Genomic DNA, 55,890 nt, shown 5'->3' with positions numbered 1-55,890 from the left:
GAGCAAATGAAGCTGCGCGCACTAACTCTTTCAAACTTTCGGGGCTACAAGGCCCCTTTCTCTGTCAGATTTGATGGCCTCACGACGCTGATCGGCCGAAACGATGCTGGCAAGTCGACATTGCTCGAAGCCTTGGACGTCTTCTTCAACGACAAGGCCTTGGACAAGAACGACGCCTCAAAGGGAGGGGACGCCAGGGCAGTCACCATTACTTGCGTGTTTGATGACTTGCCAGCCAATATAGTTTTGGACGAGACCGCGAGCAGCAGCCTTGCGGGCGAGTTCCTGCTGAACGCGCAGGGTCAGTTGGAAATCACGAAGGTCTTCAACTGTTCGATTGAAAAGCCAAAGCTGACCACGATCCGAGTCAAGGCGGTTCATCCGACGACTGCTGGCGCCAGTGACCTACTCGTCCTGAAGATTGACGAACTAAAGGCAAGGGCGGTAGCAGTTGGGATCGAGGCTAGGGCAGTAAACATGGCAGTCAAGCACGAGCTGCGTACAGCGATCCGCAATCAGGTGCTGAGCCTGGCACTGACTGAATGTGACGTGGTTCTGTTCGGCGACGGAGTTGATGAGAAGAGCAATGCGACGAAGGTATGGGATGGCCTGAAGAACGCTTTGCCTCTTTTTGCCTTGTTCAAAAGCGACCGGCAAAGTTCTGATCAGGATATAGAAGCCCAGGACCCGCTCAAGATCGCAATCAAGGACGCTCTTGCAGCACAGGCCGCACAGCTTCAGGCGGTGATGGCCCACGTTGAGCAAGAGGTCAAAAAGGTGGCGGCCCTCACTCTAAGCAAGCTCCGTGAGATGGACCCAGGAGTCGCAGCCACACTGGACCCGAAGTTTGAAAGGCCGAATTGGTCTTCGTTGATCAAGGCGAGCATCACCGGAGACGACGAGATTCCTCTGAATAAGCGAGGTAGTGGTGTCCGGCGCCTCATCCTTCTCAACTTTTTCCGCGCCAAGGTGGAGCGTTCAATCTTGGATAAGGGCGCTCAGTCGACCATATATGCGATCGAGGAACCTGAGACCAGCCAGCATCCACATAACCAGCGGTTGCTGATGCGCGCACTTCAGCAGTTGGCCTGCGGGAACGACCAGGTCATTGTGACGACACATACGCCCACTTTGGCCCGCGCTCTTCCGAGCTCAAGCCTGCGATTTTTGTCTCGGGATGCTAAAGGCCACCGGTCGATTCAGTGCGGTGGTGACGACGCGGTAAACGCCGACATCGTAGCGAGTTTGGGAGTGCTGCCAGATCACTCAGTGAAGGTTTTCGTGATCGTCGAAGGAGTTTACGACGTTTCGTTTTTAAAGAATCTCAGCAAGCTCCTCATATCGCATGGTCATGCCGTGCCGAACTTGGATGCGCTTGAGATATCTGGCGAGTTGGTCTTTGTTCCAGCAGGCGGAGCAAACAACCTGGCTCTTTGGGCCTCAAAGCTTCATATGCTCAATCGCCCCGAGTTCCATCTCTACGATCGGGATGCGAATGCGGCAGAGCCAGCCAAGCATCAAGCGAAGGTTGACGCGGTAAATCGAAGGCCTACTTGTAAGGGCGTCTCGACGACACGGCGGGAGATGGAGAACTTCATTCATCACCAAGCCGTTAACCTATGCGCGAATGCGTTGCAGTTGCCGCTTGCACTTGACGCACCATTCGGACCTGATGCTGACGTACCTGCTGTGCTTTCGGCGCAGCTCAATCAGCTTGCCCCGGTAGGTTCCAAGTGGGGACATAGCCGAGTGAAGGCATGGGTGGCTGACGTGGTCCTGCCTACCATGGACTCGCAGATGCTGGCTGAGGTCGACCCTGATGGAGAAATGAAGTCATGGCTGGAAGACATCGGTCACATGTTGCGTCGTGGCGCATAAAGCATGGCAAATCGCGGCAGCGGGATCAAAGCCGCAAGGATGTCGACACGTCGCCGTACTGTCCCGGCCGTTGCAAATCTGAGCCTCAGAGATGCGGACAAAACTTGAACTGGTTACGGGTGGTGCTCGGCGGGACTTCGAAAGCCCAGTGAACGCTTGATCGCAACCTTGGGGTGCCAGCGGATGTTTGGCCGTTGGACTCACCCCATGGCTGACCCGCGAGGCCTCACGGATATGCCGGATCTGATCCGGCTTCAAGGGCTCGGTCGGCGGCAAGCAGAGCGGGTTGTATTGATGGGGCATCCGGCAGGGCCGATGAGCATCGACCTGCCCTCAGTTGTCCGAAGCGGGTGCGGGTGCGGGTGCGGGTGCGGGTGCGGGAGCGCGACGAGCGGTGGCGACTGGCGGGGCTGGACGCTCGGCTTTCTCGCACACCTCACCCCGATCAGGGCCGAGCCTGACGTGATCGCCAGGGTCGCGGGTTCGAAGCGGGCTGGTATTGCCCGCCTCAAAACTCACTCCACCGTCACCGACTTCGCCAGATTGCGCGGCTTGTCGACGTCCGTGCCGCGTGCGCAGGCGGTGTGGTAGGCCAGCAGTTGCAGTGGGACGACGTGGAGGATGGGGCTCAGGGCGCCGTAGTGCTCGGGCATGCGGATGACGTGCACGCCGCTGTCGCTCTCGATGCGGGTGTCGCCGTCGGCGAAGACGTAGAGCTGGCCGCCGCGGGCGCGGACTTCTTGCATGTTGCTCTTGAGCTTTTCCAGCAGCGCGTCGTTGGGCGCCACCGTGACCACCGGCATGGCGCTGGTGACCAGGGCGAGCGGGCCGTGCTTGAGTTCGCCGGCGGGGTAGGCCTCGGCGTGGATGTAGCTGATCTCCTTGAGCTTCAGCGCCCCTTCCAGCGCGATCGGGTAGTGCAGGCCGCGGCCCAGGAAGAGGGCGTTTTCCTTGCTGGCGAAGTCCTCGGCCCAGGCGATGACCTGCGGCTCCAGCGCCAGCACGGCCTGCAGCGCGACGGGCAGGTGGCGCATGGCCTTGAGGTGATCGGCTTCCTGCTCGGCACTGAGGTGGCCGCGGGTCTTGGCCAGCGTCAGCGTCAGCAGGAACAGGCCAGCCAGCTGGGTCGTGAAGGCCTTGGTCGAGGCCACACCGATCTCGGCGCCGGCGCGGGTGATGTAGGCGAGCTTGCACTCGCGCACCATCGCGCTGGTGCTGACGTTGCAGACCGTCAGCGTGTTGGTCATGCCCAGGCTGCGGGCGTGCTTCAGGGCGGCCAGGGTGTCGGCGGTCTCGCCGCTCTGGGTGATGGTGACGATCAGGGTGCGCGGGTCGGGCACGCTGTCGCGGTAGCGGTATTCGCTGGCGATCTCGACCTGGGCGGGGATCTTGGCGATGCTCTCCAGCCAGTACTTGGCCGTCATGCCGCTGTAGGAGCTGGTGCCGCAGGCCAGGATCAGGACCTTGTCGACGTTGGCGAAGACCTCCGCCGCACCGTCGCCGAACAGCTCGGGCGTGATGCCCTCGATGCCTTCGAGCGTGTCGCCGATGGCGCGCGGCTGCTCGAAGATCTCCTTTTGCATGTAGTGACGGTAGGGGCCCAGCTCGGCCGCGCCGCTGTGGGCGTGCACCGTCTTGACGGGGCGCTCGACGCGGCTGCGGGCGGCGCCGTCTTCGCCCTTGGCGGTGATCCAGTACTTGCCCTGCTGCAGGTCGACGACGTCGCCTTCTTCGAGGTAGACGATCTGGTCGGTCACGCCGGCCAGCGCCATGGCGTCGGAGGCCAGGAAGTTCTCGCCCACGCCCACGCCCAGCACCAGCGGCGAGCCTTCGCGCGCGCCGATCACGCGCAGCGGCTCGTCGCGGCAGAACACGGCGATGGCGTAGGCACCCTTGAGGTGGGCAATGGCGCGTTCGACCGCGTCGAACAGGTCACCGTCATAGAGCGAATCGACCAGGTGAGCGATGACCTCGGTGTCGGTCTGGCTGGTGAACGCATAGCCGCGGGCCTTGAGGTCGGCGCGCAGCTCATCGTGGTTTTCGATGATGCCGTTGTGGACCAGCGCGATGCGGCCGGCCTTGGCCGACTTGGCCTCGTGGCCGGTGCCGTGGCTGAAGTGCGGGTGGGCGTTGTGCACCGCCGGCACGCCGTGGGTGGCCCAGCGGGTGTGGGCGATGCCGACCAGCCCCTCGACGCCGTCGACCGCAACCATCTCGTTGAGCTCGGCCACGCGCGAGGTGCTGCGGGCGCGGCGCAGTTCACCGCCCTGGTGCACGGCCACGCCGCAGGAGTCGTAGCCCCGGTATTCGAGCCGCTGCAGGCCCTGGATCAGGATGGGGACGATGTTGCGTTGACTGACCGCGCCGACGATGCCGCACATGGGGGGAAGTCCTTGTTCAGGTTGCAGAGGGACTGCCGAAAACCCTGAGGTACGGCAGTGGTGGCGCGATCCTAGCGATCGCCACGAGAAATGAATCGTCAGAATTCACGACTCAGCGCAATGATTCGTCACCACATTGTGTCCATGAAAGAAATGGGCGACGATGTGCGAATCCTTGATCGTTGATTGCAACGTGAGCCCTAGCCCTGCACAGAATTCCGCCCCGGCCGTGACATCGGCCACGACCGACGGCCCGCTGCCACTGGACGCCATCGACCTGCGCCTGCTCGACGAGCTGCAGCGCGACGCGTCGCGCTCCAACCAGGCGCTGGCCGAGGCCGTCCATGTCTCGCCGGCCACGGCGCTGCGCCGGCAACGTCGCCTGCAGGAAGCCGGCGTGATCGAGCGGACCGTCGCGGTGCTGTCGCCCGAGGCGCTGGGCCATGGCCTGAGCGCCGTCGTGGAGATCACGCTGGATGCGCAAGGCGCCGAGCGCATCGTCGCCTTCGAGGCCCGCGCGGCCGCCGATGCCGGCGTGCAGCAGTGCTACCGCACCAGCGGCGGGCCGGACTTCGTGCTGATCGTTCAGGTGGCCGACATGGCGGCCTATCAGGCGCTGGCGCAGCGCCTGTTCAACAGCGACGCCAACGTGCGCAATGTGCGCTGCTTCTTCAGCGTGCACCGGGCCAAGGCCGGGCTGGCGGTCAGTCTGCCGGCGCCGCGCGGCTGAGGCCGGCGGGGGCCTCGGCCCCGGGCCGCATCAGACGATGAACCAGGCCAGCGCCGCCACGGCGACCACGCCGACGACGATCGCCAGGCGCTTGTGCACGCCGCCGCTGTGCAGCCAGCCCGTCCAGCCGGAGGTGGTCGGCGCCTGGGTGATGGCGCTGCGGTGTTCGGCCAGCCAGCGGTCATAGACCTGCCGCCGCACCGGATCGGCCAGCACGGCATGGGCCAGCTCACGCTGGCGGGCGCGCACCGCCGGAGACTCCAGCGCCGCGCCTTGCGGCCAGGGCAGGGCCTGCAAGGTCAGGCTGCGCTGGGCGGTGTGGCTGGCCGCGTCGCTGCCGGGCGGACGCAGACGCCGCCAGGCGGCCTCGATCTCGGCCGTGCTGGCGCCTTCGGCCACGCCCAGGCGGGCGTAGTGGGTCGGCATCAGCAAGGCGATCGGGAAGGGCAGCAGCGCGTCGTGGTCGTGCGCCGTGCCCAGCCGGGACAGGATGCCGGTGTCGACGCTGTCGACCTCGGCAACTGGCTCGGACGGATGCGGGCGGGCCGCCGCCCGGCGCTGCGCCGGATCGGCCGGCGGCCGTTCGCCGGTCTGGCCGCGCGACCGGGCTGCCTCGGCGGGCGTGGCGCGGTTGACGCGGGAGACGGGATCGATGCCCAGGGTCATGGCGGTGTCGGCCAGCTGCACGATCCGGCTCAAGCCTTCTTCTGCTTGGCCGGGCGCTTCCAGCCCGCCAGCGCGACCTGCTTGCCCCGACCAATGGCCAGCGCACCGGCGTCGACGTTCTTGGTGATGGTCGAGCCACCGCCGATCGTCGCGCCCGCACCCAGCGTCACTGGCGCGACCAGCACGCAGTTGCTGCCCACATGCACGTCGGCCTCGATGGTGGTGCGGTGCTTGTTGGCGCCGTCGTAGTTGGCGGTGATGCTGCCGGCGCCGTAGTTGACGCGCTCGCCCACGGTGGCGTCGCCCAGGTAGGCCAGGTGGTTGGCCTTGGCACCATCGGCCAGCGTGCTGTTCTTGACCTCGACGAAGTTGCCGATGTGGACCTCGCGGCCCAGCTTGGCGCCCGGACGCAGCCGCGCGAAGGGCCCGATCAGCGAACCCGCGCCGACCTCGACGCCAGCCGCCTCGCCATCCATGTGGGTGAAGGGGTGGATGACGGCACCGGCGGCGATGCGGGCGTTGCGGATGACGCAGTTGGCGCCGATCTGGACCTCGTCGCCCAGTTCGACGCTGCCTTCGAAGACGCAGTTGACGTCGATGGCGACGTCGCGGCCGGCCTTGAGCGTGCCGCGCAGGTCGAAGCGGGCCGGGTCCATCAGGCGCACGCCGGCTTCCATCAGGGCCTCGGCCTGCTGGCGCTGGAAGCGGCGTTCGAGTTCGGACAGCTGCAGGGGGCTGTTGACGCCCAGCACCTCGGTCTCACTGGTGGCGAGCGCCGCGACCACCGGCACGCCGTCGGCGGCGGCCATGGCGACGATGTCGGTGAGGTAGTACTCACCTTGCGCGTTGTCGTTGCGCAGCGCGGCCAGCCAGCGCTTCAGGTGCGCGGTGGGCACGGCCATCATGCCGGTGTAGCCCTCGCTGATGGCGCGTTGCGCGGGGCTGGCGTCCTTGTGTTCGACGATGGCGAGCACGCGCTCGCGGTGATCAACGTCGCGCACGATGCGGCCGTAGCCGCTCGGGTCGGCCAGCTCGACGGTCAGCAAGGCCAGCCGCTCGCCAGCGCAGGCGGCGACCAGCGCGCGGGCGGTCTCGGCCCGCACCAGCGGCACGTCGCCGTTGAGGATCAAGGTGGTGCCGTGGTCGGCCAGCTCGGGCACGGCCTGCTGGACGGCGTGGCCGGTGCCGAGCTGCGGCTCCTGTCGCACAAAGGCCAGCGGGGCTTCGGGCAGGGCGGCGCGCATGGCCGTCTCGACCTGCTCGGCGCCGTGACCGGTAATGGTGATGAGGCGATCTGCACCCAGCCCGGCACCCATCGCCAGGACATGCTGCAATAAGGGTCGCCCCGCCAGCGGGTGCAGCACCTTCGGGCGCGCCGACTTCATCCGTGTGCCTTTGCCGGCAGCCATGATCACGACTTCGAGCCTCATGCGTCCTTCCAGTTGCTGCGGTGCGATCCGCGAATCTCGCATTATCAGGACGCTCCGGCGCCCAACCGGGGGATGGCGGGGTCACGCAAAGGGGCGCCGCGTGACCCTCGTCGCGGTCATGGCGCTGACGTTGCTGGTCAGCGGCTGCAGCGCCCTGCGGCTGGCCTATGGCCAGGGCAACTGGCTGACCTACTGGTGGCTGGACCGCCATGTCGGCTTCGACAGTGCCCAGGCGCCGCGCGTGCGAGCTGCCATCGACCAGTGGTTCGACTGGCACCGGCGCGAACCCATGGCCGATCTGGTGATGCTGATGGAGCAGGCCGCCACCGAGGTCCGCGGCGACATCGCGCCCGCCCAGGCCTGCGCCTGGTGGCACCGCCTGGAGGAGCGCCGCGACCGATACCTGCAGCGCCTGGCGGTGCCGATGGCGGAGGTCGCCGCCACGCTGACGCCGGCACAGATCGTCCAGGTGCGCGAGCGCTTCGAGCGGGTCAACGCCGACTGGCGCGAGGAGATGATCGACGGCGACGCCAAGCGCCGCGCCGAGGCCTCGGTCGAGCGGGTGGTCGAACGGGCCGAACGCCTCTACGGCCGGCTGGACCGCAGCCAGCGCGACTGGATCGCCGACTGGATGCGCCGCTCGCCCTGGGACGCCCAGCGCTGGCTGGACGAGCGCGAGGCCGACCAGCGCGACACGCTGGTGCTGCTCGGCGAGCTGAGCGCCTTGGCCGGCCAGGGTGGCCAGAACCTGAGCCCGGCGCAGCGCCAGGACAAGGTCCGGGCCTGGATGCGCCGGGTGGTGGAGCCGTCCTCGGAGGTGTCGCGGGCCCAGCGCGATCGGGTGCTGGACAACCAGTGCGAGTTCGCTGCCGCGCTGCAGTCACGCACCAGCGCGGCCCAGCGTGAACAAGCCGCCCGGACCCTGCTGGGCTGGGCCGACGACCTGCGCAGCCATCAGCTGCCGGCGCAGGCGGCCGGCGCCGCGTTGGGGCTCAGCGCCCCGGCAACGCGACCGTGACGCTGCGTTCGCCGGCCGGCAGGTTGGGGAAGCCGTCCAGCGCGGCATCGAACAGCGCCTGCAGCACGTCGTCACCGCCGCCAAAGCGGCTCTCGTGGCGGGCCTGGATCTCGACCAGCACCTTGCGGCTCGGCCGGTCGATCAGCAGCAGGCCCATCTCGCGCAGTTCGCGCACCCGGTCGGCATACCAGGGGTAGCTGTTCAGGCCGAAGCCGACGCCGCCGTGGCGGCCAACCGGCATGCCGATGCCGATGCCGAAGCTCACCCGTGGCGGGGCCTCGATCAGGCGGGCCTGGCGGGCGCCGAACTGCACCAGCACGTCGGCGCTGTCGGCGTCTGGCGCGGCCGTGAAGCCGACCCGCTCCAGCGCCGCCGAGGCAGCGGACTCCAATGCACCGCGGGTCGCCAGATCGGCTTCCTGCGACGGCAGGCGGTCGAAGGCGTAGCGCCCGGGGGCTCGCCCGTCCGGCCAGGCGCCAAAGGTGCGCACCGTGACCTGGATGGCGCTGAGGGCGGCACAGCCCGACAGCGTGACCAGCCCGGCCGCACCCAGCGCGGCGCTCAGGGCCAGAAAACGGCGGCGGGTCGGGGCGGTGGCCATGGCGGACTCCAGGTTCAGGCGGGCTCGTCGCGCCGGGCGCGTGGCACCGGCATCGCGATGGTGGCAACAGCGGGGACCGCAGCGGCGGCCGGCGGCTTGGCGCAGCCCTCGCCGTCGCCATCATCCTCGCCATCGTCCTCGTCAAAGGCCTTGTCGCCGGCCGCGTCAGGGACGCCCGTGGGTCGGATCGTCTCGAAGGGAAAGAGCTTCCGGTCCATCAGGTGCGAAGGCACCAGCTGCGAGAAGGCCCGGTGCAGGTTGTCGATGCGGCCGGGGAAGTTGCGGTCCCACTCGCGCAGCATCTTCTTCATCTGCACACGCTGCAGGTTTTCCTGATTGCCGCACAGCGAGCACGGAATGATCGGGAACTGGCGGTGCTCGGCCCAGCTTTCGAGGTCGGTTTCGGCCACATAGGCGAGCGGGCGGATGACCGTGTTGCGGCCGTCGTCGCTGACCAGCTTGGGCGGCATGCCCTTGAGCTTGCCGCCGAAGAACATGTTGAGAAAGACCGTGCCGAGGAAGTCGTCGCGGTGATGTCCCAGTGCGATCTTGGTCGCGCCCAGCTCGCCTGCGACGCGGTACAGGATGCCGCGCCTCAGCCGCGAGCACAGGCTGCACATGGTCTGGCCCTCGGGGATCAGGCGCTTGACGATCGAGTAGGTGTCCTGGTTCTCGATGTGGAACTCGACGCCCCGGCTCTTCAGGTAGGCCGGCAGGATGTCGGCCGGGAAGCCGGGCTGCTTCTGGTCCAGGTTGACCGCGACGATGCTGAACCGGATCGGCGCGCGCTGCTGCAGGCCCAGCAGGACGTCGAGCAGGCCGTAGCTGTCCTTGCCACCCGAGAGGCAGACCATCACCCGGTCGCCGTCCTCGATCATGTTGAAGTCGGTGATCGCCTGGCCGACCTGGCGGTGCAGGCGCTTGCTGAGCTTGTTGATCTCGAAGGCGGCCTTCTTGTCGGCCGCCCTCTGGTCGGCCAGCGGGGTGTCGGTGCTCGTGTTCATGGCGTCGGCGTCTTCATGCGGAACACCTCGACGCCGACGGCGCGGCAGTCGGGGTAGACATCGGGCTTCTGGGTCGACACACGCACCGCGCGCACCTTGGGGTGGGCCAGCATCAGCGTCACCACATCGTCGACCAGCGTTTCCTGCAGGTGGATGTGACCCTGCGCGACCCGCCCGGCGATGCTGCGGCGCATGAAGTCGTAGTCGACCACCTCGTCCAGTTCATCGTGCTGGGGTGTGCTGTCGCCCAGCGGCACGTAGAGGTCGACGTTGATCAGCACACGCTGCTCGCCGCGTTTCTCGAAGTCGTGCACGCCGATGTTGATGAGCACCTCGTAGTCGGACAGGAAGAGGCGGCGGCAGTCCATCAAGGACGGATGGGCGAGTTGGCTGATCATGGTTCGGGGGCTTTCAGGTCGGTGCGGCGGCGGGGTCGCCACCTTGCTGCACCAGGAAGAGCACGTCGCGCGGCTGGCCCAGTAGGTGCTGGCCGCCGTCGACCAGCAAGGTCGAGCCGGTGACGGCCGGCGACTCGATGGCATAGCGCACGGCGCGGGCGATGTCCTCGGGCGTGGACGAGCGGCCCAGCGGCGTCAGGCGGTGGGCGGCCTCGAACTGGGCCTCGCTCATCGGGCCGGACACCAGCGTGACACCCGGCGAGACGCCCACCACACGCACCAGCGGCGCCAGCGCCAGCGCCTGCATCTGCGTGGCGGCCTGCAAGGCGGCCTTGGACAAGGTGTAGGAGAAGTAGTCGGGGTTGAGATTGGCCAGCTTCTGGTCCAGCAGGTTGACGACGCAGCCCTGCGCATGGACCTCGCCGGCCGCACGACGTGCCACCAGTTGCCCGTGCAGCGCCTGTGCCAGCAGGATGGCCGGCGCGGTGTTGGCGCGCAGGTGGCGCTCCAGGCTGGCGAGGCTGAAGGTGTCGGGTGCGTCGTATTCGAAGGTCGAGGCGTTGTTGACGACCGCGTCCAGCGGCCGGCCTTGGGCGGCGAGCACCTGCGGCACCAGCGCGCGGCAGGCCGACTCGTCGGCCAGGTCAGCGGCATGCAGCGTGACACGGGCACCGTGGGCGCGCAGCTCGGCGGCGGTCGCCTCGGCCTCGTCGCGCGAACGACCGGCGGCGCTGCGGTGGTGCAGCGCGATGTCATGGCCGGCACGCGCCAGCGTCAGGGCGATGACCCGGCCGACGCGGCGAGCGGCGCCGGTCACCAGGGTCAGCGGACGGCGGGCATCGGAGGGCAGGGCGGACGTCGACATGGCGGCGATCGGCGGGGTGTGAAGGGCTGGGGGACGGGGGAGAAGGCCGGCGCAAAAGAGGCACCAAAGGGTCACGAAAGAAGGTGGCAGCAGCCGGCTCGGACCCGCTTCCTACAATCGCCCGGTGAGCCCGCGAGACCCCCCGAACGCCCCCTTCCGCACCGAGCCCGTCAGTGTAGCCAGCACCCCCCAACCGAGACCGGCGACGGGATTGGCGGGTCTGCCGGCCTCGCCCGACTCGGCCGCGCTGCTGCAGCGCATCGCCAGCGCGATCGAGGACGCGGGCGGCTGGATCGGCTTCGAGCGCTACATGGCGCTGGCCCTCTACAGCCCCGGCCTGGGCTACTACAGCCGTGGCGACCGCCAGTTCGGTGCCCTGCCCGACAGCGGCAGCGACTTCATCACCTCCCCCGAACTGAGCCGCCTCTACGGCCGCGCACTGGCCCGTCAGGTGGCGCAGGCCTTGCGCGCCCTGCCGGCTGGCACACCGCACGAGGTCTGGGAATTTGGTGCCGGCTCGGGCGCACTGGCCGCCCAGCTGCTGGCCGGTCTGGCCGACGAGGGCGTGCCGGTCAAGCGCTACACCATCGTCGACCTCTCAAGCGCCCTGCGCGAGCGCCAGCGCCTGACGCTCACCGAGCATGTGCCGACGCAGGCCCACAAGGTCCGCTGGGTGGCGCAGCTGCCAGCGGTCTTCGACGGTGTCGTCGTCGCCAACGAATTGCTCGACGCGATCCCGGTGGTGCTGTTGCATGCCGACGGCCACGGCTGGTTCGAACGCGGCGTTGCGCTTGTGCCGGGTTCGGCGGCGTCTGGCACCCCCGTGCTGACCTGGGCCGACCGGCCCACCGATCTGCGCCCACCGGTCGACGACGTGCCCTGGCCGCCCGGCACCGTCATCGAACTGCCGCGTCAGGCCGAGGCCTGGATGCGCACGCTGGCGGCGTCGCTGCGCTGTGGCGCGGCCTTCCTGATCGACTACGGCTTTCCGGCGCACGAGTTCTATCACCCGCAACGCCATGCCGGCACCCTCGTCTGCCACCGCGCCCACCGGGTCGACGCCGATCCGCTGGAAGCGCCCGGCGACAAGGACATCAGCGCCCACGTCGACTTCAGCGCCATCGCGCTGGCGGCGCAGGACGCCGGCATGGACGTGCTCGGCTACACCAGCCAGGCCCGCTTCCTGATCAACTGCGGACTGGTCGGCGATCTGGCCGACGCCGACCTGCGCGAACGCGCGGCGGCACAGAAGCTGATCACCGAGCATGAGATGGGCGAACTGTTCAAGGTCCTGGCGGTGGCCAGCGCCGGCTTCCCGCTCGACCCGCTCGGCTTCGTCGCTGGCGACCGCAGCCACACCCTCTGAGGACGGCCCACGATGCGCTGGCTCATCACCCTGATTGCCGCTTTCATCATCTTCAACAGCCTGCAGGGCTGGCTGCGCAAGATCGGCCTGGGCCGCCTGCCGGGCGACCTGCAGTTCAAGGTGCGTGGACGGGAATGGACCTTCCCGTTTGGCTCGACGGTGCTGCTGATGGTGATCGCGTGGGTGGTCGGTCGCTTGATCTGAGGCGCAAACCCCGCGCCGTGCATCGGGCGGGGCCAGCGGTCCCGTCGGACCTTGGCCCCGCCGCCGATCAGGCCGACTTGCGCTGGCGGCGACGAGCCGCAGCGCCGATGACGCCCAGGCCCAGCATCATCATGGCGTACTCGCTGGGTTCCGGAACGGCGGAAACCGAGACGTTGTCGACCATGGCGCCAAACGTCGGCGTGCCGTAGGCGGTCGAGATGAAGGACAGCGCCGTCGCGCCGGTGGCCACGAAGGTGGTGGCATAGGTCTGCCACGAGGCGCCCTGGCCGATCAGCGACGCACCCAAGGTGCCGCCCTTGACCGGCGACAACTGGAACGCGAAACCGGCCGTCGCGTTGCTGTCAGTGCCCGGGTTGGCCGCATACGAGAACGACAGGCTGTACTGCTGGCCGGCGATGGTGTTGAGGACCTGGGTGATCATGGCCGGCGTGTTGCCGTTCAGGTCCACCGCCAGGCCGCTGGTGGCGGTCGAACCCATCAGCGCCTTCAGCTCGGCCGAGTTGCCGTCGTCGCCGCCGTGGCCGACCAGGTCGACGTTGCCGAAGACCGTGGTCCAGCCGCCACCGAGGTCGGTGGTCATGTAGCGGGCCGTGGCCTGATCGGCCTGACGGGCGTCGAAGTCGCCGTTGACGATGGCCTGGGCCGATGCCCCGGTGCTGGCCACGGCCAGCATGGCCACGGCCAGGGCCGTGCGTGTGTGTGTCATGTCGGATTCCCTTGATGGATGACTCGGCGAAACCCCAGTGGCTCGCGCGAAGTCATTCTGGGATTGCCCTTCAGGCCAGGCGATGACGGGTCGTCCTGCAGCCCGGGGGGCGGTACCCGCCTCATTCAAGGTTTCATGCCGCCCGAAATGCACAAGTGCACGGAAGCCACACTCACGCCTCGGCCAGCCCGGCCACCACCCGGATGCGCGCGCCATGCAGCGCGTGGCCGAGCGCCGGGCCGGTCAGACCCTCGGCGCGAGCCTGAGCGATGACGGCCTGGTGGTCGATCGACTGGGCCGCTGCCAGCGCCGCACGCAGGCGTGGGGCCTGGGGGTAGTCGCGGTCTTCCAGACCCAGACGGCCGCGGGCATCGGCCTCGCAGGCCTGCAGCATCAGGTCGAAGCGTTCGGGGCGCCGCCAGGCGTCGCAGCGGTCCATCAGGCGGACCAGGGCGGCGGCGTCGAAGCTGGCGCTGGCGTGCACGTTGCCGTGCTCGCGTGCGACCAGATCGGCAAGCTCGCGGCAGTCGACCGGCACGCGCAGGCGCTCGCACAGGGGCTTGAGCAGCGCGGCGCTGCGTTGTTCATGGCCGATGTGGCGCGGCAGGATGTCGGCCGGCGTGGTGCCCTTGCCCAGGTCATGGGTCAAGGCGGCGTAGCGGGCGGCCAGCGGCAGACCCAGGCGGGCGGCCTGGTCCAGCACCATCTCGACATGCACGCCGGTGTCGACCTCGGGGTGGTAGTCGGCCCGTTGCGGCACGCCGTAGAGGCGGTCGACCTCGGGCAGCAGGCGCGCCAGCGCGCCGGCCTCGCGCAGCACCTGCAGCAGGCGCGACGGCCGCGCCGCCATCAGGCCGCGCGCCAGTTCCTGCCAGACCCGCTCGGCGACCAGCGCGTCGACCTCGCCGGCAGCGGTCATGGCGCGGCACAGCGCCATCGTCTCGGGCGCGACCGTGAAGTCGGGCCAGCGGGCGGCGAAGCGGGCCAGCCGCAGGATGCGCACCGGGTCTTCGGCGAAGGCCGGGCCGACGTGGCGCAGCACGCGCGCGGCCAGGTCGGCGCGGCCACCCCAGGGGTCGATGACGGTCTGGCCATCGGCGTCCAGCGCCATCGCGTTGACGGTCAAGTCGCGCCGCGCCAGGTCCTGTTCGAGCGTGACGTCCGCGCCGGTGTGGAAGGTGAAGCCGTGGTAGCCGTGGCCGGACTTGCGCTCGGTGCGGGCCAGCGCGTATTCGTCCTGCGTGTGCGGGTGCAGGAAGACCGGGAAATCCAGCCCGACCGGTCGGAAGCCGGCGGCCGTCATCTGTTCGGGCGTGCAACCCACGACAACCCAGTCGCGGTCGCCCTCGGGCACGCCCATCAGCCGGTCGCGCACCGCGCCGCCGACGAGGTGGACGCGGGCGCCAGGCGGCAGGGCGGGGTCGGACAAGGGCGTCACCTCGCGCTGCGGTACGGCTCCTCGAAATCGAGGAAGTCGTGTTCGGCCAGGGCATCGGCGATCCAGGCGGCCACACCGGGGCTGGCGCTCAGGCGCTCGATGTAGTCGGCCACCGCCGCATGCACCGGCAACGCGTAGCCACGCAGGCGCATCGCCACCGGGGCGTAGTAGGCGTCGACGATGCCGAGCCGGTCGCCCATCAGCCAGGGGCCGCCGTGGCCCGACAGGCAGCCGGTCCACATCGCCTCGATGCGGGCCAGGTCGGCACGCACGCCGGGCTGTTCGGCCATGACACGGGCGCCGATCTCGGGCAGTTGGGCCTCGATGTTCATCGGGCAGTGGCTGCGCAGCGCCGTGAAGCCGCTGTGCATCTCCGCGCACAGGCTGCGGGCCAAGGCCCGGCGGCGCGGGTCGGTCGGCCACAGGGCGTGATCGGGGAAGCGCTCGGCCAGCGTCTCGGCGATCGCCAGGGTGTCCCAGACCACCTGAGGCGCACGCCCGGGCTGATCGTCGATCACCAGCGCCGGCACCTTGCCGGTGGGCACGAGGTCGCCCATCGTGCGCTTGAAGGTCGAGTCGGGCTCAAAGCTGTCGAAGCGGACCTTGACCTCGTCGAAGGCGATCCCGGCGGCCTTCATCAGCACCCACGGGCGCATGGACCAGGACGAGTAGTTTTTGTTGCCGATGTAGAGCTGGAGCATGGCGGTCATCCCTTGTGCAGACAGGCCACGATGCTATCGGTCACGGGCGCAGCGGGCGGTGAGAACGGCGCATCGCTGTGATGCGCCGGCCGCCCGGCTTGCCCGACGGGCGAGCGGGCAAGACCTCAGGTCTTGTCGTCGGATCGCATGTCGAGGCGTTCGAGGCGATAGCGCAAGGTGTCGCGCGAGACCCCCAGCAGCCGCGCCGCCGCGCTGACGTTCTGCTTGGTCTTCTCCAGCGCGCGCTGGATCAGCCGGCGTTCCATGCGTTCGAGGTGCAGGTCGTCGTCGTTGATGGGGATGTCGTGCATCTGCGTGGCCAGGCCGCTCAGGCGCAGGTGGCGCACGCCGACCTCGGTGCCTTCGAGCACCAGCACGGCCTGCTCCATCACGTTGCGCAGCTCGCGGATGTTGCCGGGCCAGCTGTATTGCAGCAGCGCCTGGCGGGCGTCCGGGCCCAGCACCAGACCGGGCTTGCGGTAGCGCTGGCCGTGCAGTTGCAGGAAGTGCTCGGCCAGCACCGTGATGTCACCGCCACGCTCGCGCAGCGGCGGCACGCGGATCTCGACGATGCGCAGGCGGAAGAACAGGTCGGCGCGGAAGGTGCCGTCGCGCACCATCTGTTCGAGCGGGCGGTTGGTCGCGCTGATGACGCGGGCGTGCACCTGCAGCTCGCGCAGACCGCCCAGGCGGCGCATGCGCTTTTCCTCCAGCAGCTTGAGCAGCTTGACCTGCGTGCTCAGCTCGGCCTCGCCGATCTCGTCGAGGAAGACGGTGCCGTTCTCGGCCGTCTCGACCAGACCGGCCTTGCGGGTGCGGGCATCGGTGAAGGCACCCTTCTCGTAGCCGAACAGCTCGGCTTCGATCAGCTGGGCCGGCATGGCGCCGCAGTTGATCTCGACGAAGGGCTCCGTGCGGCGCGGGCCGCCGAAGTGCAGCGCGCGGGCCACCAGCTCCTTGCCGGTGCCGGTCTCGCCGACGATCAGCACGGCCGGCGGGTCGCGGTCGGACAGGCGCGACTCGGAGTCGAGCAGCGTCGCGATGGTGTGGCGCAACTGGCGCACCGGCTCGGACTCGCCGACGATCTTGTCCAGACCGCTGTCCTGCGCGTCGCGCTGGGCGTAGTAGTCGACCGTGCTGGCCAGCTTGCCCTGCACGCTCAGGCGATCGAGCACGATCTTGAGCTCGCTGAGCACCAGCGGCTTGGTCATGAAGTCGGCCGCGCCCGCCTTCATCGCTTCGACCGCCAGCTCGGTGCTGCCGTAGCCGGTGACCATGATGATGCGGGCATCGGTGTCGACCGCGCGGATGCGCGAGAGCGCCTCCAGGCCGGTCATGCCCGGCAGGTTGTGGTCGAGGATGACGATGTCGGGCCGCCAGGTCTCCAGCAGCGTCAGGCCGTCCTCGGCCCGTCCGGCGATGCGGACCTCGTCACCCATGCGCTCCAGGTACATCGCGAGGTTGCGCGCGAGGGTGGTTTCGTCTTCGATGATCAGGATGGCTCTTGCCATGGGCTTCCCTGGGTGGCGGGCAAAAAATTATCGGTGTCCGCGCGACATCTGGCGGATCTGCGGGTTCAGGCCGCAGTGGAAGGATCAACGGCCGCGCGCGCCATTGGCAGCAGCAGGGTCACGGTCGTTCCGGCCCCCGGGCGGCTGTCGATCTTCACCGAGCCGCCGAGCCGGTCGAGCACGCGCTTGACCAGCGCCAGACCCATGCCCAGGCCGCGCGGCTTGGTGGTGTAGAAGGGCTTGAAGGCATTGGCCAGCGTCTCGGCGGGCATGCCACTGCCATGGTCCTGGACCTGGATGCTGACCATCTCGCCGACCGTGCCGGCACGCACCGTGACGGTGGCCTGCGGGCCACTGGCCTCCAGCGCGTTGGACAGCAGCGAGTTGAGCACCTGCTGCAGCAGCACGACGTCGCCGCGCACGGTCGGCAGCGGGCCGGCCCAGTCCAGCACCAGGTGCTTGTTCTGTCCGTCGAAGGCGGGCCGGTAGTGTTCGGCAGCGCCGCGCAGGATCTCGCCCGGATCGGCCTCGCCGAGCACCTCGGCCGGGTCGCGGGTGTAGGTCAGCAGCGTGCGCACCAGGCGCTCGATGCGGTCGACGTGCACGATGGTCTCGTTGCACATCTCGGGCGGCATGGCGCCGATCTCGCGCTGCAGCTCGGCGGTCGAGCGGATCGAGGCCAGCGGGTTGCGGATGCTGTGCGCGGTCGCCGCCGCGATCTCGCCGACCAGCGCCAGCGCATCGGCCTCGACCAGCCGGCGGCGCTGCTCATGCATCAGCGCGCTGGCCTTGCGCACCAGGCCCAGCGTCGACAGGTAGAGCACGCTGCCGCCCAGCAGCGAGCAGATCCACACCAGCGCGGTGCCCATCTGCAGCGTCTCGTTGAGGTGGGTCGGCACGCGGTAGAGCTCGACCACGCCGACCTGGCGGCGCTGCTCGCCCTGGCCCAGGAAGACCGGCAGGTAGTTCTCGACAAAGATGGCGCGGGCGCCGCCCAGCCGGACGTGTTCGCCCTTGCTCAGCGAGCTGTCGTGTGTGACCTCGCCACGTTCCCAGACCAGCTCGCCCTTGAGCGCGTCTTCCAGCTCGTCGTTGCGGTCGAAGTAGCGCCCGATCAGGGCCGGGTCGCTGGACCACAGCACCCGCCGGTCCAGGCCGTAGACGTTCGAGCGCAGCACGTCGTTCATCGTCGCGACGTGCTGGAAGAACTCGGCGAAGCCGGCGCTGCGCACCGAGTCGCCACCCGCCAGGAACTCGTTGCCGACGTTCTGCGTCTCGACGATGTTCTGGACGAAATCCCGGCTCAGCTCGGCGTCATGGTCGAGCAGGCGGGTCTCCAGGAAGCGCGCCAGCACCAGCGCCATCGTGACGCTGACCAGCGTGACCGCCAGCAGGCTGACGAGCGAAAACCAGCGCACCAGCGGAAAGTCGTCGCTTGCATCGCCCCTGACCAGCTTCAGCCACCGCATCGTGACGTCCTCCCGAGATGCGTCGTCATGCCGCAGCGGACGCCGCAGCGCCGCGATTGTCGTTCGCTCGGGTTCCTTGACGGCAGGCCGTGATCACGCCGCATCCGGCGCAGCGCCGGGCAGCGTGACGGATCAACGCCCGGCGAGGCGGCGCAGCTGGTCCAGCACCTGCGGACCCCGCGACAGATGTGGCGCCATCACGTCGACCATGCGGCTTGGCCGGCGGCCAAGCGCCTCCAGGCCGGGGTGCCGGCCACTCGCCACGTTGGGCACCTTCATCGACGCCAGGTTGTCGGCCGACATCAGCGGCTCACCGGGCAGCAAGCCCAGCGCGGCGGCCTGCAGCCGACCGGCCCAGTCCGGCAGCGCGACGATCGGACGTCGGTGGCCGCTCCAGCGTCCGGCCCGGCGCACCAGCTGGGCCAGCGTCAGGACCTCCGGGCCGGTTGCCTCGAAGACCTGGCCAACGCTGCGGCCCGGCTCGCGCAGGCAGGTCGCCAGCGCATGGGCGACGTCATCGACCCAGACCGGCTGGAAGCGCGCCGTCGCACCGGCCAGCGCCACCACCGGCATCAGCGCCTGCAGCGCCGCGAACAGGTTGAGGAAGCGGTCGCCGGTGCCGAAGATGACGCTGGGCCGCAGCACGGTCAGGTCGATCAGGCTGGCAGCGCCAGCCTCGCTCAGCAAGCGCTCGCCACGGGTCTTGCTGGCCAGGTAGAGCGAGGGCGCCGGCCGGGACGGGTCGTCCTCGATGCCCAGCGCGCTGACATGTACCACCCGCCTCACGCCGGTCTCGGCACAGGCCGCCAGCAGGCGGCGCGGCAGCTCGACGTGGACCTGCTCGAAACGCGCCGCGTCGCCGTGCAGCACGGCCACCAGGTTGACCACCGCGTCGCAGCCGGTCAGCAGGGCGCGCAGCGTGGCGGGATCGTTCACATCCGCGCCGACCCGTTCGACGCCGGGCAGCAGGCTCAGCGCCTTGGCCCGCGCCGGCCTGCGGCTGGGCACCACCAGCGTGGCGGCGCCGTCGCCCTGGCGCCAGGCGGCGGCAAAGGCGCGGCCGACGAAGCCGGTGCCACCCAGCACCAGGATGCGACGCAGCGGCGTGCTGGCCAGGGTATCGGTCACGGCAGTTCCTTGTTCTCGGGAGGAGCGCCCGGCGGGCGCGTGGCGATCGGAGGCCCCAGCCGGCTGCGCAGCGGCGCGGCATTGACACCGCCCAGCAGCGCGCCGTAGTAGCTGGCGTTGGACAGCACCTTCTTGACGTAGTCGCGGGTCTCGTTGAAGGGAATGCCCTCGGCCCAGGCCGCGACCTCCTGCGGCGGGCCGTCGCGCCAGCGCCGCAGCCGGCTCGGGCCGGCGTTGTAGGCGGCAGCGGCCATCGGCAGCGAACCCTCGACGTCGTCGAGCACCAGCTTGAGGTAGCCCACGCCCAGGCGCAGGTTGACCTGCCGGTCGGTGATCTGCTCGGGGCGGAAGTCCAGGCCCAGCTTGCGGGCGGTCCAGCGCGCGGTCGCCGGCATCAGCTGCATCAGCCCGGCGGCGCCAACGCTGGAACGCGCGTCCAGGATGAAGCGCGACTCCTGCCGGATCAGGCCGTAGACATTGGCCGGATCGATGCCCAGTTCCTGCGCGGCGGCCAGCACGTCGGCGCGAAAGGGCATCGGGAAGCGCTGGGCCACGTCCACCTCGGCGCGGGTGCGTTCGCTGGTGTGGATGCAGCGGTCCCAGACCTCGCGGTCGCAGGCCCGCTGCGCGGCGGCCAGCAGCTCGCGGTCGGCCATGCCGACGATCGAGTAGTTCCACTCCCGCACACCCTCGGGCCGCAGACCCAGCGCCAGCAGCGCGAGCGCACGGTTCAGGCCGGGATGCTGGTCGGCGGCGCGGCGCTCCTCGGGGGTCAGCGGTGCGGGCCGCTGGGGCAGCGCCTGGGTGCGGCCGAGCGCCTCGGTCGCCAGCTTGCCGTAGAAGCTGTAGTGGCCGGCGATGCGTTCGAGCAGCACCGCAGCGCCGGTGCGCTGGCCATCGCCTTCGGCACCGGGGGCAGCCAGGGCCTGGAGCGCCCGTGCCTTCCAGTAGACCCAGGCCGGATCGGCCTGCGCCGGGGCGCTCATCGCGTCGATCGCGCTGCGCAGCCGGGCCCAGCGGCCGTCGTCGCCAGCGCGCAGCGCGGCGCGGGCGCGCCAGGCCAGCGTGTCGTCGCTCCAGTCGACGTCACGCGCCTGCGGCACGGCCCCTGCGCGCTGGAACCAGGCATCGGCCTCGGGCATCACCTTCCAGGCCGCCTGCTTGGCGATGGCGGCCCAGGTCCAGGCGGCGGCATCGGGCGCCAGGGCGGCTTGCCAGCGGTCCTCCAGCAGCGTCGCGGCGGTCTGGGGGTCGGACGTGGCCAGCCGGACCAGCGCCAGCACCACCAGCTCGGCGCCCTGACGGCTCGCGGCGTCGGCCTTCTTCTGCAGGTAGCGCTGCGGTTGTTCCCACAGCTCGTTGAGCGGGCTGGCGGGCTTGTCGACCAGCTTCTCGTCGATCAGCGCCAGCGCCTCGCGCGCCAGCACACGCCGGCCGGCCTCTGCGCTCACCCGGGCCTTGGCCCAGGCGTCGGCGCTGGACAGGCGGCGGGCCTCGAACAGCGTGGTCGCCATCAGGGTGCAGCCGCCCATCGGCTCGCGCTGGGTCATCCAGAGCTGGCGGGCGACCGGCCGGACGTCCTCGCCGGCCTGGTGGCGCACGATCTGCAGGTAGCAGTCGACCTGGCGGTCGTCGGCCAGCTTGAAGCGGGGTTGTTCGAGCGCGAAGCCGGACCAGTCGCGCCGAATGCCAAGTTCGAGCAGCCAGTCGTTGCGCAGCCGGTCTTCCAGATAGCTGCCGGGCCAGCGGGCATAGAAGGCGTCCAGGTCGGACTGTGTCAGCTCGCCCAGGCGCAGGCCGAGTTCCCAGTAGTCGGCCCAGATCGCCAGCGGGTGACGGCCGGCGACCAGCTCGTCGCGCAGCGCGACCAGCCGCACGCGGTCACGCTTGCGCTGGGCCTCGCGGGCCTCGACCAGGCGGGCATCGAGGGCATGGGCAGGCGCGCCGATGCCCGTGGCACCGGCCGCACCGGCGGCGTTGGCCGGGGCGGCAGGTGCAACCGCTGGGGCGGCCTGGGTCTGGGCCTGGGCCGGCGAAATCGGGTTCAGCAGCGCGGCAACGGCGAAGGCCAAGGCCAGGACAGCAAGCGGGGCACGGCGGCCGGTTGGGCAGGTCAAGCGCATTCCTCAGGCTCGGGCGACCCTCGGGTCAGGGTCATCCAGGTTTGTAACGCAGTGGCCGTCATCCACGCAGGCTGGGGCTGTCTACCCAACGGCCGGCGCGTGCGATGGTGGACAGGCGTCTGGCTCCGCACCGGGCTCAGGCAGCTTGCTCAGGCACCGGGCACGCGCTGGCGCACCTCGGCGGCCTGGGCGGTCAGCCAGTCCGAGAGCTGGCGGACCTCCGGCCGTTCGGCCGAGGCCGGCGCCACCATCAGCCAGTAGGCGCAGGGCACGGGTTCACGCGCGGCCGCGTCGAAGGGTTCGACCAGCTCGCCGCGCGCCAGCGCATCGGCGATCAGCGGCAGGCGGCCCAGCACCACACCCTGGCCGGCCTGGGCCGCCTGCACGCGCTGGTGGTCGTAGTTGAAGGACAGCCAGTTGCGCGGCTGCAGCGTGCCGAGCGCGCGCTGGCCCAGCCAGTGCGACCAGGTGCGCCAGACCGTGCTGGGCGTGGCCGGCGGGTCGTCGATCTCCAGCAGCGTGTAGCCGGCCAGATCGGCCGGTTCGCGCAGCGGCGGCGCCTCGCCGCGCCGGGCCCGGTCCAGCAGCCAGGGGCTGACAACCGGGGCCAGCACGTCGCCGAACAGCGTCGTCGCGTCGGCCGGCCGGTCGGCCACGCGGCCGTATCGCAGGGCCAGGTCGATGTCGTGGCCCTCCAGGTCATCGAGCGTGTCGGTGGCGGCAATGCGGATGTCGAGCGCCGGGTAGGCGCGTTGGAAGGCCTCCAGCCGCGGGATCAGCCACAGCGTCGCGAACGAGGCAAAGGTGGTGATCGCGACCCTCGGCCGGGCCTTGACGCTGCGGATCTGGCGGACCGAGCCGTCGAGCCGCTCCAGCATCGGCTGGACCGCGCGCAGCAGTGTCGCGCCGGCCTGGGTCAGCGCGACCTGGCGGGTGTCGCGCTCGAACAGCTGCGCGCCCAGCTCGTCCTCCAGGCCCTTGATCTGGCGGCTGATGGCCGACTGCGTCAGAAACAGCTCCTCGCCGGCCAGCCGGAAGCTGAGCAAGCGGGCGACCGCCTCGAAGGCGCGCAGAAAGGTCAGTGAGAGCGGGCGATGGCGCGGGTTCATGGGGCGGGGCGGCTGGAAGGATTCATGCGTGCGGGGCAAGACCGTGACGTGCCGAAGTCATTGGACCGGCGGGCGATCCAGCGAGACGATGCGTGCATTGTCGTTCCACTGGAGTCCTTGCCATGCACACCACATTCATGACCCGCTCGCATCAATCCCGCGACGGCGGAGGGCCCTGGCCGGTGCCGGTCGATGGTTGCCTGGTGGCCGATGCCGGGCCGCTCTGGGTGACGCGCCTTGGCGACCCGGACGACCACGTCCTGATGCCTGGCGACCGCCTGGCCTTGCGCCGCGGCGACCGCGTCGTCACCGGCGCCTGGCTGCCCGACCGGCCGATCGCCTGGCGCTACGAGGGCGTGCGGGCCGGGCGGGCGGCCTTCTTGGCAACCGTCTTCGCAACCTTCTTCGCCACCTTCCGGGCGGCCTTCTTCGCCGCCGCTGCCAAGGTCTTCGAGGCCATGGCCGAGCGCGCCCGCAGCGCGGCGGCCAGTGCCAGCCGGGCCCAGGGCTGCATCAGCATCGGCGACTCGATGGCCTCGTCGGGCGCGTTGAAGTAGCTCATCACGCCGGTCTCGCCCTGCTTGGTCGCGTAGGTGAAGGGGCCGCAGCCGGCGGCCTCGAAGGCGCTGCGGCTGACCTCGTCGACCTTCAGGAACAGCCGTTCGCTGGCGACGATGGCGATGAACAGCTCGTCGACGTAGAGGCCGTGGCCGCCGAACATGCGCCGCGCGCGCACCGCCCCCAACGGCGCCAGCAGTTCGAGGCAGTGGTTCACGAAATCGGGGCTGTTGGACATGCGGCGCTCCTGTGTCGTTTGATTGTCCCGACCGGGTCGGGCCCGCACAATCCGGGCTCCGACCCGCACCTGCCGCCCCGAGCGACCGCCGCATGACCACGACCCCGTTCAAGCTGCCCGAACCGCCCCGCGACAAGGCCACGCTGCGCAAGCAGCTGCAGGCCGAACGCATGGGCATGAGCGACCGCCACCAGCGCTCGGTGCACCTGCAGGAGGTCCTGATGGTCTGGCTGCTGACGCGGCGCGAGAAGACCATCGGCGCCTACTGGGCCATCAAGGGCGAGTTCGACGCCCTGCCCGCGCTCTACCGCTGGAGCGACGGCCACGCCGACCGCCGCATCGGCCTGCCGGTGATGGACCGCAAGACCAAGGAGCTGCGCTTCCACGTCTGGTATCCGGGCTGCCCGATGGAGGAGGACGCCTTCGGCATCCTCAAGCCCAAGGACACCGAGGCCTTCCACCCCGAGCTGCTGCTGGCGCCCTGCGTCGGCTTCGGCCCCAAGGGCGTGCGGCTGGGCTATGGCGGCGGCTTCTACGACCGCACGCTGGCCAAGCTCGACCCGATGCCCTACACCGCCGGCCTGGGCTATGCGCACGGCTTCATCCCCTGGCTGGACGCCGAGCCGCACGACGTCCCGCTCGACGCCATGCTGACCGAGGAAGGCACGATCTGGGACAAGGACGCCTGAGCGGCGGTCTCGTTTCACGCCCCTTCAACGACAAAGGCCGCAGCGTTGCCGCTGCGGCCTTTGTTCATGCCTGAGCCTGTGGCGTCAGAAGCGGTAGCCCACGCCCACGCCGATCAGCGTCGGGTCGACCTGGATCGTGCCGAGCTTGCTGCCGTTGCTGCTCAGGTCGGTGCGGATCTGGACCTTCTTGTAGTCGATGTTGAGCGACCAGGCGCCGCCCAGCGCGATGTCCGCGCCGAGCTGGTAAGCCGGGCCGATGCTGCGGTTCTCGACATCCAAACCGGCCGGCAGGTTGACGCTGGAGAAGAGCGTCAGGTTGATGCCCGCGCCCACATAGGGCGTCACCGGGCCGGTGCCCAGGTTGGTGAAACGGTACTGCGCCAGCAGGGTCGGCGGCAGGTGCTTGAGGGAGCCGATGACGGTGCCGTCCTGGATCACGTCATGCTTCTGCGGCACGGTCAGCACCAGTTCGGCCGACAGGCTGGGGCTGAAGTAGTACGTGAAGTCGACTTCCGGAATGGTCTTCTTGTTGACCGTGACCTCGGTGCCGGGGATGGTGTCCTTGTCGGCCGGATCGAGCGACACGGCACGGGCACGAACGACGAGGTCACCGGCCTGCTGGGCCTGTGCGACGGGCGACAGGCTGGCAGCGGCGAGGGCGAGGATGGCGAGAACGATGCGGGATGCGGACACGGGGGACTCCTTGCGTGGTCTTCCGCCCAGCGGCTGCCGGGCGTGTGCATGCATTGAGCCGTCGCGGCCTCGAAGTCGTTTTGTGTCGGCGCAAGGTCGGCCGGCTGAAGATCCGTGGAAACCCTCGACTTGACCTGGGTCAGCGGGCGGGCGCGGCGCTTGATGCGGTGCAGCAACAGCGCCGGCCGGGGTCAGGCCTGCAAGCGGCGCACGATCTCCAGCACGGTCGCGCTGGCGTTCATCGTGTAAAAGTGCAGGCCCGGCACACCGGCGGTGCGCAGCTGATCGCACAGGTCGGTGACCACGTCCAAGCCGAAGGCCTTGATGCTCTCGACGTCGTCGCCGTAGCTCTGCAGGCGCAGCCGGATCCAGCGCGGCACCTCGGCGCCGCAGCCGTCGGCGAAGCGCAGGATGCCGCTGGCGTTGGTGATCGGCATGATCCCCGGCATCACCGGGATGTCCGCGCCCAGCGCCGCCGCGTCGTCGACGAAGCGGAAGTAGGCGTCGGAGTTGAAGAAGAACTGCGTGATGGCGGTGTCCGCCCCGGCCTTCACCTTGCTCGCGTAGGCCTGCAGGTCGGCCTGCGGCGACTTGGCCTGCGGGTGGGTCTCCGGGTAGGCCGCCACCTCGATGTGGAAATGGTCGCCGGTCTCCTCGCGGATGAAGGCCACCAGGTCGCTGGCGTGGCGGAACTCGCCAAACGGACCGTAGCCGCTGGGCAGATCGCCACGCAGGGCGACGATGCGGGTCAGGCCCATGGACTTGAACAGCGCCAGCTTCTCGCGCACCGAGTCGCGCGTGGCGCCGATGCAGGTGAAGTGCGAGGCGCCTTCATGGCCCTCGTCGAGGATGGCCTGCACGGTCTGCAGCGTGCCGTCCTGGGTCGAGCCGCCGGCCCCGTAGGTGACCGAGCAGAACACCGGGTTCAGCGCATAGAGCTGCTGGCGCACGCTGGCCAGCTTGATGACGCCTTCGGGTGTCTTGGGCGGGAAGAACTCCAGGCTCAGCGGCAGGCCGGCCGGCAGGTGGGACGTGACGGTCATGGGATCGCCTTTGCAGCGAAGGTGGGTTCGGATCGGGGCGGGTCTGTGTCGCCAACGGGTGTGGACTCGTCCGGGCTCAGGCCGCCGGATGCCGCACCCACATGAAGAACTCGGTGTTGCCGTTGCCGCCGGTGATGGGGCTCTGGAAGTAGGCGTGCACCTTCATCGGCCGGTCACGGGCGCATTGCCGCACGCGGGTCTCGACGTCCTGGAACAGCGCCTTGTCGCGCACGATGCCGCCCTTGCCGATCTGGTGCGGCTGCAGCTCGAACTGCGGCTTGACCAGCACCAGCAGGTCGCCCTCGGGCGCGAGGTGGTCGAACAGCGTGGGCAGGACATGGGTCAGCGAGATGAAGGACACATCGGCGGTGATGAAGCCGAAGCGGCCGGCGCCATCGGCCGGCCAGTCCTGCTCGAAGGCACTGCCCGCGACGTCGCGGGCGTTGACGCCCTCGTAGCAGACCACCCGCGGATCGGCCTTGAGCTTGGCCGCCAGCTGGTCACGGCCGACGTCGATGCCCACGACCTTCTCGGCGCCCTGCTGCAGCAGCAGGTCGGTGAAGCCGCCGGTGCTCTGGCCCACGTCCAGGCACAGACGGCCCTGGACATGGATGCCGCACTTGGCCATCGCGCCTTCGAGCTTGAGGCCCCCGCGCGAGACGAAGCGCAGCTCCGCGTCGTCGGTGACCTCGACCTGCGCATCGGCCGGCACGTCCTCGCCGGCCTTGGACGGCACCACCCAACCCTTCGGGCCGAGCCAGCGCACGGCCTTGCGTTCGATCAGCCGCTGGGCCGCCGAACGGGTGGGGGCCAGTCCGGCCTGGAGGATGAGTTGGTCGATGCGCATCGGGGTCCGATCAGTAGCGGTATGAATCAGGCTTGTAGGGGCCGACCTTGGGGACGCCGATGTACGACGCTTGTTCATCGCTCAGCTCGGTCAGCTTCGCGCCGATCTTCTTCAGGTGCAGGCGGGCAACCTTCTCGTCCAGGTGCTTGGGCAGCACATAGACCTTGCCCTGCTCGTAGAAGTCGCTGTGCGTGAACAGCTCGATCTGGGCGATGGTCTGGTTGGCGAAGGACGAGCTCATCACGAAGCTCGGGTGGCCGGTGCCGCAGCCCAGGTTCACCAGCCGGCCCTTGGCCAGCAGGATGATGCGCTTGCCATCGGGGAAGATGACGTGGTCGACCTGCGGCTTGATCTCCTCCCACTGGCACTGCGCCTCGATCGACGCGACGTCGATCTCGTTGTCGAAGTGGCCGATGTTGCAGACGATCGCCTGGTCCTTCATGCGCGCCATGTGCTCATAGGTGATGACGCTCTTGTTGCCGGTCGCGGTCACGAAGATGTCGCCCATCGAGCAGGCCTCGTCCATCGTCACGACGCGGTAGCCTTCCATGGCCGCCTGCAGCGCGTTGATCGGGTCGATCTCGGTCACCCAGACCTGCGCCGACAGCGCGCGCAGCGCCTGCGCCGAGCCCTTGCCCACGTCGCCATAGCCGGCCACCACGGCGATCTTGCCGGCCACCATCACGTCGGTCGCGCGCTTGATGCCGTCGACCAGCGACTCGCGGCAGCCGTAGAGGTTGTCGAACTTGCTCTTGGTCACCGAGTCGTTGACGTTGATGGCCCGGAACATCAGCGTGCCCTTGGCGCTCATCTCCTTGAGGCGGTGCACGCCAGTGGTCGTTTCCTCGGTCACGCCGATGATCTCGGCCGACTTGCGGCTGTACCAGGTCGGGTCGACCTTGAGCTTCGCCTTGATGGCGTTGAAGAGGCAGATCTCCTCTTCGCTGCCCGGGTTGGCCAGCACCGACAGGTCCTTCTCGGCGCGCTTGCCCAGGTGCATCAGCAAGGTGGCGTCGCCGCCGTCGTCGAGGATCATGTTCGGGCCTTCACCGGGGGTGCCAGCGGCGCCGAAGTCGAAGATGCGGTGGGTGTAGTCCCAGTAGTCGACCAGCGTCTCGCCCTTGTATGCGAACACCGGCGTGCCCTCGGCCACCAGCGCGGCGGCGGCGTGGTCCTGGGTGCTGAAGATGTTGCAGGAGGCCCAGCGGACCTCGGCGCCGAGCGCCTGCAGCGTCTCGACCAGCACGGCGGTCTGGATCGTCATGTGCAGCGAGCCGGTGACACGCGCGCCCTTGAGCGGCTGCTTGGCGGCGAATTCCTCGCGGATCGCCATCAGACCGGGCATCTCGGTCTCGGCGATCTTGATTTCCTTGCGGCCCCAGGCGGCCAGGGACAGGTCCGCGACGACGTGGTCGACGGCGGGGATGGGTTGGACAACAGCGTTCATCGAAAGACTCCGGTGGGTCCGTCGCCTGACGCGGTCTGCAAGGGGGAAGCGGCGCCGGTGTCCGATGCGGATCGGGACACGATGCGACTCACCCAGGAGACTCGCGCGGGATGCGAGCGGGTGAGCGCCGTTGGCCATTCAAGGGTCTTCGAGCCTGGGGCGAACCACACGGGTCCGGCCTTGCAACGCTCCTCGAAAACGGGCGCGATTCTAGCCATCCCTTGGTTCAGGGGGGGGCTTGCACGGGCATCCGGGTCGAACGAAGGCGACGGGGTGTGACGTCGTGCCGATCCCGAGGCCGTCCGGGGCCGTGCCCGCCTAGACTGGGTCGACGATGACCCTGCCCCCCGCGTCCACCGCGCACCCATCCGAGGCCCCTTCCGACCTCCCCACCGCCCTCGGCCTCGCGCTGGCCGCTGCCGTCTCGCTGGGCCTGGCGCGGTTTGCCTACGGGCTGGTGTTGCCGGCGATGCGCTCGGAGCTGGGGTGGAGCTATTTCCTCGCCGGCGCCATGAACACCGCCAATGCGGCCGGGTATCTGGTCGGGGCGCTGCTGATGCCCCGGCTGCTGTTGCGTCATGACGCGCGGGCCCTGCTGTTGTGGGGCGGCTGGGCCAGTGCGGCGCTGTTGGCCGCCCATGCGTTCACGCGCAGCGACGCGGTGCTGCTGGTGCTGCGGCTGCTGTGCGGGACGGCGAGTGCGGCGAGCTTCGTCTGCGGCGGGCTGCTGGCGGCGCGGCTGGCGAGCGCATCGGGCAGCGCGGCGGCGGGCGCCCCGCGCCATGCCGGGCTGATCCTGGGGCTGTATTACGGCGGCGTCGGACTGGGGATCATCGCGGCGTCGCTGGGCGTGCCGGCGCTGGTCGGGGCCGATCCGGCCCCGCCGTGGACCGGCTGGCCGGGGGCCTGGTTGCTGTTGGGCGCGCTGGCGGCGCTGTTCACGGCGGTGACCGCACGCAGCACCCGGCGCCTGCACGCGCCGCCGGTCGCACCGGCCCCGGGTGCCGCACGGCCGCAGGTTGGCTGGCGGCCGATGGGCTGGCTGCTGGCGGGCTACCTGATGTTCGGGCTGGGCTACATCGGCTACATGACCTTTGTGGTGACGCTGCTGCGCGAGCAAGGCCGCAGCACGGCCGAGATCGTCGCCTTCTACAGCCTGCTGGGCGTGGGCGTGTGTGCCTCGTCGTGGTTGTGGGCCGGCCTGCTGCAGCGCCACCGCGATGGCCGGCCGCTGGCCCGCTTGAATGCGCTGCTCGGGCTGGCGACGGCCTTGCCGGTGCTGGCTGCGGCGGTGGACGGTGCGGCCGCCCTGGTCTGGCTGTCGGGGCTGCTGTTCGGCGCGGTGTTCCTGAGCGTGGTCGCCTCGACCACCGCCTTCGTGCGCCACAACCTGCCCCCGGCCGCCTGGCCGGCCGGCATCAGCGCCTTCACCATCCTGTTTGCCGCCGGACAGATCGTCGGCCCGGGCATGACCGGCCTGGTCGCCGATGCGGCCGGCGGCGGCGTGGCGGGGCTGACGCGCGGCCTGGCGGTCTCGGCCGGCCTGCTGCTGCTGGGCGCGCTGCTGGCGCGGCGGCAAGGCGAACTGGTCCGCACTGCGGCGTCCCCGATCGCCTGACAAGGTCGTGCCAGTGATGCCACGATCGGGTTTGGCCTGACCTGGAGGAGCCACCATGCCCATGCCCGACCCGATCGACCCGAGCGCCCTGGTGGACGCTCCTCGCCGCGACAGCCTGCGCCGGAGCGCCGGGCTCGCGCTGCTGGCGATGCCGGCGCTGTGGTTGCCGGCCAAGGCGCAGGACGGTGGGCCGCTGCGGCCGACCGTCTCGCAAGCCGAAGGCCCGTTTTACCCGGTCAAGCTGCCAAACGACGGCGATGCCGACCTGATGCGCAACGGCGCGCTGACGCCCCGGCGCGGTCAGGCCGTGCAGCTCGAAGGGCGGCTGGTCGACTTGCGGGGCAAACCGCTGGCGGGCCTGGCGGTGGAGATCTGGCAGTGCGACGCCGACGGCCACTACCACCACCCGGGCGACGGCGACCGGGCCGATCCGGGCTTTCAGGGCTGGGGCCGTGCCACCGCCGATGGCGATGGGCGCTGGCGCTTCCGCACCCTCCGGCCGATGCCTTACACGGGTCGCACGCCGCACATCCACGTCAAGGTGAAGGACGGCCGGCATGAGCTGCTGACGACCCAGCTCTACGTGGCCGGCGACCCGGGCAATGCGCGCGACGGGCTGTACCGATCGATCCGCGATGCCCGCGACCGCGAGGCGCTGACGGTGGCCTTTGAATCGGGTCCGCAAGGCCTGGTCGGACAGGCGCGGCTGGTCCTGGACACCTGACGCCACGCGGCGGGCCCGCTGGCCTGACAATCGCGGCCTCGTTTCCTGCCGAACGGCCACCACCGAGCCGCCGCGCCATGTCCATCGACCCGACCCAAGACCCGACCCAAGCCGCTGCCACCGACGCCCCGAGCGCGGACCTTCCCGCTGCGGCGGACGTGGCGGCGCAGCCCGCCGCAGAGCCGGCTGCGCTGGCCGCACCGGCCGCACCGGCAGAACACGCCGAGCCAGCGGAACCAGCCGAGCCGGCACCCAAGGTCGACGCTGCGGCAGACGACGCCCCGGTCGAGGCAGCCGCCCCTGCGCCAGACGGCGAGGTCGCCAAGCCCGGCCTGTCGCCTGCGGAATGCGCGCGTGAGCTGGCGCAACGCTTCCCGGCGCTGTTCGATGGCCCGGCCAAGCCGCTCAAGCTGCGCATCCAGGCCGACATCCAGGCGCGCGCGCCGGGGGTCTTCAGCCGCTCGGTGCTGTCGGCCTTCCTGCGTCGCCTGACCGGCGGCACGGCCTACCTGAACGCCCTGAGCCGCGCCCCGGCACGGCTGGACCTCGACGGCCAGCCGGCCGGCGAGATCAGCGAAGAACACCGCCAGCTCGCGCTGGAGGAACTGGCCCGTCGCCGCGCGCTGCGCAACGAGCGCCGCGTTGCCGAAGGTGGCGGGCCGCCCGAGCGTGGCCCGCGCGGCCCGCGTCCGCCAGCCGCCGAGGGTGTCGCCCCGGCCGAAGGTGCCGCCCCGGCGGCGGACGGCAGCGTCGCGCCGGCCCGTCCGCCGCGCGGCCCACGTCCTGTGCGTGAAGGCGCACCCCGCGACGGCGCACCGCGCGGCGAACGCCGCGATCGCCCGCCGCGTCCGGAGGGTGCTCGCCCCGACGGCGCCCGGCCCGACGCCCCGCGCCGCGAGGCACGCGGTCCGCGTCCGGAAGGGCAAGCCCGAGGCGATGTCCGTCCGGACGGCCGGCCCGCGGGTCGACCGGATGGCCGTGGCGATCGGCGGCCGAACGACCGCCCGAACGACCGCCCGCCGCAACGCCACGGCGACGCGCCGCGCCCGGATCGCCGGCCAGACACACGCCCGGACACACGCGCCGAACAGCGCCCGGAGGTCGCCGAGGCCCGCATCGAGGACCCGGAGCGCCGCCAGCGCGCCCGCCTGCTGCGCGAGTGGGAGAGCACCTCGCTGACGCGCGCCAACTTCTGCGTGCTGCGCGGTGTGCCCGAAGCCCAGTTCGACGCCCTGCTGGACCAGGCCCGTGCCGAAGCCCGCTCGCACGCGCCCCAGGCCGGCGCGGCCCCGCGCGGCGATCGGCCGGCCAAGCCCCGGGGCTGAGCCACCCAGGGGGTCGGCCAGCCTGACGACGGCTGAACTGCCGGCCGTATCGGGCGCTTATCGGCCGTTCGCGGCATCGGCGCGGATCTAGTCTCGGGAGACCGTCGCCCCCTTGCGCCTGCAGCCTCTGCAGCGCTGGGCGGGCGTCCTCTCTTCCAGGCCCGACCGGGCCGAGGCTGACCGCGATGCCCTGCGATCCTCCCCATCCTCCCGGCCAAGACGCGCCCGTTCGCGTCCTGGCCCGGCAAGACCCCGATGCCGCGCTGCAGGAGGCCCTGCGCCAGGTCACCTGGCATGCCGGCATGCTGGCGCGCACCGAGGCCCTGAGCCGTTCGGGCTCCTTCGAGATCGAGTGGCCGTCCGGCCGGATCACGCCATCGCTGGGCCTGCGCACCTTGCTGGGCGAATGTGCAGCCAGCGGCCTGGGCGAGATCGCCGCGAGCCCCACGGCAGCCGGCCTGCAGGAGGCGCGCAACCCCTGCCGCAGCATGAACCTCGCGCCGGACTGCACGCGTGACTGCTCGGCGGCATCGACGCTCATGGTCGTCGACGCGCTGGACTGGGTGCCGGCCGAGGAGCGCGCCTACGTCGCCGGCATCTGGCGCAATGCCGAGCTGGATGAACCCTTCGAGTTCCAGCACCGCGTGGTCTGCCGCGACGGTCGCCGGCTGGTCGTGTTGCACCGGGGGGTGCGCAACGCCACGCGCGGTGTGGCCTTGCTGCATGACCTGACGGCGCAACGCGAGGCCGAACAGCGCATCCAACACCTGGCCCACCACGACGAGATCAGCGGACTGCCCAACCGGGCCGCCCTGCTCGACCACATCGACGCCGCCCTGCATGCCGCGCGCTGGAGCGCCAGCGGCCTGGTGCTGCTGGCGATCGACGTGCCGCGCATCGCCGAGATCAAGGCCGGCATGGGCTATGGCGCCGGCGACACGCTGGCCATGGCCCTGGCCGCGCGCTTGAAGGACCACTGCGGCGACGGCGCCGTCGTCGCCCGGGTCAGCGACACCGAGTTCGCCTGGCTGATCGAGCTGCCCGCCGACACCGGTGAAGGCCCGGCACCGGGCCAGCAGGCGCAGGCGCAGGCGCAGATGCAGGTGCAGGCGCAGGTGCAGCCTCGCGCCGAGGCGCTGCTTGCCGCCCTGCGTGCGCCCGTCCTGCTGGGCAGCAGCGAGGTCTATCCCCAGGTCGGCATCGGCATCGCGACCTTCCCGGCCGATGCCGACAGCCCGGCCGGCTTGATCGAGTCGGCCCAGGCCGCGCGGCTGGATCTTGACGGTGGCAGCGGCATCGCGCGCTATCACCAGGATGTGGCCGACCGGGTCCGCCGCGAGATGCACGTCGAGTCCGCCTTGCGTCAGGCCATCGCCGAGGGTGAACTGAGCCTGGTCTACCAGCCCCAGGTCGAACTGGGCACCGGCTCGGTCTGTGGTGCCGAGGCCCTCTTGCGCTGGACGTCGGCGCGCCTAGGGGTGGTCTCGCCGGTCGAGTTCATCCCGATCGCCGAACGATCCGGACTGATCGGCACGATCGGCGACTGGGTCCTGCGCCGGGCCTGCGAGCAGATCGTCACCTGGCGCCGCGGGGGCATGCCGCTGCTGCGCATCTCGGTCAACCTGTCGCCGATCCAGCTCCAGCGGCCGGACTTCGCCCGCCACGTCCAGACCGTGCTGGAGGAAACCGGCGCGACCCCCGAGCAGCTCGCCGTCGAGCTGACCGAGAGCACCCTGCTGCACGATCTGGAAGGCGCCACCAGCGCCCTGCACGCGATCAAGGCGCTGGGCGTGGAGATCGCGCTGGACGACTTCGGCACCGGCTACTCCAGCCTCAACAGCCTCAGCCGCCTGCCCATCGACGTGCTCAAGGTCGACCGCTCTTTCGTGCACGACGTGACGGCGGCGACGCAGCGCGTGTCGGTCACGCGGGCCATCATCCACATGGCCCACGGCCTGCGGATGCGGGTGCTGGCCGAAGGCGTCGAGACCGAAGGACAACTGGCCCTGCTGGCCTCGCACGGCTGCGACCTGATCCAGGGCTACTGGTTCAGCCGGCCGCTGGACCCGGTCGCCTTCGAGGCGCTGGTGCGTTCGGGCCGGAGCCTGCCCGAGCCCTTCGTCAAGCGCACCGAGCGCAAGCGCACGCTGCTGCTGGTCGACGACGAGCCCAACATCCTCAACTCGCTCAAGCGCCTGCTGCGGCCGGACGGCTATCACATCGTCACCGCGACCAGCGCGGCCGAGGGCCTGCAGCGCTTGGCCGAGCAGCCGATTGACGTGATCGTCTCGGACCAGCGCATGCCGGGCATGACCGGCGTCGAGTTCCTGCACCGCGCCCGCGCCCTCTACCCGTCGACGGTGCGGCTGGTGCTCTCAGGCTTCACCGAGCTGCAATCCATCATCGACGCGGTCAACGAAGGTGCGATCTACAAGTTCCTGACCAAGCCCTGGGACGACCAGCGCCTGCGCGCCCATGTCGCCGAGGCCTTCCGGCAGAAGGAGCTGGCCGACGAGAACCGCCGCCTGACGCAGCAGGTCGAGATCGCCAACGCCGATCTGGCCACGCTCAACGAACGCCTGGGCGCGCTGCTGGGCCAGCAACGGGCCCAGACCGAGCTGATGGCCGCCAGCGCCGACGGCCTGCGCGATGTCCTCGACGAGCTGCCGGTGGCCCTGCTGGGCGTCGATCCCGACGGCTTGGTGGCCTATGCCAATGGCGCCGCCGAGGGCCTGTTGCAGGACCGCGGCCTGCCGCTCGGCCTGGACCTGTCCGCCGTGCTGCCCGAGCTGGGGTTGCCGGCGATGGCGGCTGGCGCGGATGCTGATGCTGGCGCCAGCGGCGATGCTGGCGGTGGCACCGGCCACACGCTGCGGCTGGGCGGGCGCGACTTCCGGCTGATCGTCAGCCCGGTGCGTCGAGCCGGCCAGGATCCCGGCCTGTCGCCCCGCGCCGTGCTGTTCTGGCCCGCTGACGGCCAGCCTTCGCCTTGCGCAGGCGAGGCCTGGCCGTTCGCCCTGTCCACGCGCGCCGCCGAGGCGTCACTGCCGTGATGGACACCCTCGAACCGGCGCGGCCGATGGCCACCGACCTGCCGTCGCGGGAGCGCACCCGCCACCTGTTCCGCCGCAGCGCCCGGGCCGGCCATGTGCATCCGCTGCAACGCCTGATCGGCCTGTACCGCGACCACGAGCCCGAGAGCGTCTTCGGTCTGCTCGACGAGCTGCCGGCCGGCGGGCCCGAGGCTGTCCTGCCGCCCGCCGACGGCGCTGCCGGAAGCTGGCCGCTCGACCCCGAGGGCCTGGCACGCCGGGTGGGCCAGTTGCCGGCCCTGTCCGAAGCGGTGTTGCAGGCACTGGCCCTGCTGCGCAGCGAGACCGCCAGCGACGGCGACTGCGCCCAGCGCATCGCGCTGGACACGGCGATGACCGCGCGCACCCTGCGGCTGGCGAACTCGGCCTTCTATGGCGTGTCGGGCCGCGTCGCGACCATCCCGGCGGCGATGATGCTGCTCGGCCGGCGCACCCTGGGCGCCCTGCTGGCCGCCGCCGCCGTGACCGATGCCATCGGTCGCAGCCAAGGCAACGGCAAGGGCCACGACGGTCAGACGACCGACCGTTTCTGGCGCCACGCGCTCGCCTGCGCCCTGGCCGCCCAGGCCCTGGCCAGCCGCCGCTCGCCGGATCAGGACGTCGCCTTCACGGCCGCCCTGCTGCACGACATCGGCGCGCTGGTGCTGCGCACCCACCACGGGCGGTCCCTGCACGCGGTGCACGCCGCCGCCGCCCGCGAGGACGCCCACACGCTGCCCTTCGAACGGGCGATGCTGGGCCTGGACCATGCCGAGGTCGGCGCGATGGTGGCGCGCCACTGGCGTTTCCCGGCCGAGGTCGCCGACGCCATCGCGGGCCACCATGCCGTCCTGCACGGCACGGCGCTGGCCGACGACCCGGTCACGCTGGTCGACGTGGTGCATGTGGCCGATGCCATCGCCCACGCGCTGGACCTGGAAGGCGATCCCGAAGAAGCCGTGCCCGAGCTGGGCAGCGCCGCCTGGCGCCGCGTCGGGCTCGGCCCCGACGAGGCCCTCGGCCTGTTCCGCGACGTCGAGAGGGGCGTGCTCGCCCTGTCGCATTCGCTGCTGGGCTGACCCCGCCGCCACATCGCCACCCAAGAATGACCACCGCCATGACCGCCGCCGTGACCACCGCCACCTCAACCACCACCGCCAGCGTCGCCAGCCAGCTCGAATCGGCCATGCGCTGCCAGAAGTGCCCGTATGCCGATCAGGTCGACAACCTGATGCGCAGCAACGACTCGCTTCAGCAGGTCAACCGCCAGCTCAAGACCACCCGCGACCAGCTCACGCAGTCCGAGCGACTGGCCTCGATCGGCCAGCTCGCCGCCGGTGTCGCGCACGAGATCAACAACCCGGTCGGCTATGTGTTCTCCAACTTCTGCACCCTGCACAAGGTGCTGGCCGACCTGTTCAACATGCTCGATGCCTACGAGCAGGCCGAGCCGCTGCTGGCCGGCACGCCGGCGGCCGCGACGCTGGCGGGGCTGCGCCGCTCGATCGACCTCGACTACCTCAAGGAAGACGTGCCGGCGCTGATGAACGAGTCGCTCGAAGGCCTGACGCGGGTGCGCAAGATCGTCCAGGACCTGAAGGACTTCTCGCGCGTCGACACACGCCAGGAATGGGAATGGACCGACCTGCGCAAGGGGCTGGACTCGACGCTCAACATCGTCAACAACGAGGTCAAGTACAAGGCCGACGTGGTGCGCGAGTACGGCACCCTGCCCGATGTGCAATGCCTCGCCTCGGAGATCAACCAGGTCTTCATGAACCTGCTCGTCAACGCCGCCCATGCGATCGACAAGGCCCGCGGCACGATCACGCTGCGCTGCGGCCACAACGATGGGCCGGACGGCGGCACGGTCTGGGTCCAGATCGAGGACGACGGCTGCGGCATCGCGCCCGAGAACCTGCAGCGCATCTTCGACCCCTTCTTCACCACCAAGCCGGTTGGCCACGGCACCGGCCTGGGCCTGTCGCTGTCCTACGGCATCGTGCAGAAACACGGCGGGCGTCTGACGGTCGACAGCAGGGTGGGCGAGGGCACCCGCTTCCACATCGTGCTGCCGGTGCGGCGGCATGGCGCGGGGCCGGCATGAGCCAGGCGTGGACGATCCTGTGCGTCGACGATGAAGCGAACATCCTCGCGGCCCTCAAGCGCGTCTTGCGCGGCGCCGGCCACCAGGTCCTGACGGCGCCAGGCGGGGCCGAGGCGCTGGAGATCATGGGCCGCTTGCCGGTCGATCTGGTGATCTCCGACATGCGCATGCCCGGCATGGACGGCGCGCAGCTGCTCGAAGCCGTGCGCGCGCGCTGGCCGCAGGCGGTGCGCATCCTGCTGACCGGCCATGCCGACATGGCCTCGACGGTGGCCGCCATCAACCGCGGCCAGATCCTGCGCTACGTGCACAAGCCCTGGGACGAGACCGAGCTGCTCGGCGCCGTCGGCGAAGGCCTGGAGCGCCTGTCGCTGCAGCGCGAGCGCGACCGGCTGGAGGCGCTCACGCAGCACCAGAACGACGAGCTGAAGACGCTCAACAGCGAGCTGGAATCGCGTGTGCAAGCCCGCACCGCCGAGCTGGCCGAGGCCAACGAGAAGCTGCGGCGCAACTACCTGAAGTCGATCAAGGTCTTCTCCAGCCTGCTGGAGCTGCGCGGTGCCCAGTTCGCCGGCCACGGCCGACGGGTCGCCGAGATGGCGCGCGACATCGCCCGCAAGATGAGCCTGCCCGAGCCGGAGGTGCTCGACATCTTCGTCGCCGGCCTGCTGCACGACATCGGCCAGATCGGCCTGGGCGACGAGATCCTGGGCCGCCCGCTCGCCCGCTACGACGACACCGAGCTGTCAGCCTACCGCCGCCACCCCTTGCTGGCCGAGCAGTCGCTGATGGCGTTGGACGACCTGCAGGCGCTGGTGCCGATGATCCGCTCGCACCACGAGCGCCACGACGGCACCGGTTTCCCCGACAAGCTGGCCGGCCCGTCGATCCCGGTCGGCGCCCGCATCCTGGCCGTCGCCGACGCCTTCGACGACCTGCAGAACGGCCACCTCGCGGACGCCCGACTGAACGCGCTCGAAGCCCGCACGGTCATGCGCCGCGCGCGCGGCAGCCAGTTCGACCCGGAGGTGCTCGACGTCTTCCTGCACCTGACCGAACCCGCCGCGCCCGCCGTCCGCACCCCGCCCCTGCTGACCGCCGCGCTGGAGCCCGGCATGGTCCTGTCCCAAGACCTGATCTCCGGCCGCGGCCTGCTGATGCTGACCGCCGGCCACAAGCTCACCGCCTCACTGATCGCCCGCATCCGGGAGTTCGAGGCGAGGGAGGGGAGCGTGCTGGAGGTGCATGTGGGGCGGTGAGAGCGCGTCTCAGTGCGACAGCTACGGGCCCTCAAGACATGCGGCGGCCATGTGGCGAATTCCCGATACGAGGTGATGGAAGCTGGGTGAGCGGCCGTTGTCGAGGTTCAGGTGCAAGCCAATGGCACGCGATCCAGCCACCTTCTCATAACGATGTGCGGTCAGACGGCGAAGTTCCTGGCTCGGGCTTTCCAACAGGTCCGGTGAGCGGAACTTGCGGCCTCCCTGCTGTCTTGCGAGCTTGTCGGTGCCAAGGGCCTTGTCGACGGCCGCCAGATCAGCCAGATACATCGTTTCGAGTTCGCGACAGGCGATGCGCACCAGGCAGTCCGGCCTGCGATCCGCCAGGTCGCACAGGGCAAGCAGACGCTGCTTGACGGCCTTGCAGTCCGGCGCGCTGTCCTGATCTCGCAGCACGATGAACCTCGCCCGAGGATTGGCATAGCCGCGAATACGCCGGGTCAGCTGCTTTTCGAGATCCTGCTTGCCTTCGAATGGAATCAGCCGAAAGGGCAAACCCGGCGGCAGGACCCGTGGCAGGAGGGACTCCAGCAGCGCTTGCGCAGAACGCTCTTCGAGGAGAAAGACGAGCTCGGTCATTGCGGATCGACGCCCTCGAAGAAACCTTGCTTCCACAAATGGCCCAGTTGATCGCCGTCGGCCATGTAGGCCGCCACTTGGGCGTTGTCCCGGGCGCGATGGACATCAGTGCAACCGTTGCGCTTGACCAGCCAGTAGGCCTCGTCAAGTTCGATGGCATTCAGAAAGTCAGGCGAGTGTGTGCTGACGAACACCTGACCACCTCGCCGCGCATAGGCCCTGAACTCTTCGGCCAGTTCTGCCATCAGCTGGGGGTAAAGCTGGTTTTCCGGTTCCTCGACACACAGCAAAGGATGCGGTCTGGGGTCGTTCAACAGCACCAGGTAAGCAAACATCTTGATGGTGCCGTCGGACACATACCGGTCCAGGAAGGGCGTCTTGAAGGATCCATCCTGGAAGCGCAGGGTCAAGTAGCCGTCATCCATCAACCGAGGCTCGATGGCAGAGACGCCAGGCACGCGTCGCGCCATGGTGTCGAGGATGCGCTGGAACACGTCCGGATACTGCTCATGCAAGGTGCGCGCAACCAGGGGCAGGTTGTCGCCCGATTCGCTCAGGTGTTCGGAATCGTCTGACGCATCCTTGCGTCCTCGGGCTGCACTGATGTGGAAGTCCGACACATGCCAACGTTCGATCAACTGGGCAAACGCATTCGCCGCCCTGAATCGCTCGAACTGCCCCAGACCCTTGATCGCCAGCGCGTCGGACGACACGCGCTGCTGTTCTCGCTCAAGTTCCTCCTCGGACTTGGTGAAATCCTCTTCGTTGACGATCGCGTAGCCTTCCCCCCGCGCGAAGTCGAGGAAGTGGAAAGGCTTGCCGTGTCGGCCGCGCTTGTAGCGCAGCACCTCCCGCAACACCACGGGCTGGCCGGCCACTTCGCCAATCTCGACCGAATAGGTCACCAGCCTTTCCTTGCCGGTGATCTCCAGGCGGTACTGGATCTCGATCTGGATGGAATCCTTCTCGGGATCACAACCCTTGCTCAGCACCTCACGGAACCGGCCCCTCTTGTCGAGCGCTGAGCGCACATTGCCACGCATGCTGTCATGCAGGAACCCGAACACATCAAACAGCGTCGTCTTGCCAGAGCCGTTGGCACCCACGACAACCATGAAGTTGGGCAGATCGACCAGATCGACTTGTCGGAACGCCTTGAAATTGCGCAAGCGGATGGTTTCGATCTTCATGGACTGTCCTTGGGGAGGCTAAACGGCAGTGGTGGTCCGTCGACGTTCAGGCCGCACCAGCGACCATTTTGCAGGGCCGCAGCAGATTCCTCCGCCGCCGTCCGGGCACATCAGGACGGCCTCCAGGGAGCCCGACATGCGCCTGAGACGTGAAAATCACCGCCTTCACCACCCACATCCCCGTCCACCATGACCACCACCCTCGGCACCCCGCTGTCCCCCCATGCCACCCGCGTCATGCTGCTGGGCAGCGGAGAGCTGGGCAAGGAAGTCCTGATCGCGCTGCAGCGGCTGGGGGTCGAGACCATCGCGGTGGACCGTTACGAGAACGCGCCGGGGCAGCAGGTCGCCCACCATGCCCGCACGATCGCGATGAGCGATGGCGATGCGCTGCGGGCCTTGATCGAGGCTGAGCGGCCTGATCTGGTCGTGCCGGAGATCGAGGCCATCGCCACGCCCGTGCTGGAGGCGCTGGAGGCCGAGGGCCGCATCCGCTGCGTGCCGACCGCGCGGGCGGCCCGGCTGACGATGGACCGCGAGGGCATCCGGCGCCTGGCCGCCGAGACGCTGGGCCTGCCGACCAGCCCCTACCGCTTCTGCGACAGCGCGGCGCAGCTGCAGGCGGCGATCGACGGTGCCGATGGTCAGGCCGCGATCGGCTATCCCTGCATCGTCAAGCCGGTGATGAGCAGTTCGGGCAAGGGCCAGAGCAAGATCGACGGGCCGGCCGATCTGCAGAAGGCCTGGGACCACGCCATGGCCGGCGGGCGCGTCAGCCACGGCCGCGTGATCGTCGAGGGCTTCATCGACTTCGACTACGAGATCACGCTGCTGACGGTGCGCGCGCGCGGCGCCGACGGCTCGGTCGAGACGCACTTCTGTGCCCCGATCGGCCACCTGCAGGTCAGCGGCGACTATGTCGAGAGCTGGCAGCCGCATCCGATGTCGCCGGTGGCGCTCGAACGGGCGCGGCAGATCGCCGCAGCGGTCACCACCAACCTGGGCCTGGGGCTGGACGGCCAGCCGGCCGGGTTGGGGCTGTTCGGCGTCGAGCTGTTTGTCCAGGGCGAGCAGGTGTGGTTCAGTGAGGTCAGCCCGCGCCCGCACGACACCGGCATGGTGACGATGACGACGCAGTGGCAAAACGAGTTCGAGCTGCACGCCCGCGCCATCCTGGGCCTGCCGGTCGACACCGCGCTCAAGAGCCCGGGCGCCAGCGCGGTGATCTATGGCGGCGTGGACGCTGCCGGCATCGTCTTCGACGGCGTCGACGAGGCCCTGCGGGTGCCACGCAGCGAGATCCGCCTGTTCGGCAAGCCCGAGAGCTACGTCAAGCGCCGCATGGGCGTGGCGCTGGTCCGTGACGACGATGTCGAGACCGCGCGTGCGCAGGCCCGCCTGGCGGCGTCCAAGGTCAGGCCCCGAACCGCCTGAATTGAAAGAACCTCGTGTTGATCGGCATTCCGGCGTGGCGCCGGGCCGACGACACGTATCCACAGGGGTATCCGGACGGGGTCGGCCACGACACCCCTGTGGCATATTGCCCGGCATGAAAGCGCTCAAGAGCCCGCTCGCCCGCGAAGTCCTCGCCGACCCCCAGGCCAGCGAACAGCTGCGTCAGTTCATGGTGGCCCGCGAACGCAGCGCCGCCGGTGAACGGGTCGCGCCCGCATCGCAGGTCATCGTGCTGCGCCAGCCCAAGGGCCGCACGCTGCGCCTGAAGCCGGTGGTCGTGCCCAAGGCCGCCTGAGCCCCGGCCCGTCCTGCTGAGCCCGGCTTGATCCCCGCACCGTCGCGGCACCGGCGATGAACATCGCGCTGCCCGCCCTGGTCGTCTTCCTGGCGCTGCTGCCGGGCTTCATCGCGCGGTCACGCATCAAGCGCGCCGAACGGCTGTCGCTGGACTACTCGCCCTTCGGGCAGGTCGCCACCGAGGCCATGGTCTGGGCCATCGTGCTGCATGCGCTGTGGCTGGGCGTGGCCGCGCTGCTGTCGGCTTTCGACACGCTGATCGGCGCCGAACCCCCGCCGGGCCGTCCCCCACTGGATGCCGGCGTGGTGCTGCACCTGCTGGCCGCGCATGGCCCGACCCAAGCCGAGGCGCTCGACGTGGTCGCCCAGCATGCCGGGCGCATCGCCGCCTACCTGGCCAGCCTGATCGTGTTCTCCTACGGCGGGCCGACGCTGCTGCGCCACGCCGTCACCCGCTGGCGGCTGGACCGCCGCGGCGCCCGCTTCAGCCCCTGGCTGCGCTTCTCGCAGGCGCCCTGGTACTACCTGCTCAGCGGTGCCGACTTCGCCGAGGACGAGGTGCCCGACTTCATCGCCGTCAGCGCCCTGGTCGACGTGGCCGGCCAGCCCTGGCTCTACAAGGGCATCCTCGACGACTACGACATCCAGCCCGACGGCCAGCTCGACCGCCTGGTGCTGGGCCAGGTGATCCGCCGCCCGCTGTCGGCCGACAAGGGCAGCGCCGACGCCAGCGACCGCCCCGGCTGGGGCCGCTTCTACCCGGTCGACGGCGACTGCTTCGTGCTGCGCTACGCCGAGACGATCACCCTCAACATCGAATACATCAAGCTCGCCCGCGCCGAAGAAGCGGAGCCGCGCCTGCCGCCGCCGGTGCTCAAGCCGGACGATGCGTTCGCACCGACGCAGCCGGTCTGGTCATGACAGGCCGAGGAAGCGCTGCATGCGGTCCAGTTCTTCGTCCAGCGCCACGTCGAACGCCCGGTCGTCGGGCCTTGCCTTGACAAACCCCAGCTCGACCTGAAGCCGTCCGGCCAGGACCTTGAGGTTGGCCCAGCCGATGACCTGGTCGCGCCAGAGCAGGGGCAGGGCGTAGTGGCCGCGCTGGCGTTGGGCGGGGGGGAGGTAGGCCTCGAAGCGGTAAGGCCAGCCCCAGAAGATCTCGAAGCGGCGGCGGTCCCAGACCAGCGGGTCGAAAGGGGCCAGCAGGCAGACACGCTCGGGATCGTGGCGGCGGCTGCGGGCGGGGTCTTCGCCGTCGGGCCAGTACCAGCGCAGGCCGTCCAGCTCGGCGCCGGGCCAGCGGGCGCGGGCCCGTTCGAGGGTCGCGGCACGCAGGTGACGCCATTGCGGCACGCCGCCGGCCATCAGCAGGCTCAGCAGCTGCAGCAGGCTGGGTTCGGGCAAGGGGGCGTAGGTCTGCAGCAGCAGGTCGGCCAGGGCATCGAGCGTGACCAAGGGATCGACCGCCGCCGATGCGGGCGGCTCTTCGCGCACCGCATACAGGCGTGTGCCGCCCTCGCGCCGCGCCACCCGCAGCAGGCCGCGGTGGTGCATGCCGTCGAGCAGGTCGGTGCTGGCGCGGGACTGTCCGCCGAACCAGTTGCCGACGCGGCCGTGGTCGAAATGGGCGTCGACCTCGCGGGGGTGGACCACGCCGTGCTCGCGCACGAAGGCCTGCACCTCGCGCGCCTGTTGCCAGCGGGCCTCGTCCCAGACGTGACGGGCCTGCCTCGGGTGCAGCAGGTTCTGCGCCTCGCGCGGGACGAAGCCGTAGTTGACGAAGAAGTCCTCTTCGATCGGCAGCGCCGGGTAGCGCCGCTCCAGGTCACCGGCGCGGTAGTCGCGCACGCGGTGGCGCAGCGTCAGGTCCTGGGCCTTGGCGGGCGCGCGCAACGGGTCGGCCTGGACGAAGCCCAGGCGCCGCAGCGCGGCCGGCAAGGTGGTGGCGGCGAACAGGCTGCGCGCCAGGGCGTGGCGGCGCAGGGGGTCGAGGCGCAATGGCATGGGGCGGATCGCACCGGTCCCTGCGCCTCGGGCCGCAGGCTCAGAGCCCGGCCGACTTGCGCAGGGCCTGGGCCTTGTCGGTGCGTTCCCAGGTGAACTCCGGCTCTTCCCGACCGAAGTGGCCGTAGGCGGCGGTCTTCGAGTAGATCGGCCGCAGCAGGTCGAGCATCTGGATGATGCCCTTGGGGCGCAGGTCGAAATGCTCGTTGACCAGCTTGGCGATCTGGTCGTCGGGGATGACGCCGGTGCCTTCGGTGTAGACCGTCACGTTCATCGGCCTGGCTACGCCGATGGCATAGGCGACCTGGACCTGGCACTGGCGCGCCAAACCGGCGGCCACCACGTTCTTGGCGACGTAGCGGGCAGCGTAGGCGGCCGAGCGGTCGACCTTGGACGGGTCCTTGCCCGAGAAGGCGCCACCGCCGTGCGGGCAGGCACCACCGTAGGTGTCGACGATGATCTTGCGACCGGTCAGGCCGCAGTCGCCCTGCGGGCCGCCAATGACGAAGCGGCCGGTCGGGTTGATCAGGTACTTGGTGTCGGCCGTCAGCCATTCCTGTGGCAGCACCGGCTTGATCAGCTCCTCGCGGATGGCCTCGTAGAACGACGGGATCATCTTGTCGCCCAGGCTCTGCTCGGGGCTGTGCTGGGTCGACAGCACCACCGTGTCGATGCTGTGCGGCTTGCCGTCGACATAGCGCATCGTCACCTGGCTCTTGGCGTCAGGACGCAGGAAGGGCATGCGGCCGTCCTTGCGCAGCTGGGCCTGGCGCTCGACGAGGCGGTGGGCGTAGTAGATCGGCGCGGGCATCAGCTCGGGCGTCTCGTCGCAGGCGTAGCCGAACATCAGGCCCTGGTCGCCGGCGCCGATGTTGAGGTGGTCGTCGCTGGCGTGGTCGACGCCCTGGGCGATGTCGTTGCTCTGCTTGTCGTAGGCGACCAGCACGGCGCAGCCCTTGTAGTCGATGCCGTACTCGGTGTTGTCGTAGCCGATGCGCTTGATGGTGTCGCGCGCGACCTGGATGTAGTCGACATGCGCATTGGTGGTGATCTCGCCGGCCAGCACCACCAGACCGGTGTTGCACAGCGTCTCGGCGGCCACGCGGCTGCGCGGGTCCTGCTCGAAGATGGCGTCGAGGATGGCGTCCGAGACCTGGTCGGCGACCTTGTCGGGATGGCCTTCGGACACGGATTCGGAAGTGAAGAGGAAGTCGTTCGCCACGGGGCAGCTCCAGTTTTTGCAGTTGAGGGTCGGCTTGTTCGCCCGCCTCGCTGGATGGAGTCTGTGGCGAACGCTTTAGCGGTTTTGGTCAGCAGCGTGTCGCTGCCGCGTGTCGGACAATCCTGTTTTGGATCACCGGCCCGTCGCCCCGCAAGTTGTTCTTTAACTCGGCGAAGCAGACATTTTAGACACGTGATTTCGACCCTCTTTCGCCTAACAGCCCGGCTTCCGCTGGGCTTTTTGCACCATGCCGGCGCCCTGGCTGGGGCATGGGCCTTCGGGCTCTCGCCCAGCTACCGGCAGCGTTTCCGCGCGCAGGCCGCCCAGGCCGGGGTGGACTGGCAGGCCGCGCGACCGGCGATCGGCCAGTCCGGCTGCATGCTGGCCGAGCTGCCGTGGCTGTGGGCCCGCCCGCACGACAGCCGGCTCGGCGACCTGGTCAGCTGGGACGGCGCCGAGCACATCGACGCCGCGCTCGCGGCCGGTCATGGCCTGGTCATCCTGACGCCGCACCTGGGCAGCTTCGAGATCATCGGCCAGGCCTATGCCGAGCGCTGGGGCCATCGCCAGCCGATGACCGCGATGTACCGCCCGCCGCGCAAGGCCTGGCTGCGAGACCTGGTCGCCCATGCCCGCAACCGGCCCGGCCTGCAGACCGCGCCGGCCACGCTGGTGGGCGTGCGGCAGATGATCCGCGCGCTGCGCAGCGGCGGCACGATCGGCCTCTTGCCCGACCAGGTGCCGCCCGAGGGCATGGGCGTGTGGGCGCCTTTCTTCGGCCGTCCGGCCTACACGATGACACTGGCCGCGCGGCTGCTGCAGCAGACCGGCGCGGCCTGCCTGATGGTGTCGGCCGAACGGCTGGGCGGCGCGCGCGGCTACCGGCTGCGGGTCGACCTGCCGGCCGAACCCATGCCCGGCACCGCCGCGATGCCGATGGCGGGTGTCGACGCCCAGACGCTGGCCGAGGCCGGCGCCTGCGTCGTCAACCGCGAGATGGAACGCATGATCCGGCGCCTGCCCGGGCAGTACCTGTGGGGCTATCACCGCTACAAGGGCCCACGCACGGTCGACACCCCCACGCCGGGAGCCGGCTCGTGAGCCGGCGCTCCGACGGCTGGTCGGCACGACTGGCCGCCCGGGCGCTGCTCGCGCTGCTGCATGCGATCCAGTGGATGCCGCTGGCCTGGCAGGCCGCCCTGGGGCGTGGCGTGGGCTGGCTGTTCTGGCGCTATGCCGGCGAGCGCCGCCGCATCGCCCTGCGCAACCTCGAGCTGTGCATGCCCGAGCTGACGCCGCCCGAGCGCGAGGCCCTGGTGCGCGAGCACCTGGGCTGGCTCGGCCGCAGCCTGCTCGAACGCGGCCTGCTGTGGTTCGCGCCGCCGGAGCGGCTGCGCGGGCTGATCCAGGTCGAGGGCGACATCGGCCTGGCCGAACGCAGCGACCGACCGGTGATGTGGCTGGTGCCGCACTTCCTCGGTCTGGACGTGGCCGGCGCGGCGACGCAGCTGTTCCAGAAGCGCTGGGTCAGCTCGATCTACCAGACCCAGAGCAACCCGGTGCTGGACCGCGCGATGCGGCGCGGCCGGCTGCGCTTCGGCGTCGGCGAGGTCCACCCGCGCAGCGACAGCGCCAAGCCGCTGTTCCGCGCCATCAAGCGCGGCGATGCCTTCTTCAACCTGCCCGACATGGACTTCGGCGAGCGCGACGCCGCCTACGTGCCGTTCTTCGGCGTGCCCGCCGCAACGCTGCTGGCGCCCTCGCGCATGGCGCGCGCGTTGGACATGATCGTGCAGCCGGTCGTTGCCGAGATCCTGCCGGGCGGGCAGGGCTACAAGGTGCGCTTCCTGCCGCCTTGGGACGACTTCCCGACCGCCGATCCGGTGGCCGACACGCAGCGCATGAACGCCTGGATCGAGCACGAAATCCGCCGCAACCCGGCCCAGTACCTGTGGGTCCACAAGCGCTTCAAGACGCGGCCCAAGGGCGAGCCGCCGGTGTACTGATCGGCCGGCCGGCAGCTCGGGTTCTTTGCGGTTACACCCCGGTCGGACCCGCTCCCGCTCGTCGTGTGCGCTCGCTAGGATGGTCCGCGACGACCGGCCTGTCGCCGGTCCCCACGAGGAGCTTCCCCCGATGAATCCGCGCAAGATCCTGGTCGCCCAAGGCGGCGGCCCCACCGCCGTCATCAACCAGTCGCTCGTCGGCGTGGTGCTGGAGGCGCGGCGCCACCGTGGCGTCGAGTCCGTCTACGGCGCGCGCCACGGCGTGCGTGGCATCGTCAACGAGGACCTGGTCGACCTGACGCAGGAGACCAGCCACAACCTCGAACTGGTCGCCGCGACGCCGGCCGCCGCGCTGGGTTCGACCCGCGACAAGCCGGATCTCGCGTACTGCCAGGAGATCTTCAAGGTGCTGCAGGCGCACGAGATCGGGCAGTTCTATTACATCGGCGGCAACGACTCGTCCGACACCGTGCGCATCGTCAGCGAGCAGGCCCAGGCGGCCCACTACGCGCTGCGCTGCATCCACATCCCCAAGACCATCGACAACGACCTGGTCGGCAGCGACCACACGCCCGGCTTCCCGAGCGCGGCGCGCTTTGTCGCGCAGTCCTTCGCGGGCGCCAACCTCGACAACGCGGCGCTGCCGGGTGTCTACGTCGGTGTCGTGATGGGCCGGCACGCCGGCTTCCTGACGGCGGCCTCGGCGCTCGGCAAGAAGTTCGCCGATGACGGCCCGCACCTGATCTACCTGCCCGAGCGCACCTTCGATGTCGACCAGTTCCTGCTCGACGTCAAGGCGACCTACGCGCGCTTCGGCCGCTGCGTGATCGCCGTCAGCGAGGGCATCCACGACGCCAGTGGCACGCCCATCCTGAGCAAGCTGGCCGGCGATCTGGAACGCGACGCGCACGGCAACGTCCAGCTCAGCGGCACCGGCGCGCTGGCCGACCTGCTGTGCGAGGAGATCAAGAACAAGCTCGGCATCAAGCGCGTGCGCGGCGACACCTTCGGCTACCTGCAGCGCAGCTTCCTGGGCTGCGTCAGCGACGTCGACCAGCGCGAGGCCCGCGAGGTCGGCGAGAAGGCCGTGCAATGGGCCATGTGGGGCGACCGCGACGGCTCGGTGGCCATCAAGCGCGCCGGCTACTACGCCGCCGACTACGAGCTGCTGCCGCTCTCCGCCGTGGCCGGCAAGACCCGCACGATGGAAGACGAGTTCATCGCCCCGAGCGGGACCGATGTCACCGACGCCTTCCGCCTCTACCTGCGCCCGCTGCTCGGCTCGGGCATGCCCGATGCCTTCCGGCTGCGGCCGAATGCGGTGGCGAAGGTGCTCAAGCGGTGAAACGGTGAAGCGATGAAGCGTTGAAGCGCCCAGGTCGCGACGCGCCGTGGCGCTTCAACCCACCACCGCCCGCCCGACGAGCGCCTCGACGTCCCCATCCGCATAGCCGACGCTGGCCAGCAGCTCGCGGGTGTGTTGGCCGATGCGGGGCGGGTCCAGGCGCACGCCCAGTCGCTGGCCGTCCAGGGTGATCGGGAACAGCGTGGTCTTGACGCTCAGGCCGGCCTTGTCGCCGTCGGCCAGCGTGATGTCGGCCAAGCCGCCGGTGGCCAGCAGGTGGGGATCGTCGAACAGGTCCTCGGGCCGGCGGATCGGCGCGTAGGGCAGGCCGGCGGCTTCCAGCGTCGCGCTCAGCTCGGCGGCCCGGCGCGTGGCCAGGCGCTCGCGCAGGATCGGCAGCAAGGTCGCCCGGGCCTGCACGCGCAGGTTGTTGGTCGCCCAGGCCGGCTCGGCCTTCAAGTCGGCCAGGCCCAGCGCGTCGCAGAAGGTGGCCCACTGGGCATCGCTGACGGCGGCGAGAAAGATCTGCTCGCCATCGGCCACGGTGAAGACGTCGTAGATCGCCCACGGGCTCAGCCGCGCCGGCATCGGTGCGGCTGGCTGGCCGGTCACGGCGTACTGCAGCATGTGCTGGCCGACCAGGAAGATGTTGTTCTCGAACAGGGCGCTCTGGACCTCCATGCCGCGCCCAGTGATGCCGCGCTGGACCAGCGCGCCCAGCACCGCAATCGCGCCGAACATGCCGCCCATGATGTCGTTGACGCTGGTGCCCGCACGCAGCGGATCGCCCGGCCGGCCGGTCATGTAGGCCAGTCCGCCCATCATCTGCACGACCTCATCCAGGGCGGTGCGGTGTTCGTAGGGGCCGGGCAGGAAGCCCTTGTGGCTGGCGTAGATCAGGCGCGGGTTGACGGCCGAGAGGCTGGCGTGGTCCAGACCGTACTTGGCCATGGTGCCGGGCTTGAAGTTCTCGACGACCACATCGGCGCTGGCGGCCAGGCGGCGGGCGACCTCGGCTCCTTCGGGCTGGTGCAGGTCGACCGTGATGCTCTTCTTGTTGCGGTTGAACATCGGGAAGAAGCCCGCGCCAGCGCCCAGCAGGCGGCGCGTGTTCTCGCCGCCGGGCGGCTCGATCTTGATGACCTCGGCGCCCAGGTCGGCCAGGACCATGCCGCAGGTCGGACCCATCACCATGTGGGTGAACTCGACCACGCGCAGACCGGCCAGGGGCTGCGGGGCGGGCGGCGTCGACGGCTGGAGCGTGTGGTCGGATTCGGTCGGGGTGTTCATCGGAGGGCGGAGCCGGGCGGCTCGTCGGTGCGGACCCTCCGATTCTCGACGCCCGGCTCAGTCCCTCGTGCCGGTGCGGCGCGAGGTTTCCGCCGCCTCGATCTGCGCGACCAGGCGGCGATCGCGACCCACGAAGGGCAGCGACTGGTGACGGCGATCGACCGTCTCGACCACCGTCAGCGACGGCGACTGCAGCAGTTCATCGCTGTCGGCGGGCACGGTCGGCAGCTCGCTGGACGCGCCCGCGGTCGACCGGATCGGCCGGGCCGCTCGCGGCAGCGCGTGCCACCACGGACGGTGGCTGGCGGGGAAGAGGGCGCCGAGGGCGGCCTGGGTGAGCGCCATGGCGGCGCATCCGGCAAGGATCATCAAGAAGGTCGAGGTCATGGCGCGGCTCGTGTCAGGCGCGTGGCCGATGCCCCCTGCGGGCATGCGGTCCACCAAGCTCGTTTATCGCCCTCGCCGGCCCGGACTGAACCCCTGATCAGGGGGGATGGACCGGGCCACTTTCAGCGCAGCACGTCCGGCAGCTCGATCTTGACCTCGAGCACCTCCAGGTTGTCCTGGCGTTCGAGGTGGACCTTGATGTCTTCGGGCTGGATGGCCACGTACTTGGAGATCACCGCGACCAGCTCGCGCTGCAGCGCGGGCAGGTAGTCGGGGCGGCTGCCGCCACGGCCGGCGCGCTCGTGCGCCAGGATGATCTGCAGGCGTTCCTTGGCGACGCTGGCGGTGGCCTTCTTCTCGCCGATCAGGAAGGACAGGAGACTCATGGCATCACCTCCCACCGAACACGCGCTTGAAGAAGCCGGGCTTGACCACCTCGATGAAGCGCATCGGCTTGTCCTCGCCCAGGAAGCGCGCGACCACGTCCTTGTAGGCCTCGGACACGTCGCTGCCCTTGAGGTGGATCACCGGCAAGCCCTGGTTGGAGGCCTCCAGGACCTGCGTCGATTCGGGCACCACGCCGATCAGCGGGATGCGCAGGATGTCGTGGATGTCCTCCAGCGACAGCATGTGCCCGCCCTGCACACGGTTCGGGTCGTAGCGGGTGATCAGCAGGTGCTCGCGCACGGGCTCGCGGCCCTCGATGGCGCGGCGGGTCTTGGACGACAAGATGCCCAGGATGCGGTCCGAGTCGCGCACCGAGGAGACCTCGGGGTTGGTCACCACCAGCGCCTCGTCGGCGTAGTGCATCGCCATCAGCGCGCCGGTCTCGATGCCGGCCGGCGAGTCGCAGACGATGTACTCGAAGCCCATCTCGGCCAGCTCGATCAGCACCCGCTCGACGCCTTCCTGGGTCAGCGCGTCCTTGTCGCGGGTCTGGCTGGCGGCCAGGACGAACAGGTTGTCGCACTGCTTGTCCTTGATCAGCGCCTGGTTGAGGTTGGCCTCGGCGTGGATCACGTTGATCAGGTCATAGACCACGCGTCGCTCGCAACCCATGATCAGGTCGAGGTTGCGCAGGCCGACGTCGAAGTCGATGACCACGGTCTTGTGACCCGCCAGCGCCAGGCCGGAGGAGAAGCTCGCGCTGGTCGTGGTCTTGCCGACACCGCCCTTGCCGGAGGTGACGACGATGATCTTGGCCATCGGGTGAGGTCCTTTCAGTGGAGATGCAGCAGGGCCGGACGCACCGGCCTCAGCGCTGCTTCAGGGGTTCGACGATGAGCCGCTCGCCGTCGAGCCGAACCTGGGCCGGACGGCCCTGCAGGTCGGCCGTCAGCGGCGTCTCGAAGGTGCGCCAGGTGCCGGCGATCGAGATCAGCTGCGGCTCCAGACAGGTGCTGAAGATGCGGGCACCGGCATCGCCGCGCGCGCCGGCGATGGCCCGGCCGCGCAGCGGCGCGTAGACATGGATGCTGCCGTCGGCGATGACCTCGGCGCCATGGCTGACCACCGCCAGCACGACCAGATCGCCGCCGCGTGCGTAGACACGCTGGCCCGAACGCAGCGGGCGGTCGATCACCAGGGTCGACGCGGCGGCCACGGGCTCGGGGGGCAGGACCGCAGCAGGGATCTCGGCAGGAAGTTCGGCGGCGGCACGCGGCATCGCCGACTCGGGCGGGGCTTCGGCCAGCCCGAGTTCACGGGCCTGGGCCTGCAAGGCCTCGCCACCGCCGCGACAGGCAATCGGCAGCAGCCGATGGTGGCGCAGCAGCGCGACCAGCGCGGCCAGGTCGAGCTGAAGGGCCTCGTCAGCGTCCAGGCCGGCCAGGTCCAGCAGCAGGGGATCGTGGTCGAACAGGCCCGGCGCTTCGGCGCTCTGGGCGTCCAGCTCGGCACTCAGGGCAGACAGGTCGGCCGCACGCACGGTCAGCGCCGTCAGCGTCAGGACGGCGCTCTTCAGTTCGATCAAGGGGGGGACGGCGGCGGGAGGGTGTCGGTGGGTGACGGCCATGGAAGCGTCATCGAAAGCAAACCGAAGTTTAGCCGTCACCCCTGTGACGGACGTCTCGGCAACGGCTGCCAGACACGTCCGGACACCCGTTTCAGGGGTTGCAAGAGTTGTCTCCCAGGCAAGACAGGACGTGAGCGGTTGCTAACGGGGGCGGTATCGATGTGAGCGGTGCAAGGCCCGGACGCAAACACCCATCCGGGTGGGGGTTGCCACCCATCATGGGCCTCATGCCGGTGCGCCAGGCCCGCCGCGAGGTCTCCCGAACAGGGATCTTGCGGGGGAACGATGCCGGCGTCCCCGACCACCAGGAGTCCTCGATGCAAGCATGTCCGCCCCCCCGCCTGTCCACATCCCCGTCCACGACCGCCGCCCGTCCGGTGGCCGGCAAGACCCTGTCGTCCCGCCTGCCCTCGCTGAGCGTGCTCACCATGGCGGTGGCCTTGCTGAGCGCCTGCGGCGGCGGCAACGAGACCCCGGGCTCGTCGGGCACGACCGGTTCCGGCGCAGTCATCCTGAGTGAGAGCGCCCAGGGCCTGAGCGTCACGCTGGATGACGGCGCCGCCGTCGCGTTGGCGGCATCCAGCGGCACAAGCGCCAGCGCCGCCAAGGCCGGCAAGCTCTCGTCCAGCGCGTCGGACGACGACGACGATGACGATGAAGACGACGAGGACCGCATCGCCCGCCAGTGGACCAGCGCCCGCTACACCCTGAGCGCCCAGATCACCGCCGGCAGCGGCACCGGCCAGGCGCTGACCGGCGCGCTGCTGCTGCGATCGCGGCTGTTGTCCGACGGCACGACCCGGCTGGAAGGCCGCTTCGTGCCCAGCATCGCTGCCGCCGGTGTCGTCTCGGCACAGACCGACCGGGTCGCCGCCCTGCGTCGTCAGAGCTACCGCGACACCGTCGAGCAGGCCGCAAAGGCCTTGCGCGCCGGACTGGCCAGCGACGACGCCGCCACCGCAAAGGCCGCGCTGGCCGCTTTCCAGCAGGCCCATCTGAACGCCACCGACGCGCTGGCCCAGGATGTCGAGGACGCCCTGTCCGAACGCGAGGCCGGCGGCCGCGCGGCCCGCAACGAACGCGGCGGCAAGGTCAGCGCGCGCGGCAACATCGACGCCAACAGCCACGTCACCTTGACGCTGCGCTGGAACCGCCGGACCGTGCTGCTGGACGGCCAGGTCGCCAGCGACGGCAGCCTCAGCGGCACCTTCACCGACGCCAAGACCGGCGACAGCGGCACCTGGCAAGCCTTGCCGCCCGATGTCAGCTCGCCGGCCCCGACTCCGGCCCCGGCCCCCGCACCCGCACCGGCTCCGGCGCCCACGCCGGCACCCACGCCCGCTCCCGCACCGAGCCCGTCGCCAAGCCCGGCACCCGCTCCCGCGCCCGCTCCGACACCCGCACCCGCACCAGCGCCAACCCCCGCTCCGGCCCCGGCGCCCGCCACCGGCAACGCCGGTGACGGCGACACGCTGTTCAGCAACAGCTGCTCGGGCTGCCACGGCACCGGCAACACGCTGGCATCCGGCGCGACCTTGGCAGGTGTCACCGCCGGCCTGAACAAGAGCGTGCACAGCTTCATCAGCGGCACCCTGACCAACCAGAACCGGCTGGATCTGGCGGCCTACCTGGCCCAGGTGACGGGCGCACCCGCGCCCGCGCCCACGCCAGCGCCGACACCCGCACCGGCTCCTTCACCGGCACCGGCTCCCACGCCAGCCCCGGCCCCGGCCCCGACACCTGCACCAGCACCCGCCCCGACACCTGCTCCGGCCCCCGCGCCGGCGGTCGGCGACGTCACCGTCGGCGCCGCCAAGTTCGCGTCGACCTGCGGTGGCTGCCACGGCAGCGCCACGTCGGTGAAGTCCGCCGGCACCGCCTCGGGCCTGACCAGCGCGATGACCAAGTCGGCGCACCGGTCCTTCGCCAGCACGCTGACCGAGCAGGACAAGCTGAACCTGTCGGCCTACATCGGCAGTCAGTGAGGCTCAGGGCGCCGGATCGCCCAGTGCGCCGGCCAGGCGCGCCAGGGCGTCGGCGTCCAGCTTGTCGGCTCGCCGCGCCAGCACCAGCTGGCGCCGGCCGAGTTCCCGGTAGAAGGCCGCGTGCGCCGGGCCCAGCGCGGTCAGCGCGTCGATCTGGCGGCTGACCACCGCCGCGTCGCCACGTGCGATCGGGCCGGCCTGCGCGCCGGCCAGCGTGCGTTCGGCGGCGGCGTCCAGCGTCAGGTGGGCCAGCGGCAACAAGGCGCGCAGGGTCGCGGCCTCGTCGATGCCCAGGGTGCGCCAGACCGACGCGGCCTCGTCCAGCATCGCCAGCAGGTAGCTGGCCGCGTAGGCCGCACCGGCGTGGTACAGCGCCCGCTGCCCCGGTGGCAGGTGCAGGACCGGCAGGCCCAGCGCGGCGGCGAGGGCTTCGAGCGCCAGCCGCAGCTGCGCGTCGGACGCCTCGATCGCCACGCTGCTGCCGCGCAGGCGCTGCGCGGCCAGCACCGGGTCCGAGAAGATCTGCAGCGGATGGAAACCCGCCACCGCCGCGCCCTGCTCAGCGGCGGCCTGCAGGGCGGTGGCGACATCGGTGGCGCCGCTCAGGTGCACGGCGGCCTGGCCCGCTCGCCAGCGCAAGGCGGCGGCGGTCGGCGCGATGGCATCGTCGACCACGCTGAGCCAGACCCAGTCGGCCGCGTCCACCGCCGCTTGCGCGGCCATCACCTGCGCCGACCCGCCGCCCTCTCGCAAGGCATCGACCAGCGCCTGCGCCGAAGCCGCCGTGCGACTGGCCACCGCGACGATGTCGCAGCCCGCCGCCTGCAGGGCTGGCGCCAAGACCCGGGCGATGCGCCCGGCGCCGATGAAGGCCATGCGGGGACGGGGGCTGGCCAGCGATGACGTCGTGTTCATGCCGCCAGTTTGCCGCGCCCGCGCTTGCTGCGAGACTGGCCGCATCACCTTGCCGACGTCGACCCGACACAAGCCCGCCATGCCGCTGCACGACCTGCCCATCCTCGACTTCCGCGCCGCCGACGCGCCCGAGCGCTTTTGCGCCAGCCTGCGCGAGACCGGCTTCGCGGCGCTGGTCCACACGCCCATTCCGACCGCCCTGATCGCGCAGGTCGGCGAGGAATGGCTGGCGTTTTTCGACAGCGCCGCCAAACAGGCCTATGCCTACGACCCCGAGCGCCAGGACGGCTGGTTCTCGCCCGAGGTCTCCGAGACCGCCAAGGGCCACACGCGCAAGGACCTCAAGGAGTTCTTCCACCTCTACCCCTGGGGCCGCTGCCCGGCCGAGGTCAGTGATGCCGCGCGCCGCTACGCCGTGCTGGCCGAGGCGCTGGCGGCGACGCTGCTCGGGTGGGTCGAGCAGCACAGCCCCGCCGAGGTCCGCGCGCGCTACAGCGAGCCGCTGTCGGGCATGGTGCGCGGCAGCGACCAGACCCTGCTGCGCATCCTGCGCTACCCGCCGCTGCGCGGCGACGAGCCGGCCGACGCGCTGCGCGCCGCGCCGCACGAGGACATCAACCTGCTGACCGTGCTGCCGGCCGCCAACGAACCCGGCCTGCAGGTGCGTGGCCTGGACGGCCGCTGGCTCACGGTGCCTTGCGCGGCCGATGCGCCCGACGCCGGCCTGATCGTCATCAACACCGGCGACATGCTGCAGGAGGCCTCGGGCGGTCACTACCCGTCGACCACGCACCGCGTCGTCAACCCGACCGGC

The 55,890-nt window shown here is 70.1% G+C and carries 51 protein-coding genes, 1 pseudogene and 1 riboswitch (1 of these 53 running past the window's edge); of the genes and pseudogenes, 22 read left to right on the top strand and 30 right to left on the bottom strand.

Translation table 11 applies throughout. The annotated features are described in order from the left end of the window. The first annotated feature begins 6 nt into the window (after window positions 1-6). Window positions 7-1,878: an ATP-binding protein gene (locus EV685_RS11855; RefSeq protein WP_165396780.1), complete on the top strand. Its 1,872-nt coding sequence runs from the start codon at window positions 7-9 to the stop codon at window positions 1,876-1,878. Window positions 1,879-2,393: 515 nt separating this feature from the next. On the opposite strand, the gene glmS is transcribed toward EV685_RS11855, so the two are convergent. Then, window positions 2,394-4,259: a glutamine--fructose-6-phosphate transaminase (isomerizing) gene (glmS, locus tag EV685_RS11850; RefSeq protein WP_130482210.1), complete on the bottom strand. Its 1,866-nt coding sequence runs from the start codon at window positions 4,257-4,259 to the stop codon at window positions 2,394-2,396. A 229-nt stretch (window positions 4,260-4,488) separates the two neighbouring features. On the opposite strand from glmS, the gene EV685_RS11845 reads away from it, so the two are divergent. Beyond that, window positions 4,489-4,989, top strand: a complete 501-nt coding sequence (locus EV685_RS11845; RefSeq protein WP_242615545.1) for an Lrp/AsnC family transcriptional regulator — start codon at window positions 4,489-4,491, stop codon at window positions 4,987-4,989. 30 nt (window positions 4,990-5,019) lie between these two features. Here the strand turns inward: EV685_RS11845 and EV685_RS11840 are convergent, their stop codons facing one another. Together EV685_RS11840 and glmU are read right to left on the bottom strand one after the other, a co-directional pair. After that, window positions 5,020-5,688, bottom strand: a complete 669-nt coding sequence (locus EV685_RS11840; protein WP_130482208.1) for a J domain-containing protein — start codon at window positions 5,686-5,688, stop codon at window positions 5,020-5,022. After that, complete coding sequence (glmU, locus tag EV685_RS11835) at window positions 5,685-7,085, bottom strand: bifunctional UDP-N-acetylglucosamine diphosphorylase/glucosamine-1-phosphate N-acetyltransferase GlmU (protein ID WP_130482207.1); 1,401 nt, start codon at window positions 7,083-7,085, stop codon at window positions 5,685-5,687. The genes EV685_RS11840 and glmU overlap by 4 nt, the downstream gene beginning before the upstream one ends. A gap of 100 nt (window positions 7,086-7,185) precedes the next feature. Here glmU and EV685_RS11830 point away from each other — a divergent pair, with 100 nt between their 5' ends. Further along, entirely contained in the window at window positions 7,186-8,103 is a 918-nt protein-coding gene (locus tag EV685_RS11830; RefSeq protein ID WP_130482206.1) for a DUF6279 family lipoprotein, read from the top strand. On the opposite strand, the gene EV685_RS11825 is transcribed toward EV685_RS11830, so the two are convergent. The 4 genes from EV685_RS11825 to EV685_RS11810 are packed head-to-tail and all read right to left on the bottom strand — an operon-like array spanning window position 8,078 to window position 10,971. Then, window positions 8,078-8,704: a DUF4136 domain-containing protein gene (locus tag EV685_RS11825; protein WP_130482205.1), complete on the bottom strand. Its 627-nt coding sequence runs from the start codon at window positions 8,702-8,704 to the stop codon at window positions 8,078-8,080. The genes EV685_RS11830 and EV685_RS11825 overlap by 26 nt on opposite strands. 14 nt (window positions 8,705-8,718) lie before the next feature. Next, complete coding sequence (gene ttcA / locus EV685_RS11820) at window positions 8,719-9,708, bottom strand: tRNA 2-thiocytidine(32) synthetase TtcA (protein WP_130482204.1); 990 nt, start codon at window positions 9,706-9,708, stop codon at window positions 8,719-8,721. Continuing rightward, complete coding sequence (locus EV685_RS11815; protein ID WP_130482203.1) at window positions 9,705-10,106, bottom strand: dihydroneopterin aldolase; 402 nt, start codon at window positions 10,104-10,106, stop codon at window positions 9,705-9,707. Before EV685_RS11815 ends, ttcA begins: the two co-directional genes overlap by 4 nt. Before the next feature lie 13 nt (window positions 10,107-10,119). After that, window positions 10,120-10,971 carry an SDR family oxidoreductase gene (locus EV685_RS11810; protein ID WP_130482202.1) on the bottom strand — a complete coding sequence of 284 codons (852 nt, stop codon included), beginning with the start codon at window positions 10,969-10,971 and terminating at the stop codon, window positions 10,120-10,122. A gap of 220 nt (window positions 10,972-11,191) precedes the next feature. Between EV685_RS11810 and EV685_RS11805 the strand changes: the two genes are divergently transcribed. Together EV685_RS11805 and EV685_RS11800 are read left to right on the top strand one after the other, a co-directional pair. Beyond that, window positions 11,192-12,337, top strand: a complete 1,146-nt coding sequence (locus tag EV685_RS11805) for a class I SAM-dependent methyltransferase (RefSeq protein ID WP_420820828.1) — start codon at window positions 11,192-11,194, stop codon at window positions 12,335-12,337. A gap of 12 nt (window positions 12,338-12,349) precedes the next feature. Beyond that, complete coding sequence (locus EV685_RS11800) at window positions 12,350-12,541, top strand: DUF2905 domain-containing protein (protein WP_130482201.1); 192 nt, start codon at window positions 12,350-12,352, stop codon at window positions 12,539-12,541. Between the two features lie 67 nt (window positions 12,542-12,608). On the opposite strand, the gene EV685_RS11795 is transcribed toward EV685_RS11800, so the two are convergent. From EV685_RS11795 to EV685_RS11760, 8 genes are all read right to left on the bottom strand, one after another. Next, window positions 12,609-13,268 (bottom strand): DUF642 domain-containing protein, encoded by a 660-nt coding sequence (locus EV685_RS11795; RefSeq protein WP_165396779.1) that lies wholly within the window; start codon window positions 13,266-13,268, stop codon window positions 12,609-12,611. Window positions 13,269-13,440: 172 nt separating this feature from the next. After that, window positions 13,441-14,697: a multifunctional CCA addition/repair protein gene (locus EV685_RS11790; protein ID WP_275938349.1), complete on the bottom strand. Its 1,257-nt coding sequence runs from the start codon at window positions 14,695-14,697 to the stop codon at window positions 13,441-13,443. Window positions 14,698-14,702: 5 nt separating this feature from the next. Beyond that, the gene (locus tag EV685_RS11785) at window positions 14,703-15,407 is read right to left on the bottom strand and encodes a glutathione S-transferase family protein (RefSeq protein WP_130482199.1); all 705 of its coding nucleotides are present in this window, start codon (window positions 15,405-15,407) and stop codon (window positions 14,703-14,705) included. A gap of 125 nt (window positions 15,408-15,532) precedes the next feature. Further along, complete coding sequence (locus EV685_RS11780; protein ID WP_130482198.1) at window positions 15,533-16,918, bottom strand: sigma-54-dependent transcriptional regulator; 1,386 nt, start codon at window positions 16,916-16,918, stop codon at window positions 15,533-15,535. Window positions 16,919-16,983: 65 nt separating this feature from the next. Further along, window positions 16,984-18,387, bottom strand: a complete 1,404-nt coding sequence (locus tag EV685_RS11775) for a sensor histidine kinase (RefSeq protein ID WP_130482197.1) — start codon at window positions 18,385-18,387, stop codon at window positions 16,984-16,986. 132 nt (window positions 18,388-18,519) lie between these two features. Further along, window positions 18,520-19,515, bottom strand: coding sequence for a complex I NDUFA9 subunit family protein (locus tag EV685_RS11770; RefSeq protein ID WP_242615544.1), 996 nt, complete (start codon window positions 19,513-19,515; stop codon window positions 18,520-18,522). After that, window positions 19,512-21,638, bottom strand: coding sequence for a lytic transglycosylase domain-containing protein (locus EV685_RS11765; RefSeq protein ID WP_130482196.1), 2,127 nt, complete (start codon window positions 21,636-21,638; stop codon window positions 19,512-19,514). Before EV685_RS11765 ends, EV685_RS11770 begins: the two co-directional genes overlap by 4 nt. A gap of 149 nt (window positions 21,639-21,787) precedes the next feature. Beyond that, window positions 21,788-22,747 (bottom strand): LysR substrate-binding domain-containing protein, encoded by a 960-nt coding sequence (locus tag EV685_RS11760; protein WP_130482195.1) that lies wholly within the window; start codon window positions 22,745-22,747, stop codon window positions 21,788-21,790. 122 nt (window positions 22,748-22,869) lie between these two features. Here EV685_RS11760 and EV685_RS21315 point away from each other — a divergent pair. After that, window positions 22,870-23,055: pseudogene (locus EV685_RS21315) on the top strand (DUF2917 domain-containing protein); the annotation flags it as partial. Between the two features lie 38 nt (window positions 23,056-23,093). Here EV685_RS21315 and EV685_RS11750 read toward each other — a convergent pair. Next, a complete protein-coding gene (locus tag EV685_RS11750) occupies window positions 23,094-23,543 on the bottom strand; it encodes a TfoX/Sxy family protein (protein WP_130482193.1) in 450 nt (149 codons plus the stop codon). A gap of 92 nt (window positions 23,544-23,635) precedes the next feature. On the opposite strand from EV685_RS11750, the gene EV685_RS11745 reads away from it, so the two are divergent. Next, window positions 23,636-24,232 (top strand): 5-formyltetrahydrofolate cyclo-ligase, encoded by a 597-nt coding sequence (locus EV685_RS11745; protein WP_130482192.1) that lies wholly within the window; start codon window positions 23,636-23,638, stop codon window positions 24,230-24,232. 84 nt (window positions 24,233-24,316) lie between these two features. Here EV685_RS11745 and EV685_RS11740 read toward each other — a convergent pair whose 3' ends face one another. The 4 genes from EV685_RS11740 to ahcY form a co-directional block, all read right to left on the bottom strand. After that, entirely contained in the window at window positions 24,317-24,925 is a 609-nt protein-coding gene (locus EV685_RS11740; protein WP_242615542.1) for an OmpW/AlkL family protein, read from the bottom strand. A gap of 191 nt (window positions 24,926-25,116) precedes the next feature. Then, the gene (metF, locus tag EV685_RS11735; protein WP_130482190.1) at window positions 25,117-25,968 is read right to left on the bottom strand and encodes a methylenetetrahydrofolate reductase [NAD(P)H]; all 852 of its coding nucleotides are present in this window, start codon (window positions 25,966-25,968) and stop codon (window positions 25,117-25,119) included. A gap of 76 nt (window positions 25,969-26,044) precedes the next feature. Further along, window positions 26,045-26,815, bottom strand: coding sequence for a TlyA family RNA methyltransferase (locus EV685_RS11730; RefSeq protein WP_130482189.1), 771 nt, complete (start codon window positions 26,813-26,815; stop codon window positions 26,045-26,047). A gap of 10 nt (window positions 26,816-26,825) precedes the next feature. Next, entirely contained in the window at window positions 26,826-28,262 is a 1,437-nt protein-coding gene (gene ahcY / locus EV685_RS11725) for an adenosylhomocysteinase (protein WP_130482188.1), read from the bottom strand. A 115-nt stretch (window positions 28,263-28,377) separates the two neighbouring features. Further along, a riboswitch (S-adenosyl-L-homocysteine riboswitch) is annotated at window positions 28,378-28,462 on the bottom strand. A 134-nt stretch (window positions 28,463-28,596) separates the two neighbouring features. Here ahcY and EV685_RS11720 point away from each other — a divergent pair. From EV685_RS11720 to nosR, 7 genes are all read left to right on the top strand, one after another. Next, the gene (locus tag EV685_RS11720; RefSeq protein ID WP_130482187.1) at window positions 28,597-29,880 is read left to right on the top strand and encodes a YbfB/YjiJ family MFS transporter; all 1,284 of its coding nucleotides are present in this window, start codon (window positions 28,597-28,599) and stop codon (window positions 29,878-29,880) included. A gap of 55 nt (window positions 29,881-29,935) precedes the next feature. Beyond that, entirely contained in the window at window positions 29,936-30,604 is a 669-nt protein-coding gene (locus tag EV685_RS11715; RefSeq protein WP_473964380.1) for a dioxygenase family protein, read from the top strand. A 77-nt stretch (window positions 30,605-30,681) separates the two neighbouring features. Then, window positions 30,682-31,929 (top strand): ProQ/FINO family protein, encoded by a 1,248-nt coding sequence (locus EV685_RS11710; protein ID WP_130482186.1) that lies wholly within the window; start codon window positions 30,682-30,684, stop codon window positions 31,927-31,929. A 185-nt stretch (window positions 31,930-32,114) separates the two neighbouring features. Then, window positions 32,115-34,982: an EAL domain-containing protein gene (locus tag EV685_RS11705; RefSeq protein ID WP_130482185.1), complete on the top strand. Its 2,868-nt coding sequence runs from the start codon at window positions 32,115-32,117 to the stop codon at window positions 34,980-34,982. Beyond that, complete coding sequence (locus EV685_RS11700) at window positions 34,982-36,079, top strand: HDOD domain-containing protein (protein ID WP_130482184.1); 1,098 nt, start codon at window positions 34,982-34,984, stop codon at window positions 36,077-36,079. Before EV685_RS11705 ends, EV685_RS11700 begins: the two co-directional genes overlap by 1 nt. A 38-nt stretch (window positions 36,080-36,117) precedes the next feature. Further along, complete coding sequence (locus tag EV685_RS11695) at window positions 36,118-37,107, top strand: ATP-binding protein (protein WP_130482183.1); 990 nt, start codon at window positions 36,118-36,120, stop codon at window positions 37,105-37,107. Then, window positions 37,104-38,366 (top strand): response regulator c-di-GMP phosphodiesterase, NosR family, encoded by a 1,263-nt coding sequence (gene nosR / locus EV685_RS11690; protein WP_130482182.1) that lies wholly within the window; start codon window positions 37,104-37,106, stop codon window positions 38,364-38,366. The genes EV685_RS11695 and nosR overlap by 4 nt, the downstream gene beginning before the upstream one ends. 21 nt (window positions 38,367-38,387) lie before the next feature. Here nosR and EV685_RS11685 read toward each other — a convergent pair whose 3' ends face one another. Then, the gene (locus EV685_RS11685) at window positions 38,388-38,966 is read right to left on the bottom strand and encodes a DUF4276 family protein (RefSeq protein ID WP_130482181.1); all 579 of its coding nucleotides are present in this window, start codon (window positions 38,964-38,966) and stop codon (window positions 38,388-38,390) included. After that, on the bottom strand, window positions 38,963-40,156 hold the full coding sequence (locus EV685_RS11680) for an AAA family ATPase (RefSeq protein WP_130482180.1): 1,194 nt from the start codon (window positions 40,154-40,156) through the stop codon (window positions 38,963-38,965). Before EV685_RS11680 ends, EV685_RS11685 begins: the two co-directional genes overlap by 4 nt. Window positions 40,157-40,345: 189 nt before the next feature. On the opposite strand from EV685_RS11680, the gene purT reads away from it, so the two are divergent. From purT to EV685_RS11665, 3 genes are all read left to right on the top strand, one after another. Continuing rightward, window positions 40,346-41,590, top strand: coding sequence for a formate-dependent phosphoribosylglycinamide formyltransferase (gene purT / locus EV685_RS11675; RefSeq protein WP_130482179.1), 1,245 nt, complete (start codon window positions 40,346-40,348; stop codon window positions 41,588-41,590). A 115-nt stretch (window positions 41,591-41,705) separates the two neighbouring features. Continuing rightward, window positions 41,706-41,906: a hypothetical protein gene (locus tag EV685_RS11670; protein ID WP_130482178.1), complete on the top strand. Its 201-nt coding sequence runs from the start codon at window positions 41,706-41,708 to the stop codon at window positions 41,904-41,906. A 56-nt stretch (window positions 41,907-41,962) separates the two neighbouring features. Next, window positions 41,963-42,829, top strand: coding sequence for a hypothetical protein (locus EV685_RS11665; RefSeq protein WP_130482177.1), 867 nt, complete (start codon window positions 41,963-41,965; stop codon window positions 42,827-42,829). Here EV685_RS11665 and EV685_RS11660 read toward each other — a convergent pair. Together EV685_RS11660 and metK are read right to left on the bottom strand one after the other, a co-directional pair. Then, window positions 42,824-43,912: a DNA glycosylase AlkZ-like family protein gene (locus EV685_RS11660; RefSeq protein WP_130482176.1), complete on the bottom strand. Its 1,089-nt coding sequence runs from the start codon at window positions 43,910-43,912 to the stop codon at window positions 42,824-42,826. The genes EV685_RS11665 and EV685_RS11660 overlap by 6 nt on opposite strands. Window positions 43,913-43,952: 40 nt before the next feature. After that, on the bottom strand, window positions 43,953-45,134 hold the full coding sequence (metK, locus tag EV685_RS11655; protein WP_130482175.1) for a methionine adenosyltransferase: 1,182 nt from the start codon (window positions 45,132-45,134) through the stop codon (window positions 43,953-43,955). Between the two features lie 192 nt (window positions 45,135-45,326). Between metK and EV685_RS11650 the strand changes: the two genes are divergently transcribed. The 3 genes from EV685_RS11650 (at window position 45,327) to EV685_RS11640 (ending at window position 48,485) form a co-directional block, all read left to right on the top strand. Further along, window positions 45,327-46,235, top strand: coding sequence for a lysophospholipid acyltransferase family protein (locus EV685_RS11650; protein ID WP_473964379.1), 909 nt, complete (start codon window positions 45,327-45,329; stop codon window positions 46,233-46,235). Continuing rightward, the gene (locus tag EV685_RS11645) at window positions 46,232-47,140 is read left to right on the top strand and encodes an LpxL/LpxP family acyltransferase (protein WP_275938348.1); all 909 of its coding nucleotides are present in this window, start codon (window positions 46,232-46,234) and stop codon (window positions 47,138-47,140) included. Before EV685_RS11650 ends, EV685_RS11645 begins: the two co-directional genes overlap by 4 nt. 130 nt (window positions 47,141-47,270) lie before the next feature. Beyond that, on the top strand, window positions 47,271-48,485 hold the full coding sequence (locus EV685_RS11640) for a 6-phosphofructokinase (RefSeq protein ID WP_130482173.1): 1,215 nt from the start codon (window positions 47,271-47,273) through the stop codon (window positions 48,483-48,485). Window positions 48,486-48,539: 54 nt separating this feature from the next. Here EV685_RS11640 and EV685_RS11635 read toward each other — a convergent pair whose 3' ends face one another. The 5 genes from EV685_RS11635 to minC form a co-directional block, all read right to left on the bottom strand. After that, complete coding sequence (locus tag EV685_RS11635) at window positions 48,540-49,775, bottom strand: CaiB/BaiF CoA transferase family protein (RefSeq protein ID WP_130482172.1); 1,236 nt, start codon at window positions 49,773-49,775, stop codon at window positions 48,540-48,542. A 57-nt stretch (window positions 49,776-49,832) separates the two neighbouring features. Further along, window positions 49,833-50,162, bottom strand: coding sequence for a hypothetical protein (locus EV685_RS11630; RefSeq protein WP_130482171.1), 330 nt, complete (start codon window positions 50,160-50,162; stop codon window positions 49,833-49,835). 122 nt (window positions 50,163-50,284) lie between these two features. Next, entirely contained in the window at window positions 50,285-50,548 is a 264-nt protein-coding gene (minE, locus tag EV685_RS11625; protein WP_130482170.1) for a cell division topological specificity factor MinE, read from the bottom strand. Window positions 50,549-50,552: 4 nt separating this feature from the next. Further along, window positions 50,553-51,368: a septum site-determining protein MinD gene (minD, locus tag EV685_RS11620; protein ID WP_130482169.1), complete on the bottom strand. Its 816-nt coding sequence runs from the start codon at window positions 51,366-51,368 to the stop codon at window positions 50,553-50,555. A 49-nt stretch (window positions 51,369-51,417) separates the two neighbouring features. Beyond that, window positions 51,418-52,176: a septum site-determining protein MinC gene (minC, locus tag EV685_RS11615; protein WP_130482168.1), complete on the bottom strand. Its 759-nt coding sequence runs from the start codon at window positions 52,174-52,176 to the stop codon at window positions 51,418-51,420. Between the two features lie 317 nt (window positions 52,177-52,493). Here minC and EV685_RS20785 point away from each other — a divergent pair, with 317 nt between their 5' ends. Beyond that, window positions 52,494-54,161, top strand: a complete 1,668-nt coding sequence (locus tag EV685_RS20785; RefSeq protein WP_130482167.1) for a cytochrome c — start codon at window positions 52,494-52,496, stop codon at window positions 54,159-54,161. Window positions 54,162-54,164: 3 nt separating this feature from the next. On the opposite strand, the gene EV685_RS11605 is transcribed toward EV685_RS20785, so the two are convergent. Beyond that, window positions 54,165-55,076 (bottom strand): DUF2520 domain-containing protein, encoded by a 912-nt coding sequence (locus EV685_RS11605; protein ID WP_130482166.1) that lies wholly within the window; start codon window positions 55,074-55,076, stop codon window positions 54,165-54,167. Window positions 55,077-55,155: 79 nt separating this feature from the next. Here EV685_RS11605 and EV685_RS11600 point away from each other — a divergent pair, with 79 nt between their 5' ends. Further along, window positions 55,156-55,890: the 5' portion of a 2OG-Fe(II) oxygenase family protein gene (locus tag EV685_RS11600; protein ID WP_130482165.1), read on the top strand. The gene runs 132 nt beyond the window's last position; the window shows 735 of its 867 coding nt (coding positions 1-735); the start codon lies at window positions 55,156-55,158; the stop codon falls past the right edge of the window.

It is taken from the genome of Sphaerotilus mobilis, from assembly GCF_004216565.1.
GTDB classification, from domain to species: Bacteria; Pseudomonadota; Gammaproteobacteria; order Burkholderiales; family Burkholderiaceae_C; genus Sphaerotilus; species Sphaerotilus mobilis.
The sequence above is the reverse complement of the archived record's forward strand: the minus strand, read 5'-3'. Positions and strand labels throughout refer to the sequence as shown.

What these genes read in the sequence shown, in the direction of transcription:
- minE (WP_130482170.1), bottom strand. Translation starts at nt 50,548, where the DNA reads ATGAGTCTCCTGTCCTTCCTGATCGGCGAGAAGAAGGCCACCGCCAGC.
- EV685_RS11635 (WP_130482172.1), bottom strand. Translation starts at nt 49,775, where the DNA reads ATGAACACCCCGACCGAATCCGACCACACGCTCCAGCCGTCGACGCCG.
- EV685_RS11730 (WP_130482189.1), bottom strand. Translation starts at nt 26,815, where the DNA reads ATGCGCATCGACCAACTCATCCTCCAGGCCGGACTGGCCCCCACCCGT.
- EV685_RS11715 (WP_473964380.1), top strand. Translation starts at nt 29,936, where the DNA reads ATGCCCATGCCCGACCCGATCGACCCGAGCGCCCTGGTGGACGCTCCT.
- EV685_RS11670 (WP_130482178.1), top strand. Translation starts at nt 41,706, where the DNA reads ATGAAAGCGCTCAAGAGCCCGCTCGCCCGCGAAGTCCTCGCCGACCCC.
- EV685_RS11695 (WP_130482183.1), top strand. Translation starts at nt 36,118, where the DNA reads ATGACCGCCGCCGTGACCACCGCCACCTCAACCACCACCGCCAGCGTC.
- EV685_RS11665 (WP_130482177.1), top strand. Translation starts at nt 41,963, where the DNA reads ATGAACATCGCGCTGCCCGCCCTGGTCGTCTTCCTGGCGCTGCTGCCG.
- EV685_RS11705 (WP_130482185.1), top strand. Translation starts at nt 32,115, where the DNA reads ATGCCCTGCGATCCTCCCCATCCTCCCGGCCAAGACGCGCCCGTTCGC.
- ahcY (WP_130482188.1), bottom strand. Translation starts at nt 28,262, where the DNA reads ATGAACGCTGTTGTCCAACCCATCCCCGCCGTCGACCACGTCGTCGCG.
- EV685_RS11710 (WP_130482186.1), top strand. Translation starts at nt 30,682, where the DNA reads ATGTCCATCGACCCGACCCAAGACCCGACCCAAGCCGCTGCCACCGAC.
- EV685_RS11685 (WP_130482181.1), bottom strand. Translation starts at nt 38,966, where the DNA reads ATGACCGAGCTCGTCTTTCTCCTCGAAGAGCGTTCTGCGCAAGCGCTG.
- EV685_RS11680 (WP_130482180.1), bottom strand. Translation starts at nt 40,156, where the DNA reads ATGAAGATCGAAACCATCCGCTTGCGCAATTTCAAGGCGTTCCGACAA.
- EV685_RS11640 (WP_130482173.1), top strand. Translation starts at nt 47,271, where the DNA reads ATGAATCCGCGCAAGATCCTGGTCGCCCAAGGCGGCGGCCCCACCGCC.
- EV685_RS11775 (WP_130482197.1), bottom strand. Translation starts at nt 18,387, where the DNA reads ATGCGGTGGCTGAAGCTGGTCAGGGGCGATGCAAGCGACGACTTTCCG.
- EV685_RS11605 (WP_130482166.1), bottom strand. Translation starts at nt 55,076, where the DNA reads ATGAACACGACGTCATCGCTGGCCAGCCCCCGTCCCCGCATGGCCTTC.
- EV685_RS20785 (WP_130482167.1), top strand. Translation starts at nt 52,494, where the DNA reads ATGCAAGCATGTCCGCCCCCCCGCCTGTCCACATCCCCGTCCACGACC.
- EV685_RS11700 (WP_130482184.1), top strand. Translation starts at nt 34,982, where the DNA reads ATGGACACCCTCGAACCGGCGCGGCCGATGGCCACCGACCTGCCGTCG.
- minC (WP_130482168.1), bottom strand. Translation starts at nt 52,176, where the DNA reads ATGGCCGTCACCCACCGACACCCTCCCGCCGCCGTCCCCCCCTTGATC.
- purT (WP_130482179.1), top strand. Translation starts at nt 40,346, where the DNA reads ATGACCACCACCCTCGGCACCCCGCTGTCCCCCCATGCCACCCGCGTC.
- EV685_RS11815 (WP_130482203.1), bottom strand. Translation starts at nt 10,106, where the DNA reads ATGATCAGCCAACTCGCCCATCCGTCCTTGATGGACTGCCGCCGCCTC.
- EV685_RS11750 (WP_130482193.1), bottom strand. Translation starts at nt 23,543, where the DNA reads ATGTCCAACAGCCCCGATTTCGTGAACCACTGCCTCGAACTGCTGGCG.
- EV685_RS11810 (WP_130482202.1), bottom strand. Translation starts at nt 10,971, where the DNA reads ATGTCGACGTCCGCCCTGCCCTCCGATGCCCGCCGTCCGCTGACCCTG.
- EV685_RS11760 (WP_130482195.1), bottom strand. Translation starts at nt 22,747, where the DNA reads ATGAACCCGCGCCATCGCCCGCTCTCACTGACCTTTCTGCGCGCCTTC.
- EV685_RS11800 (WP_130482201.1), top strand. Translation starts at nt 12,350, where the DNA reads ATGCGCTGGCTCATCACCCTGATTGCCGCTTTCATCATCTTCAACAGC.
- nosR (WP_130482182.1), top strand. Translation starts at nt 37,104, where the DNA reads ATGAGCCAGGCGTGGACGATCCTGTGCGTCGACGATGAAGCGAACATC.
- EV685_RS11660 (WP_130482176.1), bottom strand. Translation starts at nt 43,912, where the DNA reads ATGCCATTGCGCCTCGACCCCCTGCGCCGCCACGCCCTGGCGCGCAGC.
- glmU (WP_130482207.1), bottom strand. Translation starts at nt 7,085, where the DNA reads ATGAGGCTCGAAGTCGTGATCATGGCTGCCGGCAAAGGCACACGGATG.
- EV685_RS11630 (WP_130482171.1), bottom strand. Translation starts at nt 50,162, where the DNA reads ATGACCTCGACCTTCTTGATGATCCTTGCCGGATGCGCCGCCATGGCG.
- EV685_RS11720 (WP_130482187.1), top strand. Translation starts at nt 28,597, where the DNA reads ATGACCCTGCCCCCCGCGTCCACCGCGCACCCATCCGAGGCCCCTTCC.
- metF (WP_130482190.1), bottom strand. Translation starts at nt 25,968, where the DNA reads ATGACCGTCACGTCCCACCTGCCGGCCGGCCTGCCGCTGAGCCTGGAG.
- ttcA (WP_130482204.1), bottom strand. Translation starts at nt 9,708, where the DNA reads ATGAACACGAGCACCGACACCCCGCTGGCCGACCAGAGGGCGGCCGAC.
- EV685_RS11785 (WP_130482199.1), bottom strand. Translation starts at nt 15,407, where the DNA reads ATGCTCCAGCTCTACATCGGCAACAAAAACTACTCGTCCTGGTCCATG.
- EV685_RS11795 (WP_165396779.1), bottom strand. Translation starts at nt 13,268, where the DNA reads ATGACACACACACGCACGGCCCTGGCCGTGGCCATGCTGGCCGTGGCC.
- glmS (WP_130482210.1), bottom strand. Translation starts at nt 4,259, where the DNA reads ATGTGCGGCATCGTCGGCGCGGTCAGTCAACGCAACATCGTCCCCATC.
- minD (WP_130482169.1), bottom strand. Translation starts at nt 51,368, where the DNA reads ATGGCCAAGATCATCGTCGTCACCTCCGGCAAGGGCGGTGTCGGCAAG.
- EV685_RS11825 (WP_130482205.1), bottom strand. Translation starts at nt 8,704, where the DNA reads ATGGCCACCGCCCCGACCCGCCGCCGTTTTCTGGCCCTGAGCGCCGCG.
- EV685_RS11855 (WP_165396780.1), top strand. Translation starts at nt 7, where the DNA reads ATGAAGCTGCGCGCACTAACTCTTTCAAACTTTCGGGGCTACAAGGCC.
- EV685_RS11765 (WP_130482196.1), bottom strand. Translation starts at nt 21,638, where the DNA reads ATGCGCTTGACCTGCCCAACCGGCCGCCGTGCCCCGCTTGCTGTCCTG.
- EV685_RS11745 (WP_130482192.1), top strand. Translation starts at nt 23,636, where the DNA reads ATGACCACGACCCCGTTCAAGCTGCCCGAACCGCCCCGCGACAAGGCC.
- EV685_RS11780 (WP_130482198.1), bottom strand. Translation starts at nt 16,918, where the DNA reads ATGGCAAGAGCCATCCTGATCATCGAAGACGAAACCACCCTCGCGCGC.